This window comes from Citrobacter sp. CK198 (genome assembly GCF_030333295.1).
GTDB lineage: Bacteria > Pseudomonadota > Gammaproteobacteria > Enterobacterales > Enterobacteriaceae > Citrobacter_B > Citrobacter_B koseri.
The window spans coordinates 1-57,671 of the sequence record NZ_JAOWGE010000006.1 but is presented as its reverse complement, the minus strand read 5'-3'; the positions used below and the strand labels follow the sequence as shown (position 1 = coordinate 57,671).

The 57,671-nt window shown below is 55.3% G+C and carries 49 protein-coding genes and 1 riboswitch (1 of these 50 running past the window's edge); of the genes, 25 read left to right on the top strand and 24 right to left on the bottom strand.

Translation table 11 applies throughout. From position 1 onward, the window contains the following. From pfkA to OGY62_RS00240, 4 genes are all read left to right on the top strand, one after another. Positions 1 to 962, top strand: partial view of a 6-phosphofructokinase gene (pfkA, locus tag OGY62_RS00255; RefSeq protein WP_012133883.1) — the 3' portion only. Its footprint begins 1 nt before the window's first position; 962 of the gene's 963 nt are visible here — the last part of the coding sequence; only part of the start codon is in view: it crosses the left edge, with 2 bases visible at positions 1 to 2; its stop codon occupies positions 960 to 962. A gap of 207 nt (positions 963 to 1,169) precedes the next feature. Then, on the top strand, positions 1,170 to 2,159 hold the full coding sequence (gene sbp / locus OGY62_RS00250) for a sulfate/thiosulfate ABC transporter substrate-binding protein Sbp (protein ID WP_012133881.1): 990 nt from the start codon (positions 1,170 to 1,172) through the stop codon (positions 2,157 to 2,159). Positions 2,160 to 2,262: 103 nt separating this feature from the next. After that, entirely contained in the window at positions 2,263 to 3,012 is a 750-nt protein-coding gene (locus tag OGY62_RS00245; protein WP_012133879.1) for a CDP-diacylglycerol diphosphatase, read from the top strand. Between the two features lie 73 nt (positions 3,013 to 3,085). Beyond that, a complete protein-coding gene (locus OGY62_RS00240) occupies positions 3,086 to 4,390 on the top strand; it encodes an SLC13 family permease (RefSeq protein ID WP_012133878.1) in 1,305 nt (434 codons plus the stop codon). 83 nt (positions 4,391 to 4,473) lie between these two features. Here the strand turns inward: OGY62_RS00240 and tpiA are convergent, their stop codons facing one another. After that, complete coding sequence (gene tpiA / locus OGY62_RS00235; RefSeq protein ID WP_024130662.1) at positions 4,474 to 5,241, bottom strand: triose-phosphate isomerase; 768 nt, start codon at positions 5,239 to 5,241, stop codon at positions 4,474 to 4,476. A 114-nt stretch (positions 5,242 to 5,355) separates the two neighbouring features. Beyond that, on the bottom strand, positions 5,356 to 5,952 hold the full coding sequence (locus tag OGY62_RS00230) for a YiiQ family protein (RefSeq protein ID WP_047459831.1): 597 nt from the start codon (positions 5,950 to 5,952) through the stop codon (positions 5,356 to 5,358). A gap of 100 nt (positions 5,953 to 6,052) precedes the next feature. On the opposite strand from OGY62_RS00230, the gene OGY62_RS00225 reads away from it, so the two are divergent. After that, positions 6,053 to 6,499 carry a DUF805 domain-containing protein gene (locus OGY62_RS00225; protein ID WP_049011788.1) on the top strand — a complete coding sequence of 149 codons (447 nt, stop codon included), beginning with the start codon at positions 6,053 to 6,055 and terminating at the stop codon, positions 6,497 to 6,499. A 75-nt stretch (positions 6,500 to 6,574) separates the two neighbouring features. Here the strand turns inward: OGY62_RS00225 and fpr are convergent, their stop codons facing one another. The 4 genes from fpr to OGY62_RS00205 all read right to left on the bottom strand — a co-directional run bounded on the left by fpr (position 6,575) and on the right by OGY62_RS00205 (position 10,988). Next, entirely contained in the window at positions 6,575 to 7,321 is a 747-nt protein-coding gene (fpr, locus tag OGY62_RS00220; protein ID WP_012133874.1) for a ferredoxin--NADP(+) reductase, read from the bottom strand. Positions 7,322 to 7,416: 95 nt separating this feature from the next. Continuing rightward, positions 7,417 to 8,427, bottom strand: coding sequence for a class II fructose-bisphosphatase (gene glpX, locus OGY62_RS00215; RefSeq protein WP_112001490.1), 1,011 nt, complete (start codon positions 8,425 to 8,427; stop codon positions 7,417 to 7,419). 183 nt (positions 8,428 to 8,610) lie between these two features. Then, complete coding sequence (glpK, locus tag OGY62_RS00210; protein WP_012133870.1) at positions 8,611 to 10,119, bottom strand: glycerol kinase GlpK; 1,509 nt, start codon at positions 10,117 to 10,119, stop codon at positions 8,611 to 8,613. 23 nt (positions 10,120 to 10,142) lie between these two features. Further along, positions 10,143 to 10,988 carry an MIP/aquaporin family protein gene (locus OGY62_RS00205; protein ID WP_012133869.1) on the bottom strand — a complete coding sequence of 282 codons (846 nt, stop codon included), beginning with the start codon at positions 10,986 to 10,988 and terminating at the stop codon, positions 10,143 to 10,145. A gap of 390 nt (positions 10,989 to 11,378) precedes the next feature. Between OGY62_RS00205 and zapB the strand changes: the two genes are divergently transcribed. Further along, positions 11,379 to 11,624, top strand: a complete 246-nt coding sequence (zapB, locus tag OGY62_RS00200) for a septal ring assembly protein ZapB (RefSeq protein WP_104867935.1) — start codon at positions 11,379 to 11,381, stop codon at positions 11,622 to 11,624. A gap of 165 nt (positions 11,625 to 11,789) precedes the next feature. Here zapB and rraA read toward each other — a convergent pair whose 3' ends face one another. The 7 genes from rraA to priA all read right to left on the bottom strand — a co-directional run bounded on the left by rraA (position 11,790) and on the right by priA (position 19,797). After that, positions 11,790 to 12,275 carry a ribonuclease E activity regulator RraA gene (gene rraA, locus OGY62_RS00195; protein ID WP_012133864.1) on the bottom strand — a complete coding sequence of 162 codons (486 nt, stop codon included), beginning with the start codon at positions 12,273 to 12,275 and terminating at the stop codon, positions 11,790 to 11,792. 92 nt (positions 12,276 to 12,367) lie between these two features. Continuing rightward, positions 12,368 to 13,297 carry a 1,4-dihydroxy-2-naphthoate polyprenyltransferase gene (gene menA, locus OGY62_RS00190; protein WP_047459819.1) on the bottom strand — a complete coding sequence of 310 codons (930 nt, stop codon included), beginning with the start codon at positions 13,295 to 13,297 and terminating at the stop codon, positions 12,368 to 12,370. A 66-nt stretch (positions 13,298 to 13,363) separates the two neighbouring features. Continuing rightward, the gene (hslU, locus tag OGY62_RS00185; RefSeq protein WP_012133861.1) at positions 13,364 to 14,695 is read right to left on the bottom strand and encodes an ATP-dependent protease ATPase subunit HslU; all 1,332 of its coding nucleotides are present in this window, start codon (positions 14,693 to 14,695) and stop codon (positions 13,364 to 13,366) included. A gap of 9 nt (positions 14,696 to 14,704) precedes the next feature. Continuing rightward, positions 14,705 to 15,235, bottom strand: a complete 531-nt coding sequence (gene hslV, locus OGY62_RS00180; RefSeq protein WP_012133860.1) for an ATP-dependent protease subunit HslV — start codon at positions 15,233 to 15,235, stop codon at positions 14,705 to 14,707. 91 nt (positions 15,236 to 15,326) lie between these two features. After that, on the bottom strand, positions 15,327 to 16,331 hold the full coding sequence (ftsN, locus tag OGY62_RS00175; RefSeq protein WP_024130660.1) for a cell division protein FtsN: 1,005 nt from the start codon (positions 16,329 to 16,331) through the stop codon (positions 15,327 to 15,329). 86 nt (positions 16,332 to 16,417) lie between these two features. Continuing rightward, positions 16,418 to 17,443 carry a DNA-binding transcriptional regulator CytR gene (gene cytR / locus OGY62_RS00170; protein WP_012133858.1) on the bottom strand — a complete coding sequence of 342 codons (1,026 nt, stop codon included), beginning with the start codon at positions 17,441 to 17,443 and terminating at the stop codon, positions 16,418 to 16,420. A gap of 155 nt (positions 17,444 to 17,598) precedes the next feature. Beyond that, positions 17,599 to 19,797: a primosomal protein N' gene (gene priA, locus OGY62_RS00165; RefSeq protein ID WP_115615270.1), complete on the bottom strand. Its 2,199-nt coding sequence runs from the start codon at positions 19,795 to 19,797 to the stop codon at positions 17,599 to 17,601. Between the two features lie 206 nt (positions 19,798 to 20,003). Between priA and rpmE the strand changes: the two genes are divergently transcribed. Beyond that, the gene (gene rpmE / locus OGY62_RS00160) at positions 20,004 to 20,216 is read left to right on the top strand and encodes a 50S ribosomal protein L31 (protein WP_024130659.1); all 213 of its coding nucleotides are present in this window, start codon (positions 20,004 to 20,006) and stop codon (positions 20,214 to 20,216) included. Between the two features lie 117 nt (positions 20,217 to 20,333). On the opposite strand, the gene metJ is transcribed toward rpmE, so the two are convergent. Continuing rightward, a complete protein-coding gene (gene metJ, locus OGY62_RS00155; protein WP_012133855.1) occupies positions 20,334 to 20,651 on the bottom strand; it encodes a met regulon transcriptional regulator MetJ in 318 nt (105 codons plus the stop codon). Between the two features lie 267 nt (positions 20,652 to 20,918). Between metJ and metB the strand changes: the two genes are divergently transcribed. Together metB and metL are read left to right on the top strand one after the other, a co-directional pair. After that, positions 20,919 to 22,079, top strand: a complete 1,161-nt coding sequence (metB, locus tag OGY62_RS00150; RefSeq protein ID WP_110494827.1) for a cystathionine gamma-synthase — start codon at positions 20,919 to 20,921, stop codon at positions 22,077 to 22,079. A gap of 2 nt (positions 22,080 to 22,081) precedes the next feature. Then, positions 22,082 to 24,514 (top strand): bifunctional aspartate kinase/homoserine dehydrogenase II, encoded by a 2,433-nt coding sequence (gene metL, locus OGY62_RS00145; RefSeq protein WP_060815949.1) that lies wholly within the window; start codon positions 22,082 to 22,084, stop codon positions 24,512 to 24,514. An 80-nt stretch (positions 24,515 to 24,594) separates the two neighbouring features. Here metL and OGY62_RS00140 read toward each other — a convergent pair whose 3' ends face one another. Then, positions 24,595 to 24,966 carry a carboxymuconolactone decarboxylase family protein gene (locus OGY62_RS00140; RefSeq protein ID WP_286458836.1) on the bottom strand — a complete coding sequence of 124 codons (372 nt, stop codon included), beginning with the start codon at positions 24,964 to 24,966 and terminating at the stop codon, positions 24,595 to 24,597. A 91-nt stretch (positions 24,967 to 25,057) separates the two neighbouring features. Between OGY62_RS00140 and OGY62_RS00135 the strand changes: the two genes are divergently transcribed. The 3 genes from OGY62_RS00135 (at position 25,058) to katG (ending at position 29,357) form a co-directional block, all read left to right on the top strand. Continuing rightward, a complete protein-coding gene (locus OGY62_RS00135) occupies positions 25,058 to 25,966 on the top strand; it encodes a LysR family transcriptional regulator (RefSeq protein WP_286458834.1) in 909 nt (302 codons plus the stop codon). 157 nt (positions 25,967 to 26,123) lie between these two features. Beyond that, complete coding sequence (gene metF, locus OGY62_RS00130) at positions 26,124 to 27,014, top strand: methylenetetrahydrofolate reductase (protein WP_012133849.1); 891 nt, start codon at positions 26,124 to 26,126, stop codon at positions 27,012 to 27,014. 162 nt (positions 27,015 to 27,176) lie between these two features. After that, the gene (gene katG / locus OGY62_RS00125; protein WP_115182250.1) at positions 27,177 to 29,357 is read left to right on the top strand and encodes a catalase/peroxidase HPI; all 2,181 of its coding nucleotides are present in this window, start codon (positions 27,177 to 27,179) and stop codon (positions 29,355 to 29,357) included. A 98-nt stretch (positions 29,358 to 29,455) separates the two neighbouring features. Here katG and gldA read toward each other — a convergent pair whose 3' ends face one another. The 3 genes from gldA to ptsP are packed head-to-tail and all read right to left on the bottom strand — an operon-like array spanning position 29,456 to position 33,747. Beyond that, positions 29,456 to 30,559 (bottom strand): bifunctional L-1,2-propanediol dehydrogenase/glycerol dehydrogenase, encoded by a 1,104-nt coding sequence (gldA, locus tag OGY62_RS00120; protein ID WP_012133847.1) that lies wholly within the window; start codon positions 30,557 to 30,559, stop codon positions 29,456 to 29,458. Positions 30,560 to 30,571: 12 nt separating this feature from the next. Further along, entirely contained in the window at positions 30,572 to 31,234 is a 663-nt protein-coding gene (gene fsa / locus OGY62_RS00115; protein WP_200076291.1) for a fructose-6-phosphate aldolase, read from the bottom strand. Positions 31,235 to 31,245: 11 nt separating this feature from the next. Beyond that, on the bottom strand, positions 31,246 to 33,747 hold the full coding sequence (ptsP, locus tag OGY62_RS00110; protein ID WP_286458833.1) for a phosphoenolpyruvate--protein phosphotransferase: 2,502 nt from the start codon (positions 33,745 to 33,747) through the stop codon (positions 31,246 to 31,248). A 308-nt stretch (positions 33,748 to 34,055) separates the two neighbouring features. Between ptsP and OGY62_RS00105 the strand changes: the two genes are divergently transcribed. The 5 genes from OGY62_RS00105 to OGY62_RS00085 all read left to right on the top strand — a co-directional run bounded on the left by OGY62_RS00105 (position 34,056) and on the right by OGY62_RS00085 (position 39,082). Then, the gene (locus OGY62_RS00105) at positions 34,056 to 35,135 is read left to right on the top strand and encodes a PTS fructose transporter subunit EIIC (RefSeq protein ID WP_012133843.1); all 1,080 of its coding nucleotides are present in this window, start codon (positions 34,056 to 34,058) and stop codon (positions 35,133 to 35,135) included. A 14-nt stretch (positions 35,136 to 35,149) separates the two neighbouring features. Beyond that, positions 35,150 to 35,470 carry a PTS fructose-like transporter subunit IIB gene (locus OGY62_RS00100; RefSeq protein ID WP_024130658.1) on the top strand — a complete coding sequence of 107 codons (321 nt, stop codon included), beginning with the start codon at positions 35,150 to 35,152 and terminating at the stop codon, positions 35,468 to 35,470. Between the two features lie 112 nt (positions 35,471 to 35,582). Continuing rightward, positions 35,583 to 37,880, top strand: a complete 2,298-nt coding sequence (locus tag OGY62_RS00095) for a formate C-acetyltransferase (RefSeq protein WP_153257998.1) — start codon at positions 35,583 to 35,585, stop codon at positions 37,878 to 37,880. Then, complete coding sequence (locus OGY62_RS00090; protein WP_134769895.1) at positions 37,846 to 38,724, top strand: [formate-C-acetyltransferase]-activating enzyme; 879 nt, start codon at positions 37,846 to 37,848, stop codon at positions 38,722 to 38,724. The genes OGY62_RS00095 and OGY62_RS00090 overlap by 35 nt, the downstream gene beginning before the upstream one ends. A 1-nt stretch (position 38,725) precedes the next feature. Next, positions 38,726 to 39,082 (top strand): PTS fructose-like transporter subunit IIB, encoded by a 357-nt coding sequence (locus OGY62_RS00085; protein WP_112001499.1) that lies wholly within the window; start codon positions 38,726 to 38,728, stop codon positions 39,080 to 39,082. Here the strand turns inward: OGY62_RS00085 and OGY62_RS00080 are convergent. The 4 genes from OGY62_RS00080 to argE form a co-directional block, all read right to left on the bottom strand. Further along, the gene (locus OGY62_RS00080) at positions 39,069 to 39,929 is read right to left on the bottom strand and encodes an AraC family transcriptional regulator (RefSeq protein WP_049008124.1); all 861 of its coding nucleotides are present in this window, start codon (positions 39,927 to 39,929) and stop codon (positions 39,069 to 39,071) included. The genes OGY62_RS00085 and OGY62_RS00080 overlap by 14 nt on opposite strands. A 138-nt stretch (positions 39,930 to 40,067) precedes the next feature. Further along, positions 40,068 to 41,801, bottom strand: coding sequence for a phosphoethanolamine transferase CptA (locus tag OGY62_RS00075; RefSeq protein ID WP_286458830.1), 1,734 nt, complete (start codon positions 41,799 to 41,801; stop codon positions 40,068 to 40,070). A 218-nt stretch (positions 41,802 to 42,019) separates the two neighbouring features. After that, positions 42,020 to 44,671 carry a phosphoenolpyruvate carboxylase gene (gene ppc, locus OGY62_RS00070; RefSeq protein WP_012133836.1) on the bottom strand — a complete coding sequence of 884 codons (2,652 nt, stop codon included), beginning with the start codon at positions 44,669 to 44,671 and terminating at the stop codon, positions 42,020 to 42,022. A 287-nt stretch (positions 44,672 to 44,958) separates the two neighbouring features. Beyond that, positions 44,959 to 46,110 (bottom strand): acetylornithine deacetylase, encoded by a 1,152-nt coding sequence (gene argE, locus OGY62_RS00065; RefSeq protein WP_024130656.1) that lies wholly within the window; start codon positions 46,108 to 46,110, stop codon positions 44,959 to 44,961. Between the two features lie 154 nt (positions 46,111 to 46,264). On the opposite strand from argE, the gene argC reads away from it, so the two are divergent. The 4 genes from argC (at position 46,265) to oxyR (ending at position 50,784) form a co-directional block, all read left to right on the top strand. Continuing rightward, on the top strand, positions 46,265 to 47,269 hold the full coding sequence (gene argC / locus OGY62_RS00060) for an N-acetyl-gamma-glutamyl-phosphate reductase (RefSeq protein ID WP_286458828.1): 1,005 nt from the start codon (positions 46,265 to 46,267) through the stop codon (positions 47,267 to 47,269). A gap of 7 nt (positions 47,270 to 47,276) precedes the next feature. Further along, the gene (gene argB / locus OGY62_RS00055) at positions 47,277 to 48,053 is read left to right on the top strand and encodes an acetylglutamate kinase (RefSeq protein ID WP_200074150.1); all 777 of its coding nucleotides are present in this window, start codon (positions 47,277 to 47,279) and stop codon (positions 48,051 to 48,053) included. Positions 48,054 to 48,167: 114 nt separating this feature from the next. Further along, positions 48,168 to 49,541, top strand: coding sequence for an argininosuccinate lyase (gene argH / locus OGY62_RS00050; RefSeq protein ID WP_060815948.1), 1,374 nt, complete (start codon positions 48,168 to 48,170; stop codon positions 49,539 to 49,541). A gap of 325 nt (positions 49,542 to 49,866) precedes the next feature. After that, on the top strand, positions 49,867 to 50,784 hold the full coding sequence (gene oxyR, locus OGY62_RS00045) for a DNA-binding transcriptional regulator OxyR (protein WP_286458825.1): 918 nt from the start codon (positions 49,867 to 49,869) through the stop codon (positions 50,782 to 50,784). On the opposite strand, the gene sthA is transcribed toward oxyR, so the two are convergent. Next, the gene (gene sthA / locus OGY62_RS00040) at positions 50,767 to 52,167 is read right to left on the bottom strand and encodes a Si-specific NAD(P)(+) transhydrogenase (RefSeq protein ID WP_012133830.1); all 1,401 of its coding nucleotides are present in this window, start codon (positions 52,165 to 52,167) and stop codon (positions 50,767 to 50,769) included. The two genes, oxyR and sthA, sit on opposite strands and share 18 nt — an antisense overlap. A gap of 198 nt (positions 52,168 to 52,365) precedes the next feature. Here sthA and fabR point away from each other — a divergent pair, with 198 nt between their 5' ends. Together fabR and OGY62_RS00030 are read left to right on the top strand one after the other, a co-directional pair. Then, positions 52,366 to 53,001 carry an HTH-type transcriptional repressor FabR gene (gene fabR / locus OGY62_RS00035; RefSeq protein ID WP_047459767.1) on the top strand — a complete coding sequence of 212 codons (636 nt, stop codon included), beginning with the start codon at positions 52,366 to 52,368 and terminating at the stop codon, positions 52,999 to 53,001. Between the two features lie 15 nt (positions 53,002 to 53,016). Further along, the gene (locus tag OGY62_RS00030; protein WP_012133827.1) at positions 53,017 to 53,376 is read left to right on the top strand and encodes a YijD family membrane protein; all 360 of its coding nucleotides are present in this window, start codon (positions 53,017 to 53,019) and stop codon (positions 53,374 to 53,376) included. Positions 53,377 to 53,415: 39 nt separating this feature from the next. Here OGY62_RS00030 and trmA read toward each other — a convergent pair whose 3' ends face one another. Beyond that, entirely contained in the window at positions 53,416 to 54,516 is a 1,101-nt protein-coding gene (gene trmA / locus OGY62_RS00025) for a tRNA (uridine(54)-C5)-methyltransferase TrmA (protein WP_049011802.1), read from the bottom strand. 114 nt (positions 54,517 to 54,630) lie between these two features. Beyond that, positions 54,631 to 54,820: riboswitch (cobalamin riboswitch) on the top strand. Between the two features lie 65 nt (positions 54,821 to 54,885). On the opposite strand from trmA, the gene btuB reads away from it, so the two are divergent. Both btuB and murI read left to right on the top strand, forming a co-directional pair. Then, positions 54,886 to 56,754, top strand: a complete 1,869-nt coding sequence (gene btuB / locus OGY62_RS00020) for a TonB-dependent vitamin B12 receptor BtuB (protein ID WP_114848748.1) — start codon at positions 54,886 to 54,888, stop codon at positions 56,752 to 56,754. After that, positions 56,699 to 57,550, top strand: a complete 852-nt coding sequence (gene murI, locus OGY62_RS00015; protein WP_071259495.1) for a glutamate racemase — start codon at positions 56,699 to 56,701, stop codon at positions 57,548 to 57,550. Before btuB ends, murI begins: the two co-directional genes overlap by 56 nt. Positions 57,551 to 57,671: the final 121 nt, after the last annotated feature.

Below are 57,671 nucleotides of genomic sequence, written 5' to 3'. Positions count from 1 at the left end.
TGATTAAGAAAATCGGTGTGTTGACAAGCGGCGGTGATGCGCCTGGCATGAACGCAGCAATCCGTGGTGTTGTACGCGCAGCGTTGACGGAAGGACTGGAAGTAATGGGTATTTATGATGGCTACCTGGGTCTGTATGAAGACCGTATGGTTCAGCTCGACCGTTACAGCGTGTCCGACATGATCAACCGTGGCGGTACTTTCCTCGGCTCCGCGCGCTTCCCGGAATTCCGCGATGAAAATGTTCGCGCAGTGGCTATCGAAAACCTGAAAAAACGTGGCATCGACGCGCTGGTTGTTATCGGCGGTGACGGTTCCTATATGGGTGCAAAACGTCTGACTGAAATGGGCTTCCCGTGCATCGGTCTGCCGGGCACGATCGACAACGACATCAAAGGCACTGACTACACCATCGGTTATTTCACCGCGCTGGGTACGGTAGTGGAAGCGATTGACCGTCTGCGTGACACCTCTTCCTCTCACCAGCGTATTTCCATCGTTGAAGTGATGGGGCGTTACTGCGGCGACCTGACCCTGGCGGCGGCTATCGCTGGGGGCTGTGAGTTTGTTGTGGTACCGGAAGTGGAATTCAGCCGTGACGATCTGGTTGCGGAAATCAAAGCGGGCATCGCGAAAGGTAAAAAACACGCGATTGTCGCGATCACCGAACATATGTGTGACGTTGATGAACTGGCGCACTACATCGAGAAAGAGACTGGCCGTGAAACGCGTGCGACCGTACTGGGTCACATCCAGCGTGGCGGCTCTCCGGTGCCTTACGACCGTATTCTGGCTTCCCGTATGGGCTCATATGCTATTGAACTGCTGCTGGAAGGTTTTGGCGGACGTTGTGTGGGCATCCAGAACGAACAACTGGTTCACCATGACATCATCGACGCTATCGAAAACATGAAGCGTCCGTTCAAAGGTGACTGGCTGGATTGCGCTAAAAAGCTGTACTGATCGTTGTGTGTATTGTGCCGGGTGGCGGCTTCGCCTTACCCGGCCTACAACAGTACGGCCTGTAGGCCGGATAAGGCGCTAGCCAGCATCCGGCAATATCCTTCATTTATTCCCTCAAGTTATAGCCAATCTTTTTTTATTCTTTAATGTTTGGATTCCTTTCTGGCACGCTTTACTCATCACAACACTACATAAGAGAGCTGGGCGATGAATAAATGGGGCGTGGGGTTAACATTATTGCTGGCATCGACCAGCGTTCTGGCGAAGGATATTCAGTTACTTAACGTGTCTTACGATCCAACGCGCGAGCTGTACGATCAGTACAACAAAGCGTTTAGCGCGCACTGGAAACAAGAAACGGGCGACAACGTGGTGATCCGTCAGTCGCATGGCGGTTCCGGTAAGCAGGCGACGTCAGTCATTAACGGTATTGAGGCCGATGTGGTGACGCTGGCGCTGGCTTATGACGTTGATGCCATTGCAGAGCGCGGCCGTATCGACAAAAACTGGATCAAACGTCTGCCGGACAACTCCGCGCCGTACACGTCCACCATCGTCTTCCTGGTGCGTAAAGGCAATCCGAAGCAAATCCATGACTGGAACGACCTGGTAAAACCGGGCGTGTCGGTGATTACGCCGAACCCGAAAAGCTCTGGCGGCGCACGCTGGAACTATCTGGCTGCGTGGGGATACGCCCTGCACCACAATAACAACGATCAGGCCAAAGCGCAGGACTTCGTAAAAGCGTTATTTAAGAACGTGGAAGTGCTGGATTCTGGCGCGCGCGGTTCAACCAACACCTTTGTTGAGCGTGGGATTGGCGACGTGCTGATCGCCTGGGAGAACGAAGCGCTGTTGGCGACGAACGAACTGGGCAAAGATAAATTTGAAATCGTGACGCCGAGCGAATCAATTCTTGCAGAACCGACCGTCTCCGTGGTGGATAAAGTCGTGGAGAAAAAAGGGACGCAAGCCGTGGCGGAAGCCTATCTGAAGTATCTCTACTCGCCGGAAGGGCAGGAAATTGCGGCGAAAAACTTCTATCGCCCACGCGACCCTGAAGTGGCGAAGAAATATGAAAATGCATTTCCGAAGCTGAAACTCTTCACCATTGACGAGGAGTTTGGCGGGTGGACGAAAGCGCAGAAAGAGCATTTCTCTAATGGCGGTACGTTCGACCAAATCAGCAAACGCTAATGTAAATTGCTTTTCCAGCCCGGTGGCATCGTGCGACCGGGCTTTTTTATTTGTCATCATTTTGCGTTACTCTTGCACGTCAATAAGAGACAGGGAATGAGTAATGAAAAAAACAGGTTATTTTTTGCTGGCGGTTGTGATTGTTGCCGCCGTCGCGGGCATTGGCTACTGGAAGCTGGCCGCTAATCCGAACGCATTGCGGGATATTGTTCTGCAACAATGCGTACCGAACCAACTGCAACAGCAAAATCCTGCGCCATGCGCCGAAGTGAAACCGGATGCCGGGTATGTCGTGTTTAAAGATCGTAATGGCCCGTTGCAGTATCTGTTGATGCCGACGTACCGCATCAACGGTACGGAAAGCCCGCTGCTGGTGGAGCCCTACACGCCGAACTTCTTCTGGCTAGCCTGGCAGGCGCGCAGCTTTATGAGCCAAAAGTACGGCAAAGATATTCCAGACAGCGCCATTTCGCTGGCGATTAACTCACGCTCCGGGCGGACGCAAAACCACTTTCATATCCACATCTCCTGCCTGCGCCCTGATGTGCGAGCGCAACTGGATGATAATCTGGCGAAAGTGAGTACCCGCTGGCTGCCGCTGCCGGGCGGATTGCGCGGGAATGAATATCTGGCGCGTCGGGTGACGGAAAGCGAGCTGGCGCAACGCAGCCCGTTCATGATGCTGGCGGAAGAGGTGCCGGATGCGCGTGAGCACATGGGCAGCTATGCACTGGCGGTGGTGCGCCAGAGCGACGACTCTTTTGTTTTGCTGGCGACGCAGCGCAACCTGCTGGCGTTTAACCTCGCTTCCGCTGAGGAAATTCAGGATCATCAATGTGAGATTTTGCAGTAACCCCACCTAATCTGGCGTTTACTCCACCTGCCTGTCTCCGTATTCTTGTTGAAAAAAACAACAGGAGACAGGCATGTCGCTCTGGCTTACACACCCTCTGTTCATTCCTTCGCTGGTGGTCGGCGTGACCATTCTGCTCTGGGCAACCTCGCTGTTGCCGGAGTTTATTACCGCGCTGCTGTTCTTTACCGTGGCGATGGTGGCGAAGATCGCGCCACCGGACGTCATTTTTGGCGGTTTTGCCTCGTCGGCTTTCTGGCTGGTTTTTAGCGGTTTTGTGCTGGGGGTGGCGATTCGCAAAACAGGGCTGGCAGACAGGGCGGCGCGCGCCTTATCCGCCAGACTGACTGACTCATGGCCGCTGATGGTGGCAAGCGTGGTGCTGCTCAGTTATGCGCTGGCGTTTGTGATGCCGTCCAATATGGGGCGTATCGCGCTGCTGATGCCCATTGTCGCGGCGATGGCGAAACGTGCCGGGATTGCCGATGGCACGCGCGCCTGGTACGGACTGGCGCTTGCGGTGGGCTTTGGAACCTTCCAGCTCTCCGCGACCATCCTGCCTGCTAATGTACCTAACCTGGTGATGAGCGGGGCGGCGGAAGGTTCGTATGGCATCCACCTGAACTATCTGCCGTATCTTCTGCTGCATACGCCTGTTCTGGGCTGGTTGAAAGGTGCGCTGTTAATCGTCCTTATTTGTTGGCTGTTTCCCGGTAAACCGCATGCGCCTCGCGACCTGACGCCGCCTGCGCCGATGAGCCGTGCGGAGAAACGGCTGGCGTGGATGCTGGCGGTGGTGCTGGCGATGTGGGTCAGCGAAAGCTGGCACGGTATTGGCCCGGCGTGGACCGGGCTGGCGGCGGCGGTGATCACGCTGTTGCCGCGCGTGGGGTTTATCAACGGGGAAGAGTTTTCCAGCGGCGTGAATATCCGCACCTGTATTTATGTGGCAGGCATTCTGGGGCTGGCGATCACCGTGACGCAAACCGGCATTGGCAATGCGGTGGGCGAGGCGCTGTTGCATGTCATGCCGCTGGACCCGGAAAAGCCCTTCACCAGTTTCCTGGCGCTGACCGGCATTACCACCGCGCTGAATTTTATTATGACGGCGAACGGCGTTCCGGCGCTGTATACCACGCTGGCGCAGAGTTTTTCCGACGCAACCGGTTTTCCGCTGCTGTCGGTGATTATGATTCAGGTATTGGGGTACTCCACGCCGCTGCTGCCGTATCAGGCATCGCCGATTGTGGTGGCGATGGCATTAGGGAAAGTCCCGGCAAAACCAGGCATGACGCTGTGTCTGGCACTGGCGCTGGCAACGTATCTGGTGCTGTTGCCGCTGGATTACGTGTGGTTTAGTTTACTGGGGCGTTTGTAAAAAAAAGCCCGGTGGCGTTAACGCTTACCGGGCCTGTGATTTTGTAGGGCGGGTAAGCGCACGCGCCACCCGCCACAACAGCATTAAGCTTGTTTAGCCGCTTCCGCTGCTTTAACGATCACCGCGAACGCGTCAGCTTTCAGGGAAGCACCGCCAACCAGCGCGCCGTCGATGTCCGGCTGAGCGAACAGTTCTGCCGCGTTAGCTGCGTTTACGGAACCGCCGTACTGGATGATCACTTGCTCAGCGATTTTCGCGTCAGCTTTGGCGATGTGGTCACGGATGAATTTGTGAACAGCCTGCGCCTGCGCCGGAGTGGCGGATTTGCCAGTACCGATCGCCCATACAGGTTCGTAAGCGATAACCACGCCTTCAAACGCCGCAGCGCCCTGAGTTTTCAGTACCGCGTCGATCTGACGAGCACAGACTTCTTCAGTTTTGCCGGCTTCGTTTTCTGCTTCGGTTTCACCGATGCACAGAACCGGAGTCAGACCCTGCTCTTTCAGCACGGCGAATTTCTTCGCGATCAGCTCGTCAGACTCTTTGTGGTAAGTACGACGCTCAGAGTGGCCGATGATGATGTACTGCGCGCCGATATCCTTCAGCATTTCAGCAGAAGTTTCACCGGTGAATGCGCCAGACAGGTTCAGGTCAACGTTCTGCGCGCCCAGAATGATGTGGCTACCGGCAGCGGCGTGTTTCGCCATGTCGATATACATTTCCGGCGGTGCAATCGCAACTGCACAGCCAGCAACGCCAGCCAGTTCTTTACGCAGGTTAGCCACCAGCTCGTTTACCATGTGGCGGCTGCCGTTCAGTTTCCAGTTACCCATCACTAAAGGATGTCGCATTTCATTTCTCCACGCTTTGTCAGCGAATTAAGGAAGATGGCCGCCCTTCAGGGACGGCATGGTCTGTGAAACAGTATAGAGATCCCTCCCTCGAAAGGCTTTGCTTTTTGTCACTTAATTCAGCCCTTCCAGATTCTCCGATAGCGCTAGCTTAATCGGTTCAACAGCGAAGGTCAGCCCTTTTTCCCCGTTGTCTGCGACAACATAGCGAATCGCGCCTTCCGTTTCGGCGTAGTAGTGCTTATTCTTGCCCGCTGTGAGTAATTTTTGCAGTTTTTGCTGGCTTTGCTCTTTTGTCAGAAGCGGGGCGACGGTGCGGATCACCGCCGCCATGTACTCTTGTGCTTTGGCTTTGGCGGCTTTTTGCTCGGGCCCCTGAATGGGAAGCCAGGTAATCTGCATACTTTTGATTTTTAACGTACCGCGCTCCAGCGCCGTTGAGGCGTACAGATTTTCATTGATCTTGCTGGCGGCGCGGGTCAGGTTCGCCCTGTCGCGGCTGCTGTCGATAGCACGAAATTCGTTCAGTGGAAGCCGGGGATTTTGCTGATTAAAGTTTTCGCGAAACTGGCTGATGGAGAGATCAAACGTCGGCGCGCCAGCCAGCAGGTAGGGCGCGGTCGTCGCAGACGGCGATGCCTCCGCCAGCACCGTTGTGCTCGCAGTTATGGCGGAAAACAATAATAAAAACAGTGTACACCCTGGCTTCATCAATCTTACCTTTCGTTAGGACTGCTCACGATTAAAACGATAACTGTCGGGCTTGTCAAAAGGGTAAACTGACAGCGCAGGCAATAATAAAGGAACTTACATGACCATACAGCAGTGGTTATTCTCATTTAAAGGGCGTATTGGACGCCGTGATTTCTGGATCTGGCTCGGTCTCTGGTTTGTCGGCATGCTGGTGCTGTTTTCGCTGGCGAGCAAGAACTTACTCGATATCCAGACGGCGGCATTTTGTCTGGTGTGTCTGCTCTGGCCCACGGCGGCGGTCATGGTTAAGCGTTTGCATGACCGGGGGCGCTCCGGCCTGTGGGCGTTATTGATGATTCTGGCGTGGATGCTGCTGGCCGGAAATTGGGTGATGTTGCCGGGAATGTGGCAGTGGGTCGTGGGGCGCTTTGTCCCGACGCTCATTCTGGTCATGATGTTTATCGATCTGGGGGCGTTTGTCGGCACTCAGGGCGAGAATAAGTTCGGCAAAGAAACGCAGGATGTGAAGTTTAAAGCAGAGCCTCAGGCAGGCGATAAACCGTAGGCCGGATAAGGCGTTTATGCCGCTATCCGGCAGAGCGCCCGGTGGCGCTGGCGCTTACCGGGCCTGCAACCGTGCTTACCAGTAGTGCTCAGCGGTCATGTGCCCAGGACGACGACGCAGGTGTTTGGTCATGTGCCGGGTCTCCTTCAGCAGCTGTTGCGTATCACGCACCATCTGCGGATTTCCGCACAGCATCACATGGCTGGTCTCGGTGTCCATCGGTAAACCGACCGCCGCTTCCAGCGCGCCGCTTTCAATCAGCGCGGGGACGCGCCCGGTAAGCGAGCCTGCGATGGTTTCCCGACTGACGACAGTTTGAATGCGCAGCTTGCCTTCGTAGCGCTTTTGCAATTCCAGCATTAACGGCAGGTAACTTAAATCAGCGGCGTAACGCGCGGCATGCACCAGTACCAGGTTGTTAAAGCGCTCCAGGTCTTTACCGAGTTGCAGAATCGACAAATAAGGGCCAATGGCTGTTCCGGTCGCCAGCATCCACAGGGTGTCGCAGTCAGGCACTTCATCCAGAACAAAGAACCCCGCCGCTTCACTCACCACCTGTACTTCATCGCCAGGTTTAAGCGCCGCCAGACGTGGGCTGAGTTTGCCTTCGGGAACCGTCACCAGGTAAAACTCTAAATCGGGATTATCGGGCGCATTCACATAGGAATAGGCGCGTTGTACGCGTTCGCCATCGATCTCCAGTCCGAGCTTGGTAAACTGGCCTGCGGTGAAGGGATGAACGGGGGCGTGAACGGTCAGACTAAACAGGGCGTCGGTCCAGTACTGTACCTTCGTGACTTTTCCTGTTACCCAATCTGCCATGATCTTCTCCTGTCTGCTGCAATACCCTTATCTTCGTTCGTTGAACGAAAGATTTCCAGCCCCGAAGGGCCGGAAGGCTCAATCGAACAAATCAGTTACAGGATATGCGCCTGCACATCCGGGTCTTTGCGATCCAGATAGTGGATGGACTGAATACGGCGGATAGTGCGCGATTTGCCGCGAATCAGCAGCGTTTCGGTGGTAGCGATATTGCCTTTGCGGCTAATCCCCTCCAGCAGATCGCCTTTGGTGATCCCGGTGGCGGAGAAGATGACGTTATCGCTGCGCGCCATTTCGTCCAGACGCAGCGCTTTACCGGCGTCAATGCCCATAGCTTTACAGCGTGCCAGCTCCTGCTCGCCAATGCGGCGGTTCTCTTCGCTGTCGCCTTTGACGTTGTGACGCGCCAGCAGACGGCCCTGCATGTCGCCATCCAGCGCACGAATCACCGCTGCGGAGACAACGCCTTCCGGCGCGCCGCCAATGCCGTACAGCACGTCCACTTCACTGTCCGGCATACAGGTCAGAATAGAGGCCGCCACGTCGCCATCAGGAATGGCGAATACGCGCACGCCAAGCTGCTGCATCTCTGCAATCACCGCGTCATGACGCGGTTTGGCCAGAATCGTAACCGTCAGTTCGCTGAGTGGTTTGCTGAGGGCGGCTGCGATGTTGCGCAGGTTGTCCGCCAGCGGCAGATTCAGGTCGATAGATCCTTTAGCGCCCGGCCCGACGATCAGTTTTTCCATGTACATATCCGGCGCGTTGAGGAAACAGCCTTTGTCGCCGACCGCCAGAACTGCCAGCGCGTTCGCCTGGCCCATCGCCGTCATACGGGTGCCTTCGATAGGGTCGACGGCGATATCTACCGCATCGCCACGGCCGGTGCCGACTTTCTCACCGATAAACAGCATGGGCGCTTCATCAATCTCGCCTTCGCCGATGACAATGGTGCCGTCAATATTGACCTGGTTGAGCATAATACGCATGGCGTTTACCGCCGCGCCGTCAGCGGTATTTTTGTCGCCGCGTCCCAGCCATTTATAGCCAGCCAGCGCTGCCGCTTCCGTTACGCGGGAAAATTCGATGGCAAGTTCTCGTCTCATAGCAAACTCGTAGCAGAAAGGAATGGCGCGAAGTGTAGCACAGGGGAGGGTGGGAATAATTGATATGCTCGGGGGTTACTTTCGCACAGATTACTTGCCGGGTGGCGGCGTTGCCTTACCCGGCCTACACAAGCATGTAGCCTGTAGGCCGGATAAGCGAAGCTGCCATCCGGCAGATCAGTATTACTCTTCGTGGTCTTCCCACGCCAGGGCGCGTTTGACCGCTTTTTTCCAGCCGCTGTAACGGAAGTTACGCTCGGTGGTTTCGATGCCTGGACGGAATTCACGCTCAATGACCGCTTTTTCCTGCAACTCATCCAGGTTCTGCCAGTAACCCACCGCCAGACCTGCCAGATACGCCGCACCCAGCGCCGTCACTTCGCGCACTTCCGGGCGCTCAACGCGCGTACCAAGAATGTCTGACTGGAACTGCATCAGGAAGTTGTTGGCAACCGCGCCGCCGTCAACGCGCAGGGCGTGCAGGCGAATACCGGAGTCCGCCTGCATCGCTTCCAGTACGTCGCGCGTCTGGTAAGCGATCGATTCCAGCGTTGCACGGATGATGTGGTTGGAGTTTACGCCACGGGTCAGGCCGAAGATGGCACCGCGCGCATACGGGTCCCAGTACGGCGCGCCCAGACCGGTAAAGGCCGGAACAACGTATACGCCGTTGGTGTCTTTCACTTTGGTAGCGAAATATTCAGAGTCGAATGCGTCGCTGATGAGTTTCATCTCATCACGCAGCCACTGAATGGATGCGCCAGCCATAAACACCGCCCCTTCCAGCGCATAGTTCACTTCGCCGGTCGGGCCACAGGCGATGGTGGTCAAAAGTCCGTTTTCGGACTTAACCGCTTTCTCGCCGGTGTTCATCAGCATAAAGCAGCCGGTGCCGTAAGTGTTTTTCGCCATCCCCTCTTTGACGCACAGCTGGCCGAACAGCGCCGCCTGCTGGTCACCGGCGATCCCGGCGATTGGAATACGCGTGCCGCCTTTACCCCCGATGTTCGTCTGGCCGTACACTTCTGAAGAACGACGCACTTCCGGCAGCATAGCGCGCGGGATATCCAGCGCATCCAGCATTTTGTCATCCCAGTCCAGGGTATGGATGTTGAACAGCATGGTACGTGAAGCGTTGGTGTAATCCGTGACGTGTACGCGTCCCTGCGTCATTTTCCAGATAAGCCAGGTATCCACCGTACCGAACAGCAGTTCACCGCGACGTGCGCGCTCACGGGAGCCTTCTACGTGATCGAGAATCCACTTCACTTTGGTGCCGGAGAAGTACGGGTCAATCACCAGACCGGTGTTGTTGCGGATGTAATCTTCCATGCCGTCACGCTTCAGGCGTTCGCAGATTTCGGCGGTACGGCGGCACTGCCAGACAATTGCGTTATAAATCGGTTTGCCGGTTTCACGTTCCCAGACGATGGTGGTTTCACGCTGGTTAGTAATACCGATTGCTGCGATCTGATCGGAACTGATGTCTGCTTTCGCCAGCACTTCAACCAGCGTTGAGCTTTGGGTGGCCCAGATTTCCATTGGGTCGTGTTCTACCCAGCCTGCTTTCGGGTAGATTTGCTCAAATTCACGTTGCGACACGCTAACGATATTCGCATCGTGATCCATCACGACGGCGCGGGAGCTGGTGGTGCCCTGGTCGAGCGCAACGATATATTTTTTCTCAGTCATAATTTTTTTGTCCCGTAGTCACATTACAGCGAAGCTTTTTGTTGTGCGGTAGTGGTGGTGTCCTTCTCTTCAACCACGCAAGTATCACACGGCAAATGGCGGCCAATCAGTTTACGATAGGCGAATGCGCCCAGAATGGCGCCCGCAATCGGGCCGAACATCGGCACCAGGAAGTAAGGAATATCCTTACCGCCAGTCAAGGCAACGTTCCCCCAGCCAGCGAGCCAGGCGAACAGTTTCGGGCCGAAGTCACGCGCCGGGTTCATCGCAAACCCGGTCAGTGGCCCCATAGAGGCGCCAATTACTGCGATCAGTAAACCAATGAGCAGAGGAGCCAGTGGGCCGCGCGGCACGCCGTTACCATCATCGGTCAGCGCCAGAATAAGCCCCATCAGAATAGCGGTAATTACCATCTCAACCGCGAAGGCTTGCACAAAATTGATATGTGGATTTGGATATGTTGAGAAAGTGCCAGCCAGATCAACACTTTCGATACTGCCACGGACGATGTGGTGCGTTTGTTCAAAATCAGCGAAAAGATTGTAGTAAAGCCCGTAAACTAATGCCGCTGCGCAAAACGCGCCGGCAACTTGAGAAATGATAAAAGGAACAACTTTGCGTTTGTCGAAACAGGCAAACAGCCACAGTGCGATTGTTACGGCTGGATTTAAATGTGCGCCGGAGACACCTGCTGTCAGGTAGATAGCCATCGCCACCCCCAGACCCCAGATGATACTGATTTCCCACTGACCGAAAGTAGCACCTGCTACTTTAAGAGCAGCGACACAACCCACACCGAAGAAAATCAACAACCCAGTACCGAGAAATTCAGCAATGCACTGGCCTTTTAAGGTTGATGTTTGACTCATAATCGGATCCTGAAGAGAGTTTAATGTTTATTGTTTGCGAAGAGGTCACTGACGCCTTCGATGCCTGTAGGCATACTGTTAATTTATCGTTAACGAGCAAAAACGAGAAATATCGAAATCAAAATGTGTGTACTGCGTCAATAAAATGAGCGTTATCGCGCCATGAAGCGCGTTTTACGACAAACCAGGAGTGTGAGCTGAATCATTTCATTAACCAATATGTTAACACTTTAGAGTTATGTGAGTTATGTCACCAGGACAAGGATGAAAAGTGTTGCAAACCGCAATCTACGCGGTATGTCGCTGGACAGGGATGGCGCGGCTTCATACAATCGGCACTATATATTGTGCGCGTTTACGTGAAGCGTCGCCTTGCAATTCAGGAGAGGTATGGCCATGTCATTAGAAGTGTTTGAGAAACTGGAAGCAAAAGTACAGCAGGCGATTGATACCATTACGCTTTTGCAGATGGAAATCGAAGAGCTGAAAGAAAAAAACAACAGCCTGGCGCAGGATGTACAGTCTGCTCAGCATCAGCGTGAAGAACTGGAGCGTGAGAACAGCCATCTGAAAGAACAGCAGAGCGGGTGGCAGGATCGTTTGCAGGCGCTGCTGGGTCGTATGGAAGAAGTCTGAGCCGTAGCGGTGTTGGCTGCGCTCAGCGTTGTAGGCCGGATAAGGCGTAAGCCGCCATCCGGCACTGCAATATCGCCTGATGGCGCTACGCTTATCAGGCCTACAGTCGGCATCGTTTATGAGCGGCAACGCAATAAAAAAGGCACCTTACGGTGCCTTTTTTGATCACTCGATATCAAGCGGGTCTTCGGAGAGGATTATCCCGGTATTGTCGGCGTAGAGATGATCGCCGGAGAAGAAGGTCACGCCGCCAAAATTGACGCGGACGTCGCTTTCCCCGATTCCTTCACCTGCGGCGCCTACCGGAATCGCGGCAAGCGCCTGGATGCCGATATCCAGCTCTTCCAGGTCGTCCACCTGACGCACCGCGCCGTAGATGACCAGCCCTTCCCATTCATTCTGCGTAGCCAGACGCGCCAGTTCGGCGTCGACCAGCGCGCGACGGACAGAACCACCGCCATCGACCAGCAGAATGCGACCACGGCCATTCTGTTCGAGCAGATCGTAGAGCAACCCGTTGTCCTCGAAACATTTTACCGTGATGATTTGTCCGCCAAACGACGACCGCCCTCCAAAGTTAGAGAACAGTGGTTCCACGACGTTGACATCTTCCTGGTAGATGTCACAAAGCTCGGAAGTATCGTATTTCATAGGCTTAACGTTCAGTTGCTGCGAGAATTTTTAGTATATCGCGCTATGCGTACTGTTTGCAAAATCATCAATTGTTCATTGATATTTGTCAGTTAAACCGCCCACTGGCTTAAGAAAATCCCGACGACAAACAGCAGGTTAGTCAACAGCGCGGCTTTAACGGTGCGTTCCAGCATCGGGCGCATCGCAGCGGGTTCCATTTCACGCATCACATAACGCGCCTGTTTAATCAGTAACGGTGCGGCCAGGATGAACAGCCATCCCCACAGGCTTTGCAGTGAAATCAGGTTAAACAGCGCCAGGCAGACCAGTGAACCCATCAACAGGCAGGCGTGATAACGACGTGCGTTAACCGCGCCTAAACGTACCACCAGCGTGTTTTTACCGTTTTCTTTATCGCTGTTGATATCGCGCAGATTGTTGATGTTGAGCACGGCGGTCGCCAGCAGTCCGCAGGCGGTAGCAGGTAAGATAAGCGCAGGAATGAGCGTATGCGCCTGTAGATACCAACTGCCCATTACGCTGAGCCAGCCGAAGAACACCAGCACGGAAATGTCGCCCAGACCAATATAGCCGTAAGGACGGTTCCCGACGGTGTAGGTAATCGCGGCGATAATCGACAGGCCGCCCAGCACCAGGAATCCGACAAAATCCGCCAGCGTATGACATGCGACAGCCACCAGCGCCAGACCGGAGAGGCAAATCAGCGCCACGGTAATGATCAGCGCCCGCTTCATCTCCTGCCGGGTGATCACCCCTTTTTGCATCCCGCGCAGCGGCCCGATGCGGTCAGGCTTATCACTGCCTTTGACGGCGTCGCCATAATCGTTGGCAAGGTTCGATAAGATTTGCAGCAGCCCGGCGGTGATTAACGCCAGCAGCGCAACCAGGGGATCGAAGTACCCTTGCCACCATGCCAGCGCTGTACCGACGATGATTGCCGCAAACGCGAGCGGCAGCGTTTTCGGTCGTAAACTTTCCAGCCAGGCCTGGGAGCGGCTAATTTGTTGTTGTTCAGTCATATTTAGCGCCAATAAAAATGGGGCTTTTCAGCCCCATCAACAGTGATGAAAATGCATTGAACGCGATTATAGGATAAAACGACTCAGATCTTCATCTGCGACCAGCGCATCCAGATGTTTGCTCACATATTCCGCATCAATTGTTATGCTCTGACCATTCAGATCGCTGGCGTCATAGGAGATATCTTCCATCAGACGTTCCAGAACGGTATGCAGACGACGCGCACCGATGTTTTCGGTGGTTTCGTTTACCTGCCATGCCGCTTCGGCAATGCGTTTGATGCCGGACTCGGTAAACTCGATGTCCACGCCTTCGGTCGCCATCAGCGCTTTGTACTGAACGGTAACGGACGCGTTCGGCTCGGTGAGAATGCGTTCGAAATCTTCAGTTGTCAGCGCTTTCAGCTCAACGCGAATCGGCAGACGCCCCTGCAACTCGGGGATCAGATCAGACGGTTTCGCCACCTGGAACGCGCCGGAGGCGATAAACAGGATGTGGTCGGTTTTCACCATACCGTGCTTGGTAGAGACGGTGCAGCCTTCTACCAGCGGCAGCAGGTCGCGCTGTACGCCTTCGCGGGAAACGTCCGGGCCAGAGGATTCGCCGCGTTTACAGATTTTGTCGATTTCGTCGATAAACACGATTCCGTGCTGTTCAACGGCGTCGATGGCTTCCTGTTTCAGCTCTTCCGGGTTCACCAGTTTGGCCGCTTCTTCTTCAATCAACAGCTTCATCGCGTCTTTGATTTTCAGCTTACGCGGTTTTTGTTTCTGGCCGCCCAGGTTCTGGAACATGGACTGCAACTGGCTGGTCATCTCTTCCATTCCCGGAGGCGCCATAATTTCAACGCCCATCGGTGCGGCTGCGAGATTGATCTCAATTTCTTTATCGTCGAGCTGGCCTTCACGCAGTTTTTTGCGGAATGCCTGGCGCGCGGCGGACGGCTCTTGCTGTTGCTCAGCCTGACCCCAGTTATTTTTCGCCGGAGGGATCAGCGCGTCGAGAATACGCTCTTCCGCCATTTCTTCTGCGCGGTAGCGGTTTTTCTCAATAGACTGAACGCGCACCATCTTGATCGCGGAGTCGGTCAGGTCGCGGATAATGGAATCCACTTCTTTACCCACATAACCGACTTCGGTGAATTTTGTCGCTTCAACTTTGATGAACGGCGCGTTGGCCAGTTTTGCCAGGCGACGCGCGATTTCGGTTTTACCTACGCCGGTCGGGCCGATCATCAGAATATTTTTTGGCGTCACTTCATGGCGCAGCTCTTCGTTGAGCTGCATGCGGCGCCAGCGGTTACGCAGAGCAATCGCCACGGAACGCTTGGCGTTGTCCTGGCCAATGATGTGCTTGTTCAGTTCGCTGACGATTTCGCGTGGGGTCATTTCAGACATGGGAGATCCTTACGCTTTAGACGGTAATTCTTCAATGGTGTGGAAGTGGTTGGTGTAAATGCAGATATCGCCTGCAATATCCAACGCCTTTTCAGCAATTTCGCGGGCGCCCAGTTCGGTATTTTCTAACAGTGCGCGTGCCGCAGCCTGGGCGTAGGGACCACCGGAGCCGATAGCAATCAGATCATTTTCCGGCTGTATGACATCGCCATTACCCGTGATGATCAGTGAAGCGGTTTCATCTGCGACGGCCAGCAGCGCTTCGAGCTTGCGTAGCATACGGTCGGTACGCCAGTCTTTCGCCAGTTCAACGGCGGCTTTGACCAGGTGGCCCTGATGCATTTCCAGTTTACGCTCAAACAGTTCGAACAGCGTGAATGCGTCTGCCGTTCCCCCTGCAAATCCCGCAATGACTTTATCGTTGTACAGACGGCGAACTTTCTTCACGTTGCCTTTCATTACGGTATTGCCCAGTGTGGCCTGACCATCACCGGCGATTACCACATGGCCGTTACGGCGTACGCTTACTATTGTTGTCACGAGCAGACCCCTTGGTTACAAATGCAGAATACAGGCCCCGCACGCGGTACGGGGCATAATGCAAATATAAATGGGGGGGATTTTGGGGGTTTCAACCCCCGGAGGCGAGTCGAATGCAGTTTGTGTGGCCCGCCATCTTCAGGCGGTTAAGGGTGCTGTCTGCATTCTCTTTGCCTTTGACTGGGCCGATGACCACACGATTCCACCCGTTGTTGGTGGTGATTTTGGAGTCAAAGCCTTCAAAAGCCAACTGGGCGCGCACGGTTTCCGCTTGCTCGGCGCCTTTGAAGGAGCCGCATTGCACCATCCAGCGACGTTCATCTTTTTTCTCTGCCGTCTGTTTTGGCGCTTCAGGTTCACGCGCGATCGGCGCGGCCTGCTGCGTTTTAGGCTGAGAAGTCGTGGTGTGCGCAGGCGTCTGCAACAGGTCCTGATAAGGCTGCTGGGATGTCGTCTGCTTCGGCTGCTGCGTCTGGCGTGGCTGCTGTGCAGGTGCAGTCTGCGCCGTACGCGGTTGCTGCTGTGGCTGTTGGTACGGTTGCTCCGTCACGCGTGGCTGCGTACGCGGCTGTTGAACCGGCTGGGTGTTAGCCCACTGCTGCTGTTGTACCTGCTGCTGTGCCTGACGCTGGCGCTGCAATGTCTGCTGACGCTGTTCAGGCGTCTGTTCGTTCCACGGCACTTCGTTAAGCTGGGTCGGCTGCTGGCGCATATCCGCCTGCATTTGCGCCAGTAGCTGACGCTGCTCGCTGGTGAGCTGCTCCGGGTTCATCACTTCGCCGCCCGCAGAAGGCTCGGTTGGCGCACGCACGCCCGGCTGGCGGCTTTCCAGCTCTTTAATGTAGCGCCAGCGCTCTTCCGGCTTCGGCGGCAGCCCGTTGCCGGTCACTTTCTGGCTTTGCAGCGTTTCGGACTCTTCTTTTTTGTGATGAGTAATGAAGTACAGACCCCCGATAAAGGCCACAAGGACAGCCGCCGCAATAGCGACCATTGCGGGTGAAACCGCAGGCGTGTTGCGTTGCTTTTTCCGTGAGGTGCTCTTTTTGCGCCGCGAAGGTGCCGGTTGACCGCGACGTACATAATCTCGTTGTGCCACTATCGTTTCGCTGTATTTATTCGTTCGTCAGCCCGCCATGTTACTTAAGCGGCGGGCTTTTGACCAGATAGGTGAGTCTTAAAGGTTTAAGTTAAGGCTCGCGTCGAACCACGAATAATTAACTCGCAGTCCAGCAAGCGCGAGCCGCTGCTGACATTTTGCCCCTGTAGCTGGTCGAGCAAGAGCAGCATTGCTTCGCGCCCGATATCGAAGCGCGGCTGTGAAACCGTCGTCAGAGGCGGGTCGCAAAATTCCGCCAGCGCAATGTTATCAAAGCCAATGATGGACAGATCGTCAGGGACTTTCAGACCATGACGCTTGGCCCAGGAGAGCGCGCCGAGCGCCATAACGTCGCTGTGACAGAACACGGCGGTCGGAGGCTGCGGAAGCGCAAGCAGCTGTTGCAGCGCGTGACCGCCCGCCTCGTAGGTGAAATCGCCCCGGGCGATATAATGCGGGTCGACGGTAATGCCGCAGCGACGCAGCGCCTGCACATAGCCTTGCAGACGGTAGTGGCACAGCGGCATCTCCTCCGGCCCGGCAATGCATCCGATACGCTGGTGCCCCTGTTCATGCAGATAATTTACGGCGTTAAAGGCCGCAGTCAGGTTATCAATATGAACGGTAGGCAGCTCCAGCTCCGGCGCGAATTCGTTGGCCATCACCATCGGCGGCAGATTTCGTTGCTCTTCAATGCTGGCGTCGAACGGCAGGCGTGAACCGAGCAATAACATGCCATCAATTTGTTTGGTGATGATCAAATTGATAAAGGTCTTTTCTTGCTGATTCTGGTGCGCGCAGTCACCAATCAACACCAGATATCCGTGGCTTGCGGCGGTAACCTCAATGCCCCGGATGATTTCACTGAAAAAGGGATCACAAATATCCGGGACGATCACCAGGATGGTGCGTGATTCATTCCGTTTGCTATTTCGCCCCATTGATTGCGGTAAATATCCCACCTCCATCGCCGCCTGTTCAACCCGGTTACGGGTCGACTGGGAGACTTTATCCGGGTTCATTAACGCACGGGACACGGTTGCTGTTGAGACTTTCGCCTTCATAGCAACATCTTTCATTGTAGCGGCAGCAACCTGTTTCTTCGGTTTCACACTCTCTCCTCGCCTGGGAAATCAGGCGCAGAACTATCCTTGTTTAACTCACATCGAAAACATTTTTATCAGATAGTTAATGGAAGCGGTTACAGAATTTTCATAAAAAGTGTGATGGATATTTAATTTTACGATCCGCCTCGCATCGTGACCCGTTATCCCTCAATGGGATCGACATCCAGCACCCATTTAACCTTGCGGGATTCGGGTAGCGTATTGATGAGCGCCAGCGTGCCGCTGACGATATGTTGCAGACGAATTCGCGACGGATGCTGCAACAAAATTTGCCAACGGTAGCGGCCGCCGCGTTTTGGCGCGAGCGCAGGCACCGGGCCTAATACCCAGAGCTTGTCATCCGCAAGCGGGCTGGCCTGAATCAGATTACGCAGCTGTTGCAGGAACACCGGCGCCTGCTGGTTGTTATGATCTTCTGCCCGCACAATCACATGGCTGGTCCACGGCGGAAGTTGCAGCGTTTGCCGCTCGGCCAGCGCCTGTTCAGCAAAAGCGTCATAGCCTTTGTGCAGCAAGGTTTGCAGCAAAGGGTGCTCTGGATGGTGGGTCTGCAATACCACCTCGCCCTGTTTTCCGGCGCGTCCGGCGCGGCCGGAAACCTGAGTGTAAAGCTGGGCAAAACGTTCCGCCGAACGGAAATCCGCCGAGAACAGCGCGCCGTCAACGTCCAGCAGCGCCACCAGGGTAACGTCCGGGAAATGGTGCCCTTTCGCCAGCATTTGCGTGCCGATCAAAATGCGCGCGCCGCCGCGATGGACTTCCGCCAGATGCTGCTCCAGCGCGCCTTTACGGCTGGTGGTGTCGCGGTCGATGCGCGAGACCGGCACGCCGGGAAAGAAGGGCGCCAACGCCTGCTCAAGCTGTTCTGTCCCTAACCCGACCGGCACCATATGCGTGGAGCCGCAGGAAGGGCACTGACGCGGTATCGGGCGCTGGCTGTCGCAATGGTGACAGCGCAGGTGGTGTTGCGCCTGGTGCAACGTGTAATAGTGATCGCAGCGCGGACATTCGGCAATCCAGCCGCAGTCGTGGCATAACAGCGCAGGAGCAAATCCCCGGCGGTTAAGGAAGAGAATGACCTGGTTATCTGCCTGCAGGTGCTGATGCATACGGGCGATAAGCGCGGGAGCCAGCCCGGCCTGGATCTTCTGGCTTTTTAAATCCAGCACATGCTGGAGGGCAGGGCGTGCGTTGCCTGCCCGGCGCGTCAGGCGCAGCATGCGGTACTTTTTTTGTCGCACGTTGCATAACGTCTCCAGCGCCGGTGTTGCCGAGCCGAGAATAATCGGGATTTGTTCGCTGTGAGCGCGGTATACCGCCAGGTCGCGGGCGTGGTAACGCCAGCCTTCCTGCTGCTTATAGGAGCTATCATGCTCTTCGTCGATCACAATGACGCCGAGGTTTTTAAACGGCGTAAACAACGATGAGCGGGTGCCGATGACAATCGCCGCCTCGCCGTTTTTGGCTTTCAGCCAGGCTGAGAGACGTTCGCTGTCATTTAACCCGGAGTGCAGAACTTCGACGGGGGCGTTGAAGCGCTCGCGAAAGCGGGCGATGGTTTGCGGCGTCAGGCCAATTTCCGGCACCATCACCAGCGCCTGTTTGCCCTGAGCGAGGACGTTTTCCAGTACGCTGAGATAGACCTCTGTTTTACCGGAACCCGTAACGCCCGCCAGCAGCCAGGCAGAAAAGCTGTCCGACGCGCTGTGGATGGCGCCAACGGCGGTGGCCTGTTCGGTATTGAGACGCAGCCGATCGCCACAGACGGCGTAATGAGTGCGCCAGTCGCTAAAGCCGGGCGTTTCGCTCGCCAGCTCGCACAGTCCTTTTTTACGCAGCGCCTGGAGCGCCGCGTCATTAAATTCAAGATCCGCCACCTGGTCGCGCCAGATCTTCCCCTGCCGCAGCGCGGCCAGCGCCTGTTGCTGTTTAGGCGAGCGCTTCAGGCTATTGAGATCGATAGCGTGGCCGTCTTCGGTGGCGAACCAGTACCACATCGGCGCGTTGCTGGCGGGTTTCCCCTGGCGCAGCAAAATCGGTAGAGCGTGAAACAGAACGTCACCCATTGGATGGTGGTAGTAATCCGCCGCCCAAAGCAGCAAACGCCAGACGGAGGGGGAAAAGACCGGCTCGCTGTCCAGTACCTCAACGACCGCTTTCAGTTCGTTAAGCGGCAGTTCGCTTTGCTCGCTGACCGACACCACAATCCCGACGCGTTCCTGCTGTTTGCCAAACGGCACGCGCACCCGACACCCGGCTTTGACGGTCATGCCTTCTGGCAAGAGATAGTCAAAGGTGCGGGGTAGCGGAACGGGCAAGGCAACGTGCGCGACGGGCATGTAATCATCCTGGCTGACTTGAATTCTGGCGGGTTAGTATACACATTGTGATGAGGGAGCGCGGATCAGTTTGCATACGCTGGTCAAATTCTGTATGATTCGCCGCCTTTGATACACATTTGTATCATCGACCTATACTATCAACATCGCGTGGTGTCTGGCGTTAGGGCTGGAAGAGCGACGCGGCCTTAAACCGAGGTTTCCCCATGAAAAAAGATATTCACCCGAAATACGAAGAAATTACTGCAAACTGCTCTTGCGGTAATGTCATCAAAATCCGCTCTACTGCAGGTCACGACCTGAACCTGGACGTGTGCGGTAAATGCCACCCGTTCTACACTGGCAAACAGCGTGATGTTGCTACCGGTGGCCGTGTTGACCGCTTCAACAAGCGTTTCAGCATCCCGGGCAGCAAATAAGTTATTGCTGTCAAAGAAAAAAGCGCCGAAAGGCGCTTTTTTTGTCTTTGCCTGATGGCGTTGACGCTTATCAGTACCTGCGATACTGAATCCTTCCGCCGCTATCCGGCAAAAAAATCAATACTCCCACGTATCCGGGTCGATCCCCAGTTCACGCATGATGATTTTGGCCTCTTCCGGTATTTCATCACTGCGCTCTTTACGCAAGTCTTCATCGTTCGGCAATGGTTGCCCGGTAAAGGCATGCAGAAACGCTTCACACAGCAGTTCGCTGTTGGTGGCGTGACGCAGGTTGTTCACCTGACGACGCGTGCGTTCATCGGTGAGGATTTTTAACACCTTCAGAGGAATGGAAACCGTAATCTTTTTGACTTGCTCACTCTTCTTACCGTGCTCAGCGTATGGGCTGATATATTCGCCGCTCCATTCAGCCATGAGATACCTTTAATCTTCTCGTCATTAGTTAAGGGCCAGAATCGTCGTGCCTGGCCGTAATCCCGCATAGTTTACCGTACAGGCGATATCGTGACACGGGTTAAGCGTCTGTAGATGTGCGCTAATGCATATAATTTTAACGGCTATTTCCAGTTTGCTCAATCTATACGCAAAGAAGTTTAGATGTCCAGATGTATTGACGTCTATTGTAACAATGTTTACTCTGGTGCCTGACTTTTCACCGATTCAGCCCAGGAACTTCTCAACATGACGCGTAAACAGGCCACCATCGCAGTGCGTAGCGGGTTAAATGACGACGAGCAGTACGGTTGCGTTGTCCCGCCGATTCACCTTTCCAGCACCTATAACTTCACTGGTTTTAATGAACCTCGCGCCCATGACTATTCGCGACGTGGAAATCCGACGCGTGATGTAGTTCAGCGCGCGCTGGCGGAGCTGGAGGGCGGTACGGGCGCGGTGCTGACCAATACCGGGATGTCGGCCATTCTGCTGGTGACGACCGTGTTCCTGAAGCCGGGCGATCTGCTGGTGGCGCCGCACGACTGCTACGGCGGCAGCTATCGTCTGTTTGACAGCCTGGCGAAGCGGGGCTGTTATCGCGTGCTGTTTGTCGATCAAGGCGATGAGCAGGCGCTGAAAGCGGCGCTGGCGGAAAAACCGAAGCTGGTGCTGGTGGAAAGCCCCAGTAATCCGTTGTTACGCGTGGTGGATATTGCGAAAATCTGCCAGCTGTCGCGAGAAGCGGGCGCGGTGAGCGTTGTGGACAACACGTTTTTAAGCCCTGCGCTGCAAAATCCGCTGGCGTTGGGCGCCGATCTGGTGTTGCATTCATGCACGAAATATTTAAACGGCCATTCGGATGTGGTGGCTGGCGTGGTGATTGCGAAAGATCCAGAGATTGTCACCGAACTGGCATGGTGGGCCAATAATATTGGCGTCACCGGCGGCGCGTTTGATAGCTATCTGCTGCTACGTGGGCTGCGTACTCTGGCGCCGCGAATGGACGTGGCCCAGCGTAATGCCCAGGCCATTGTGGACTATCTGCAAACCCAGCCGCTGGTGAAAAAACTGTACCATCCGTCGCTGCCGGATAATCAAGGGCACGAGATTGCCGCGCGCCAGCAAAAAGGCTTTGGCGCAATGTTGAGTTTTGAACTGGATGGCGATGAGCAGACGCTGCGTCGTTTCCTGGGCGGGCTGTCATTGTTTACGCTGGCGGAATCCTTAGGGGGTGTTGAAAGCCTGATCTCCCACGCCGCAACGATGACACATGCAGGCATGTCGCCAGAAGCGCGTGCTGCCGCCGGAATTTCAGAGACGCTGCTGCGTATCTCCACCGGTATTGAAGATGGCGAAGATTTAATTGCCGACCTGGAAAATGGCTTCCGGGCTGCAAACAAGGGGTAAACATGAGTGTGATTGCGCAGGCAGGGGCGAAGGGTCGTCAACTGCATAAATTTGGTGGCAGTAGTCTGGCAGACGTGAAATGTTATCTGCGTGTCGCAGGCATTATGGCGGAGTACTCGCAGCCTGACGATATGATGGTTGTTTCCGCCGCCGGTAGTACCACCAACCAGTTGATTAGCTGGCTGAAGTTAAGCCAGACCGACCGCCTCTCCGCGCATCAGGTGCAACAGACGTTACGCCGCTATCAGAGCGATCTGATCAGCGGGCTGCTTCCCGCCGACGTTGCGGATGGCCTGATCAGCGCTTTCATTAGCGATCTGGAGCGTCTTGCCGCGCTGCTCGACAGCGGCGTGACCGATGCCGTTTATGCCGAAGTCGTCGGGCACGGCGAGATCTGGTCTGCGCGTCTGATGTCCGCAGTGCTGAATGAGCAAGGACTGGCGTCGGCATGGCTGGACGCGCGTGAGTTTTTACGCGCTGAACGCGCCGCACAGCCGCAGGTAGATGAAGGTCTCTCTTACCCGTTACTGCAACAACTGCTGGTGCAGCATCCGGGCAAACGTCTGGTCGTTACCGGTTTTATCAGTCGCAGCAATGCGGGCGAAACGGTGCTGCTGGGCCGTAACGGTTCTGACTATTCCGCCACGCAAATTGGCGCGCTGGCGGGTGTTTCCCGTGTCACCATCTGGAGCGATGTGGCTGGGGTTTACAGCGCCGACCCGCGTAAAGTGAAAGATGCCTGCCTGCTGCCGCTGCTGCGTCTGGATGAAGCCAGCGAGCTGGCGCGTCTGGCCGCGCCGGTTCTGCACGCCCGTACCCTACAGCCGGTTTCCGGCAGCGATATCGATTTGCAGTTGCGCTGTAGCTACACGCCGGATCAGGGGTCCACGCGCATTGAACGCGTGCTGGCGTCCGGCACCGGGGCGCGTATCGTCACCAGCCATGATGACGTTTGCCTGATTGAATTTCAGGTGCCCGCCAGCCAGGACTTTAAACTGGCCTGGAGAGACGTCGACCAGATTCTGAAACGGGCGCAGGTGCGTCCGTTGGCGGTTGGCGTGCATAACGATCGCCATCTGCTGCAATTCTGCTACACCTCTGAAGTCGCTGATAGCGCATTAAAAATTCTTGATGAAGCGGGTCTGCCGGGCGAATTGCGCCTGCGTCAGGGGCTGGCGCTGGTCGCGATGGTTGGCGCTGGCGTCACCCGTAACCCGCTGCACTGCCACCGCTTCTGGCAACAGCTGAAAGGCCAGCCGGTTGAATTTACCTGGCAGTCGGAAGAGGGGATCAGCCTGGTGGCCGTACTGCGCACCGGCCCGACCGAAAGCCTGATTCAGGGGCTGCACCAGTCTATTTTCCGCGCGGAAAAACGCATCGGCCTGGTGCTGTTTGGCAAAGGCAACATCGGTTCCCGCTGGCTGGAACTGTTTGCCCGCGAGCAGAGCACGCTCTCCGCGCGTACCGGGTTTGAATTCGTCCTGGCGGGCGTGGTGGATAGCCGTCGCAGCCTGCTGAACTACGAAGGGCTGGATGCCAGCCGTGCGCTGGCGTTCTTCAATGACGAAGCGATTGAGCAGGATGAAGAGTCGCTGTTCCTGTGGATGCGCGCTCACCCGTATGACGATCTGGTGGTTCTGGATGTCACCGCCAGCGAGCAACTGGCCGATCAGTATCTTGATTTCGCCAGCCACGGCTTCCACGTCATCAGCGCCAATAAACTGGCGGGGGCGAGCACCAGCGATAAATATCGCCAGATCCACGACGCGTTCGAAAAAACCGGGCGTCACTGGCTGTATAACGCGACCGTCGGCGCGGGCCTGCCGATCAACTATACGGTGCGCGATCTGATTGACAGTGGCGATGCCATTCTGTCGATCAGCGGAATCTTCTCCGGCACGCTGTCGTGGCTGTTCCTGCAATTTGACGGTTCCATACCGTTTACCGATCTGGTGGATCAGGCCTGGCAGCAGGGGCTGACCGAGCCGGACCCGCGCGTTGATCTTTCTGGTAAAGATGTGATGCGCAAGCTGGTGATTCTGGCGCGTGAAGCGGGTTACGACATCGAACCGGACCAGGTGCGCGTTGAATCGCTGGTGCCCGCACACTGCGAAGAGGGATCTGTCGATCACTTCTTTGAAAATGGCGATGAGCTGAATGAGCAGATGGTACAGCGTCTGGAAGCCGCTCGTGAAATGGGGCTGGTGCTGCGCTACGTGGCGCGTTTCGACGCCAACGGTAAAGCGCGCGTTGGCGTTGAAGCGGTGCGCCCGGAACATCCGCTGGCGGCGCTGCTGCCGTGCGATAACGTCTTTGCCATCGAAAGCCGTTGGTATCGCGACAATCCGCTGGTGATCCGCGGGCCGGGAGCCGGTCGTGACGTCACCGCCGGGGCGATTCAGTCGGATATCAACCGCCTGGCGCAGCTGCTGTAGTGTTTGTTGCCGGATGGCGCTGCGCTTATCCGGCCTACGGAACATGTAGGCCAGATAAGGCAACGCCGCCATCCGGCGCTTCACCGAGTCGCAAACACCTCTTTTGCGGCGAACAGACCGTTCAGCGCAGCCGGAAAACCGGCATAAACCGCCATCTGCATTATCACTTCGATAATTTCCTCCTGCGTTAACCCCACATGTCGCGCGGCGGCAATGTGTACCTTCAACTGCGGCGTGGCGTTGCCCAGCGCGGTTAACGCGGCGACGGTTGCGATTTCCCGACTGCGTAAATCCAGCCCTGGCCGGGAATAGATATCGCCAAACGGAAATTCGATCGGATAGCGGGCAAAATCTGGCGCAACGTCTTGCAAACTTTCGATCACCGCATCGCCACCCTTGCCATCCACCTGTTGCAGCATTTTCTGACCGGTAATAAAGCGTTCTGAATGCATAGTGTATTCCTCGTTTGTCTGGAGTCTGTGGCGTGAGGATAGGGGGTGCGGAATGATTTGGATAATACCGTTTCCGTGATACCTTTTCGGTATGACAACATCCCCTCTGCACTCTCTGGATATCCGCCTGCTACGCTACTTTGCCGTGGTGGCGGAAGAGAACAATATGAGCCGCGCGGCACAGCGACTGTTTATGTCGCAACCGCCGCTGAGCCGCCATATTCGCCAGCTTGAAGAACGTCTGGGGGTGACGCTTTTTGTCCGTCATACTCGTGGACTTACGCTGACGGATGAGGGTCTGCGCGCGCTGGAAATCGTCCGCCCGCTACTGGCGCAGCAGGACAAAACGTATGCTGCGCTGAATCAACTGGCGCAAACCGGCGCGCAATCGCTGCGTTTAGGGCTGAGCACCGCGTTTGAGCAGGGGATTTTTGCCCCCCTGGAGGCGCAGCTGAATACGCGTGTGGAGAGGCTGCATATTGTGCGTCATGGTTCGCCTGAACTGGTACGCCAGGTGCGTCGGGGGAAACTGGATGCGGCGCTGGTGGCACTGCCGCTTGAGGCCACAGGGTTAACCGTCACGCCGCTCGACTGGCAAGAACCGTTGATTGCCGCATTACCCTCCGTCTGGCCGGAAGCGAGCCTGACGTCGCTCTCCTTAACTGCGCTTAACCACCGCCCGCTGTTCTGGTTCAAACGGGAACGTAATCCGGCCTTTTTTGACTACACCCGGCACATTTTCCGTCGCGCTGGTTACGCCCCCTCCAGCCTTGAAGAACCGCTGGAACATGATGTGCTGCTCGCGCGAATCGCCCACGGCGATGGCCTGAGTTTGCTCCCGGGCTCGTTTGCCGCTATTCAGCGCCAGGGCGTGATATTCCGCGCACTTAGCGACACTGAATTACGTATTCGTGCCGGGCTGGTGATGCTGCCTGAGAACGCTGTACGGTTGCGGTGGTTAAATACGCTTGCGATGCAATCCTTCATCATTTCGGACTGATTTGAATTTTTTTCACGTTGTCTGAGTATTCCTCACCTTTAACAGTGATTTTTCTGTTGACGGCATCCCACTTTTCGGTCATTTTTACATCCAGACGTCTAAACGGATAGATGTTCACAACACAACATATAATGACATGCGATTGATGAGGTAAGGTATGAGCTTTTTTCACGCCAACCAGCGGGAAGCCCTGAATCAGAGCCTGGCGGAAGTTCAGGGTCAGATTAATGTTTCGTTCGAGTTTTTCCCGCCGCGCACCAGTGAAATGGAGCAAACCCTGTGGAACTCTATCGATCGACTGAGCAGCCTGAAACCGAAGTTTGTCTCCGTGACCTACGGCGCCAACTCCGGTGAGCGCGACCGTACGCATAGCATCATCAAAGGCATTAAAGAGCGTACGGGCCTGGAAGCCGCGCCGCACCTGACCTGCATCGACGCCACCCGCGATGAACTGCGTACCATTGCCCAGGATTACTGGAATAACGGTATCCGCCATATTGTTGCCCTGCGCGGCGACCTGCCGCCGGGGAGCGGCAAGCCGGATATGTATGCCGCTGACCTGGTCAGCTTACTGAAAGAGGTTGCCGATTTTGATATCTCCGTCGCCGCTTACCCGGAAGTCCACCCGGAAGCGAAAAGCGCGCAGGCGGATCTGCTCAACCTGAAACGCAAAGTCGATGCTGGCGCTAACCGCGCAATTACCCAGTTTTTCTTCGATGTGGAAAGCTACCTGCGTTTTCGCGATCGCTGCGTCTCTGCGGGCATTGATGTCGAAATTATTCCGGGCATTCTGCCGGTCTCCAACTTTAAGCAGGCGAAGAAATTTGCTGATATGACTAACGTGCGCATTCCGGCGTGGATGTCACAGATGTTTGACGGCCTGGATGACGATGCGGAAACCCGTAAGCTGGTTGGGGCGAATATCGCGATGGACATGGTGAAGATCCTGAGCCGTGAAGGCGTGAAAGATTTCCACTTCTACACCCTGAACCGCGCTGAAATGAGTTACGCCATTTGCCACACGTTGGGTGTGCGGCCCGGCCTGTAACATGATTAGCCCTCTTCGGAGGGCTTTTTTATGCACATTTTGATCTGACGCCTGATACATAAATTTAAAAGATATTAGCTATCGAATCTGTGGGTTATTTCAACTATATCTTATCGTTGGTGATGTATATCGTAACGATAACACTGTAGAGGGAGCATATAGATGAGCATGTCTGACGATACCCATAATTCATTGTCTACCGGGAAGTGCCCTTTCCATCAGGGCAGCCACGACCGTAGCGCGGGTGCTGGCACCAGCAGCCACGACTGGTGGCCTAACCAACTCCGTGTAGATCTTCTGAATCAGCACTCCAACCGTTCGAACCCGCTGGGTGAGGACTTCGACTACCGCAAAGAATTTAGCAAACTCGACTATTCCGCCCTGAAAGGGGACCTTAAAGCTCTCCTGTCCGATTCTCAGCCGTGGTGGCCTGCGGACTGGGGCAGCTATGCCGGTCTGTTTATTCGTATGGCATGGCATGGCGCGGGCACTTATCGTTCCGTCGACGGGCGCGGCGGCGCCGGACGCGGGCAGCAGCGTTTTGCACCGCTGAACTCCTGGCCGGACAACGTCAGCCTGGATAAGGCGCGTCGTCTGCTGTGGCCTGTCAAGCAGAAATATGGCCAGAAAATCTCCTGGGCCGACCTGTTTATTCTGGCGGGTAACGTGGCGCTGGAGAACTCCGGTTTCCGTACGTTCGGTTTTGGCGCCGGGCGTGAAGATGTGTGGGAACCGGATCTTGATGTGAACTGGGGGGATGAGAAAGCCTGGCTGACGCACCGTCATCCCGAAGCGCTGGCGAAAGCGCCGTTAGGCGCTACCGAAATGGGGCTTATCTACGTTAACCCGGAAGGGCCGGATCACAGCGGTGAACCGCTTTCCGCCGCTGCGGCTATCCGCGCGACGTTCGGCAATATGGGCATGAACGACGAAGAAACCGTGGCGCTGATTGGCGGTGGTCACACGCTGGGTAAAACCCACGGTGCGGCGGCGGCGTCCCATGTTGGCGTTGATCCAGAAGCCGCGCCGATTGAATTGCAGGGGCTGGGCTGGAGCAGTGACTACGGCAGCGGCGTAGGCGGCGATGCGATTACCTCGGGCCTGGAAGTGGTCTGGTCGCAGACGCCGACCCAGTGGAGTAATTACTTCTTCGAAAACCTGTTCAAATACGAGTGGGTGCAGACGCGCAGCCCGGCGGGCGCGATCCAGTTCGAAGCGGTTGATGCGCCAGAAATCATTCCCGATCCGTTCGATCCGTCGAAGAAACGTAAACCCACCATGCTGGTGACTGACCTGACGCTGCGTTTCGATCCAGAATTCGAGAAAATTTCCCGCCGTTTCCTCAACGATCCGCAGGCGTTTAACGAAGCATTCGCCCGCGCATGGTTCAAACTGACGCACAGGGATATGGGGCCAAAAGCGCGCTATATCGGACCGGAAGTACCGAAAGAAGATCTGATTTGGCAGGACCCGCTGCCGCAGCCGGTATTTAATCCGAGCCAGGAAGACATCGTCAACCTGAAGGCCGCGATTGCCGCGTCCGGGCTTTCCGTCAGCGAACTGGTGTCGGTTGCATGGGCATCTGCGTCAACCTTCCGTGGCGGCGATAAACGTGGCGGCGCCAACGGCGCTCGCCTGGCTTTAGCGCCGCAGCGAGACTGGGATGTGAACGCCGCTGCGGCGCGCGTTCTGCCGGTTCTGGAAGAGATTCAGAAATCGTCCGGGAAGGCGTCTCTGGCCGATATCATCGTCCTTGCGGGCGTCGTCGGTGTGGAGCAGGCAGCAAGTGCGGCGGGCGTCAGCATCAGCGTGCCGTTCGCGCCGGGCCGTGTGGATGCACGTCAGGATCAGACGGATATCGAGATGTTTGAGCTTCTCGAACCGATCGCAGACGGCTTCCGTAACTATCGTGCACGGCTTGATGTGTCGACCACCGAGTCACTGCTGATTGATAAAGCGCAGCAGCTGACGCTGACTGCGCCGGAGATGACGGCGCTGGTGGGTGGGATGCGTGTTCTGGGCGCTAACTTTGATGGCAGCCAGAATGGCGTGTTTACCGACCGCCCGGGCGTACTCAGCAATGATTTCTTTGTGAATCTGCTGGATATGCGTAACGAGTGGAAAGCGGCGGACGAATCGAAAGAGCTGTTCGAAGGCCGCGATCGCCTGAGCGGTGAGGTGAAATTTACGGCTACCCGCGCAGACTTGGTATTCGGTTCTAACTCGGTACTGCGTGCCCTGGCAGAAGTTTACGCCAGCAGCGATGCGCGTGAGAAATTTGTGAAGGATTTCGTCGCAGCATGGGTGAAAGTGATGAACCTGGATCGTTTCGATCTGCTGTAAGCCATCTCAGTAAAATGTGTAAGCCGGATGAGCGTCAGCGCCATCCGGCAAATAAAAAAAGCCCGCACGATCTGCGGGCTTTTTGTCTCTCCTGACCGTTATTCCCACTCTTGCAGGAAACGCTGACCATACTGGTCGGCAACCAGCAGGGCGGCGTAAACCTGATCCGGCGTGGCGCCGCCAGGCATGTTGTGAATGGTTTCGCCTTCCGCGCAGGAGGCTTCCGCCACCGTGCGCATCTTCGCCGGAATATCCTGCTTAATATCCAGTTGCGCCAGCGTGATCGGCAGGCCAACGGAATGGCACAACGCCGCAGCGGTTTCGATCTCTTCAACCGGCGCGTTTTCCAGTACCAGTTGCGTCAGCGTGCCGAACGCCACTTTCTCACCGTGATAGTAGTGATGCGCGTCTGGAATCGCCGTCAGGCCGTTATGTATGGCATGCGCCGCCGCCAGACCGCCGCTTTCAAAACCGACGCCGCTCAGGTAAGTGTTGGCTTCAATCACGCGTTCCAGCGCCGGCGTGACGACATGCTGCTCAGCCGCCAGCATGGCCTTTTCACCCTCTTCGATCAGCGTGTTATAGCACAACTCCGCCAGCGCGAGCGCCGCCTGTGTACACTTGCCGCCCGCCATCGTGGTCGCGCCGCTGCGTGAACAGGCGCGCGCTTCAAACCAGGTCGCCAGCGCATCGCCAATACCGGCAGCCAGCAGACGCGCGGGCGCGCCCGCAACGATTTTGGTATCAACAATCACCATATTCGGGTTACGCGGCAGCATCAGATAGCGTTCAAACTCGCCTGCATCGGTGTAAATCACGGAAAGCGCGCTACAGGGGGCATCGGTAGAGGCGATGGTCGGCGCGATAGCGACCGGGACATCCATAAAGTGGGCCAGCGCTTTCGCGGTATCCAGCGTTTTGCCGCCGCCGATGCCGAGAACGGCGCCGCACTGCGCTTTATCTGCGACGATACGCAGACGATCGATTTCATTTTGCGAACATTCGCCGCCAAATGGCGCGATTTCCAGAGCCAGCCCGGCATCCTGGAAGCTTTTCTCCAGCGCGGACTGGGCAAAATTTAAGACAAACTTGTCTCCGACCACCAGCCAGCGTTCGGCCAGGGGTTTGAGATATTCTCCAAGACGTGTGATGACATCTGCACCCTGGATGTATTTACCAGGAGATTGAATAATGTGGTCCATACTTTATTTCCCTCACAGGTTGATGTGGCCAAATGCGTTATTCCAGTCTTGCTCAAACTTCCCTATAGCTGACTCTACCGCAGGGGTATTGAGCATTTGTTGAGCTACATCTAAAGGAAGGGTGATTGCTTCGCATCCTGCGAGTAAGCAATCCAGCGCCTGACGCGGCGTTTTAAAGCTGGCGGCCAGTACCATGCTGCCAGGCGCATGCATCTCCAGCAAGTTTTGCAGTTCCTGCACCATACGGATGCCGTCGCCGCCCTGGGCATCAACCCGATTGACATACGGGGCGACGTATTTTGCGCCTGCCAGCGCTGCCAGCAAGCCCTGCGCTGCGCTGTAGACAGCCGTCCCCAGCGTCGTAATACCTTCTTTTTTGAGCTGTTTGATCGCCGCCAGACCTTCGGCAGTGACCGGAATCTTCACCACAATACCGGGAATGGCATTGCTCAGGCGTTTGGCTTCTTCCACCATTCCTTGCGCATCGCGGCTCATCGTCTGGGCAAATAGCGTTCCCTCTTCGCCGATGGCTTTTTGCAGGCGAGGCAGTACATCCCAGATGGATTCTTTACTCGCCGCCACAATGCTTGGGTTGGTGGTGACGCCAGCAACAGGGAAGATGCGCGCCAGACGTTCGACTTCCGCGACGTTCGCGGTATCCAGATAGAGTTCCATTTTGCTCCCTCTTAGAGTTCAAGTTCATGTTGCAACAGGCTGGCAATTGCCTCGGCAGATGCGGCGTTGACCAGCGCGTTGCGGAATTCTTCGTGCATAATGCGGCGGGCCAGGCGTGAGAAAATGCGCATATGCTGGTCGCCTGCGGCGTGTTTGTTGAGTGTCAGCATGATGATGAACTGCGCATCGTCATCGCCCCAGCGTACCGGCGCTTTCAGACGCGCTACGCTGATGGTGGACTGCTCAATGTGTTCAGATTTGCTGTGTGGAATGGCGAAGCTAAACCCTAACCCGGTGGAGAACACGGCTTCACGCGCCCACAGGTCGGCCTCCAGCTTGCGCGGGTAGCGACAGCGGCTTGCCAGCAGCAGGTTGTCGGTCATCCCCTTGATCACCTCTTCTTTGCTGCGCCAGTCGCTATCAAGCGTGATGCACTGGGCGGTGACCAGCGGCGCGTCCTGCTGGGTCATGCGGAATTGCGCCAGCAGATGCTCCACTTCCAGCGAGGTGCGACAGGCTATCGCCTGATTCAGCAACTGGCGGCAGGCACGACTGTCGAGCTGCGCCATCCGCGCTTTAGCGGCAGGAATTGACGGCGCGCTCATGCTGATCTCGTCCAGCCCCAGTCCGACCAGCAGCGGCAACACTGACCCTTTCGCGCCGAGTTCACCGCACAGGCCAATCCATTTCCCCTGACGATGTACCGCCTGTACGGCGAAATCCAGCGCGCGCAGGAAGGCCGGATTCAGGCTGTTGTAGTGACGAGTGACTTTGGCGTTGTCGCGATCGACCGCCAGCAGGTATTGCGTCAGGTCATTGCTGCCAATACTGAAGAAATCAATTTCTTCACAGCACTGGTCGATGATGAACATCACCGATGGCACTTCCAGCATGATGCCGAGGGGGATCTTCTCATCAAATGGGATGTGCTCATTGCGTAACTGCTGTTTAGCCTCCGCCAGCTTCTCTTTGACCCACAGGATCTCTTCCATTGAGGAGATCATCGGGATCATGATTTTCAGGCTGCCGTGTGCGGAAGCGCGGAGGATCGATCGCAACTGCGTGGTAAACAGCGTGGCGTACTCTTCATAAATGCGTACGGCGCGATAGCCGAGGAACGGGTTGGCTTCCGCAGGAATGTTCAGATAATCAACGGGCTTGTCACCGCCGATATCCATCGTGCGCACAATAATGCTACGGCCCTGTGCGGACTCCAGCGCCTGGCAAAAAATGTTGTACAGCTCGTTCTCGCAAGGTGCGCTGGTTCTGTCCATATACAGCATTTCTGTACGGAACAGACCAACCGCTTCCGCGCCGTTGCCGAATGCCGCTTGCGCTTCGACGGAGTGCGCAATGTTGGCGGCCACTTCCATACGGATACCGTCGGCAGTGCGCGCTTGTTGGGTCAGCCAGATACGCTGTTGCTCGCGTAAAGCGTCCTGCACGCGGGCTTCCTGTTGGTAGTAACGGGTGACGGGTTCATCTGGCGCAACGACAATCGCACCGGCGTTGCCGTCGATATAGACCGTCTGGTGCAGCCACGGCGTTAGCGCCTCAATATCCACGCCAACCAGCGTGGGAATGTTGAATGAGCGGGCAAGAATAACCGTGTGCGAAGTCGTACCGCCGCTTTTTAACAACAAGCCTTTGAGGAACGTTTTATCCAGTTCGAGGAACTGGCTTGGGGTGAGTTCATCGGCCATACAGACGGTGGGTTGGGTCAGTTTGCCAGGCGCCGGGAAGCGTTGTTCGCCATAAATTTGTTGCAGGAGCTGGAAGCAGACGTCGCGTACGTCCAGCGCGCGTTCCTGTAAATAGCGGCTGCTGGAACGGGCAAACTCATCACAAAAGTGCCCGGCGCTTTCGACTATCGCCTGCGCGCAGCTTAAACCGCGCGCAACGCCTGCCAGCAAATGTTGGCGCAGGGAAGTGTCGCCTGCCAGCGAACGGTGGGCTTCCAGAATAGCGCTGGTGGCGCCGTCGCTGTCGAGCTGGCGGAACGCAATATTCTTTATCAGCAGCGTTAAGCCGTTATCCAGCGCAGATTGCTCGGTCTCTATATCACTGGCAGCAGGGAGTTCGCCGAGCGTATTGAGATCCAGCGAGGAGAGCTGCGTCAGAACGCCGCCCGCGCTGCCGGTGCAGACGGCGCGGGCGCGAAAAAACAGCGGGTTCAGGTTTGTCAGCGACGCCGGAAGCGGCTCCAGCTCACTGTTTTTGATCTCCGCCAGAGGCGCATCGCAAAGGGGGAATTCATCGCGCAGCCATTGGCTCAGGCGCTGGTGGGCATCCTGTTCGTCCGTACCTGAAATCAATAACTGACAGGCGTCGCCTGCCAGCGTGTCGGTGCCAATCAGCGCCAGCGCGCTTTTGGCGTTGCCTTTACGGTCGGTGCGCAGGTTATGCCACTCAATGTGTGAGGTAAAGGTATTGCACAGCGTCTCAACGTGGCTTGCCGGGCGGGCGTGTACGCCATTGGGCAGCTCACAGGTAAATTCCACAATCAGGGCCATTGCCTTTCTCCCATAACGATTTTCTGGCTACAGGATAAAAGGGCGTTGCCGCATAGTGCCATGTGACAAAACTGCCAAACGCTGGACAAATGTAACATACACGTCAAATTGCGAGACACTTCACAAGTCGGAATACGGCATCTTATTTCTGAGGTTTGATAAGTTATGAGGCGGATCGCATTTTTGTACTGATATTACAAAAATCCAGTAAATGGCCTTTTTATCCACTGTCTGCGCCGCGTTGGATTGCCTATTGTTTGCCACAACAACGTTATGGATAGGGGCCTGAAGTGGCCCGGGAGCGACTTATGAAAGAGTTGGTGCAGATCCTGAAAAACACCCGTCAACATCTGATGACCGGTGTTTCGCATATGATCCCCTTCGTCGTAGCGGGTGGGATCTTGCTGGCGGTTTCCGTCATGCTGTATGGCAAAGGCGCTGTTCCCGATGCCGCGACCGATCCTAATCTCAAGAAGCTTTTTGATATTGGCGTCGCAGGGCTGACGCTGATGGTGCCTTTTCTCGCCGCCTATATCGGTTACTCCATTGCTGAACGTTCCGCGCTGGCGCCTTGCGCGATCGGCGCCTGGGTGGGCAACAGCTTTGGCGCCGGGTTCTTTGGCGCGCTCATCGCCGGGATTATCGGCGGTATCGTCGTGCATTATCTGAAGAAAATCCCGGTGCATAAGGTATTGCGCTCGGTGATGCCTATCTTCGTTATCCCTATCGTCGGCACCTTCATTACCGCAGGCATCATGATGTGGGGGCTGGGCGAACCGGTTGGCGCGTTAACCACCAGCCTGACCCAATGGCTGCAAGGAATGCAGCAGGGCAGCATCGTGCTGCTGGCGGTCATCATGGGGCTGATGCTGGCCTTCGATATGGGCGGCCCGATTAATAAAGTGGCCTACGCCTTCATGCTGATTTGCGTGGCGCAGGGCGTATACAGCGTGGTGGCGATTGCTGCGGTGGGTATCTGCGTTCCGCCGCTGGGTCTGGGCCTGGCAACGCTGGTTGGCCGTAAAAATTTCTCTTCTGAAGAACGTGAAGCCGGTAAAGCCGCGCTGGTAATGGGCTGCGTTGGGGTCACGGAAGGCGCGATTCCTTTCGCCGCCGCCGATCCGCTGCGCGTGATCCCGTCCATTATGGTTGGCTCTGCCTGTGGTGCGGTAACGGCTGCGCTGTTTGGCGCGCAGTGTTATGCCGGCTGGGGCGGGCTGATTGTTCTGCCGGTTGTGGAAGGGAAACTGGGTTATATCGCGGCAGTCGCTGTCGGGGCGGTAGTGACGGCAATCTGCGTTAACGTGCTGAAAAGTCTGGCGCGTAAGAAAGTGTCTCAGGTTGATGAGAAAGAAGACGACCTGGATTTAGAGTTTGAGATGAATTAAGTGAGGAATGAGCCATGACGAAGATTATCGCAGTAACAGCATGTCCTTCTGGTGTCGCACACACCTATATGGCGGCCGAAGCGCTGGAAAGCGCGGCCAAAGCGAAAGGCTGGGAAGTCAAAGTCGAGACCCAGGGCTCGATTGGTCTGGAAAACGAACTGACTGCGGCGGATGTGGCGGATGCGGATATGGTGATTCTGACCAAAGATATCGGCATCAAGTTTGAGGAACGCTTTGCGGGTAAAACCATTGTCCGCGTCAACATCAGCGATGCGGTAAAACGCGCCGATGCCATTATGAACAAAATTGACGCGCATCTTTCGCAAATTGCTTAACGTTAGAATGCCCGATGGCGCAAGCTTATCGAGCCTACGATGTTAATCCCCGTAGGCCCGATAAGGCGCTCACGCCGCCATCTGGCAACAAGCTTGCCTACAGGAGTTCCTCATGACGAATCGTACCCAGCGCCTTAAAGCCGCACTTTTCCAGAATAACCGTGAAATTTCGCTTGAGCGCGCGCAGCTGTATACCGCCAGCTATCAGCAGACAGAGGGAGAGCCGGTCATATTGCGTCGCGCTAAAGCGACGGCGTATATCCTTGAGCATGTTGAAATTTCGATTCGTGATGAGGAGCTGATTGCCGGGAACCGTACGGTGAAACCGCGGGCGGGGATTATGTCGCCGGAAATGGACCCGTACTGGTTACTTAACGAGTTAGATCAGTTCCCGACGCGTCCGCAGGACCGTTTTGACATCAGCGAGGACGATAAGCGCCTCTACCGCGAGGTGCTGTTCCCGTACTGGGAAAAACGGTCGATGAAGGATTTCATCAACGGCCAGATGACCGATGACGTGAAAGCCGCCGTCAGCACGCAGATTTTTAGCGTTAACCAGACGGATAAAGGGCAGGGGCACATTATTATTGATTACCCACGGCTGTTGAATCACGGTTTGGGCGAACTGGTGGCGCAAGTGCGGCAACACTGCCAGCAGCAGCCGGACAATCACTTTTACCAGGCGGCGTTGCTGCTGCTGGAGGCTTCGCAAGGCCATATTCTGCGTTACGCGACGCTGGCGGAGAAAATGGCGGAAAGCTGCCTGGATGCGCGTCGGCGTCAGGAGTTGCTCACCATTGCCGCGAACTCCCGACATAACATGCAGCACAAGCCGCAAACCTTCTGGCAGGCGTGCCAGCTGTTCTGGTACATGAACATCATTCTGCAATATGAGTCTAACGCCAGCTCGCTCTCGCTGGGGCGTTTTGACCAGTATATGCTGCCGTTTTATCAGGCATCGCTGAGCCAGGGCGAAGACCCGGCATTTTTAAAAGAACTCCTCGAATCGCTGTGGGTAAAATGTAACGACATCGTGCTGTTACGTTCGACCAGCAGCGCACGCTATTTTGCCGGATTCCCGACCGGTTACACCGCATTGCTTGGGGGATTGACGGAGAACGGACGCAGTGCGGTGAACGTGCTCTCTTTTCTCTGTCTTGATGCGTACCAGAATGTGCAACTGCCGCAGCCGAACCTTGGCGTGCGTACCAATGCGCTGATTGACACGCCCTTCCTGATGAAAACGGCGGAGACGATTCGCCTCGGCACCGGTATTCCGCAGATCTTTAATGATGAAGTGGTTGTGCCTGCGTTCCTGAACCGGGGTGTTTCGCTGGAGGACGCCCGTGATTACGCGGTAGTGGGGTGTGTGGAGCTGTCGATTCCGGGCAGAACCTACGGCCTGCACGACATCGCCATGTTCAACCTGCTGAAAGTGATGGAAATCAGCCTGTATGAGAATGAAGGAAGCCGCACGCTGACGTACGAAGATCTGTTGGCGTATATTCGCGCCAAAATCAGCCATTACATTACGCTGATGGTGGAAGGCAGTAATATTTGCGATATCGGCCACCGTGACTGGGCGCCGGTACCGCTGCTTTCCTCGTTTATCAGCGACTGCCTGGATAAAGGCCGTGATATTACCGATGGCGGCGCGCGTTATAACTTCTCTGGCGTACAGGGGATTGGCATTGCTAATCTGAGCGACTCCCTGCACGCGTTAAAAGGGCTGGTATTTGATCAGCAACGTTTACGTTTCGATGAGCTGCTGGCGGTGTTAAAGGCGAACTTTGCGACGCCGGAAGGTGAGCGAATCCGTGCCCGGCTGATTAACCGCTTCGAGAAATACGGTAATGATATTGATGATGTGGATAACATCAGCGCTGAACTGCTGCGCCATTACTGTAAAGAGGTGGAGAAATACCAGAACCCGCGCGGTGGGCAATTTACACCGGGTTCATACACCGTCTCCGCGCATGTGCCGCTGGGTTCGGTGGTGGGGGCGACGCCGGATGGCCGTTTTGCCGGGGAACAGCTGGCAGACGGCGGGTTGTCGCCAATGCTCGGCCAGGATATGCAGGGGCCGACGGCGGTACTGAAATCAGTAAGTAAACTGGATAACACGCTGCTTTCTAACGGTACGCTGCTCAACGTGAAGTTTACGCCCGCGACGCTGGAAGGTGAGGCCGGCTTGCGCAAACTGGCGGATTTTCTGCGCGCCTTTACCCAGCTTAAGCTACAGCATATTCAGTTTAACGTGTTGAATGCGGATACATTGCGTGAAGCGCAATTGCGCCCGCAGGATTTCGCCGGGCTGGTGGTGCGCGTGGCGGGTTACAGTGCCTTCTTTGTCGAGCTGTCGAAGGAGATCCAGGATGACATCATTCGCCGCACCGCGCATCAGCTGTAAGAATCTGGAAACGAGCGCTGATGATGTCGCACGTATTTTCAACATTCAGCGTTATTCGTTGAATGACGGGCAGGGAATTCGTACGGTGGTCTTTTTTAAAGGCTGCCCGCATACCTGTCCGTGGTGCGCCAATCCAGAGTCTATTTCGCCACGCATCGAAACGGTGCGGCGGGAGAGTCAATGTCTGCACTGCTCGCCCTGCTTGCGTGATGCGGATGAGTGCCCTTCCGGGGCGTTTGAACGTATCGGGCGCGATATTACGCTGGATGAACTGGAACGCGAGGTGATGAAAGACGAACTCTTTTTTCGCACCTCCGGCGGCGGCGTCACGCTTTCTGGCGGTGAAGTATTAATGCAGGCGGCGTTTGCCACACGGTTTTTGCAACGTCTGCGACGTTTCGGCATTTCCTGTGCGATTGAAACCGCAGGCGATGCGCCTGCCAGTCGGTTGCTACCGCTGGCTAAAGCGTGTGATGAAGTGCTGTTTGATTTAAAGATTATGGAGCCGCGCCGGGCGTATGAGGTGGTCAAAATGAATTTACCACGCGTGCTGGATAACCTGCGTTTACTGGTAAACGAGGGGATTACGGTCATCCCCCGTTTGCCGTTGATTCCGGGCTACACGCTCAACGTTGAGAATATGCAGCGTGCGTTGGCAGTGTTGCTATCGTCAGGGATTAATCAGGTGCACCTGCTACCGTTTCATCAGTATGGTGAAGCGAAATACCGTCTGCTTGGGCAGGCGTGGGCAATGAAAGATGTGCCTGTACCCTCGCCGCAAGAGGTGGCGGAAATGCAGGCGTTGGCAGAGCGAGCCGGGTTTCTGGTCACTGTGGGAGGTTAATATGACAGTCTCAACTGTACGTTATCTGGTTGCCGTTACCGCCTGCGTCAGCGGCGTGGCGCATACCTATATGGCCGCCGAACGCCTGGAGAAGCTCTGCCAGCAGGAAAAATGGAACATTAAAATTGAAACCCAGGGGGCGCTGGGCACGGAAAACCGCTTAACGGAGGAGGATATCAACCGGGCGGATGTTGTGTTGCTGATTACGGATATTGAACTGGCGGGCGCGGAGCGTTTTGTTCAGAGTCGGTATGTTCAGTCAGGAATTAACGCCTTTCTTCGCGAACCTCAGCGGGTGATGAGCGCCGTGCGTAAACTGCTCACCGCGCCGCAGCATACGCATCTTATTCTGGAGTAGCCTTCTTTTCCGTCAACTGGCTGTGGTACTGCCGACGGTATTCCGACGGAGAACGCTCCGTATTTTTACGAAACAGGCGGCAGAAATAGTTACTGTCGACAAATCCACAGGTGTGAGCCACTTCTTTGACTTTCAGATCGTAACCCTTCAGCAGCGTTTTCGCGTGTTCCAGCCGAGTGTGATTCAGATATTCGTTAAAGCCGATAGCGCCTGTTTTTTGAAACAGATGAGAAAGGTAGTTTGGCGAAATATAAAACGCCTGCGCCACCGATTCGCGGGTGAGCGGGGAAGCGTAACGCTCATCGATATAACTGCGAATCGCTTCAAAAAGCGCCTGACTCCGTGACGCCGTCTGGATTTGGCTACCCAGCAGATCGCGGCAGTGGCTCAACAGGCTGGCGACAATTAATCGGGCCGTCTGCTGTTCCTGCGGCTGCATCTGCATTTCATTGAGCGTTTGCAGCAGGAAGGAGCCAATACGTGGGCCTCGACGTGCGACATGCTGCTTCGCAAGATTCTGATATTGTTTGCCGTCCCAGTGAACAACGCTGAAACCTAATTGCTGCTTGCCAAACAGGATGCTGAGTGTGGTGACGGGCGTTTGCCACTGCGGGAAGTTCCAACTGCCTGCCGGAACATACAGAACGTCGCCAGCGATGAGCGTCACGGGCGCGGCCGGGATGCCTGTATCGGTGAACTCCCCCTCCAGCACCATCTCCAGGCGTGGAAAATCAACCTGATACGCCAGTTCGGGCGCCGTACCGCTGGTATTGGCGAAAAAAACCTGCCGCAGCGCCATAGGGCCGTTAATCAGACGGGAGAGAAGGTGGCTGACGTCGTGATACATGTTGATCCCTTGCAGAGCGCAGACAGAGGAAACAGTAACGTTGAACGTAAACCGCCTCAAGCGATAATTGCCGGATGGCGGTACACGGGTTATGCATTTTGTAGGCCGGATAAGCGTCAGCGCCATCCGGCGATGCCGTTACTGATTTCCGACATGATCCCCGTAAGGCAGGGTATCGTAATCAATCAACGCGTTTTTCTTATACGGGTTGCCAATCCAGCGCGTGATCGCCTTGAACTGCGGGCTGGTGACGGAGCGCGTCGGGTCGAACCCGTCGTAGGTCAGCCCCGCTAAGTCGGACCAGGTATGGATAAGTTCAGAGCTGCTGTATTTGCGATCAACATACGCAGAGAGATCGCGCGGGTGTGCGGCCTGCCACTTTTCTGACGTCCATAACAGGAACGGCACCGTATACATATGACGCGTAGGGTTGTCTTCGTTACGTCCCTGCGTTTTGTGCGGCGGCGTGTCATACACTTCTTCACCGTGATCGGAGAAGTAGAGCAGAAAACCGTTCGGGTCAGTCGCTTTATAGTCCTTAATCAGGCTGGCGACGACATGGTCGTTATACAGATTCGCGTTATCGTAATCGTTATAAATATCCTGTTCGTCTTCGCTCACGCCCGCAGGGATATGATCGGTTTGACCGTCAAATTTTCCCTGATTCTCCGGGTAGCGGAATTTGTATTTGATATGTGTTCCCAGCAGGTGAACGATAATAAATTTCTTCGGCGCCGGGTCGGCCATCACGTCTTTAAAGGGCGCCAGAACGTTGGTGTCATATTCCCGTGCGCTTTGAGTACGCTGTTGATTCATATAAAACTGCTTGTCGGTCTGTTTCGAGAATACGGTCAGCATCGTATTACGCGCGGTCATCGTCTGCTGATTGGTGATCCAGAACGTCTTATAACCTGCCTGTTTCATCATGTTCATCAGCGACGGTTTCGTCAGATACAGGTCCGGGTTCTTTTCATTGGCGAAGGTCAGCGCCTGTTGCAGAATTTCAATCGTGTATGGCCGGGAGGTGACGACGTTATTGAATACGGTCAGACCCGGATCGCTTTTATGCAACGCGTCCAGCTCTGGCGTGGTTTCACGCGGATAACCGTACAGACTCATGCGACCACGCTGGGTTGACTCGCCGATAACCAGCACTAACGTACGCGGCGCATCACCGGAGTTATCTTTAAAATTCGTTAACGGAGGCAGCGCGTTGTTCTCGTTAAGCAGGCTATTCAGCGACGTGAGTTGCTGATTATATTGATAATAGCCATTGATAAACTGCCACGGCGCAGCGGGTTCCATACGCGAGGCGAGGCCGCCTAATGTCTGCTCAAACGGCTTATGCTTGATAAACGTCCCGACGGCGATCGGATGCAGAATAAGGCCGTATAACAATGCAAAGGAGACTAACCAGCGCCACGGCGCGGGAATATATATTGGCTTTAAACGCGTCCACAGCAGGATTGCCACGGCGGTATAGGCCAGAGCGATAAGGATAATCTTCAGACTGAAATACTGGCTCAAGTACTCGCTGGCTTCGTTCGCGTTTGTTTCAAACATGACATACAGAACGCTTTGCGAGAATTCCTGCCCGTAAATGACATAATAACTGAGCGCCGCCAGCGAAGAGGCCCAGAGTACAACGCCAATAACGGCGGCAATCGCGCGGGTATGACGGGGAAATAAAAATACCGGGATCAGCCAGAGCGAACTGAAAAGCAGTGAATCACGCAGCCCGTTGGTGCCGCTATAGCCGCTAATGCAAATAACGGCCTGAAGTAATGTAGAGAAGAACCAAAAATAGAGTAGCGCCCAGCCAAGGGCTTTCCAGCTAAACGAAGGTTTAGCAGATGTGTGTGTGAAGAACATATATGAAGCCTGTTTTTATTCGAGTCGCCAACGTAGCGACAAATCATTAAGAGAACCTTAAGTATGGCGATGCCAGTGACCTATTCTTGTTGATGGCGTATTCAGCAGAGTGAACAAAACGCAGGCAGGAATATATTGAAAAACAGGCGATTATTACAGAAATATTTCAAAGCCCTCTCGCCCGGGCGGGCGAGAGGGGATATGACGATGCGTGTGGGTTAGCCGGTATTACGCATCCCCGCAGCCACGCCCGCAATCGTGACCATCAGCGCCTGTTCGACGCGCGGGTCTGGATCTTTGCCTTGCTCTTCTGCAAGACGAGAGCGGTGTAAAAGCTCCGCCTGCAATACGTTCAGCGGGTCGGTATACACATTCCTTAACTGGATAGACTCGGCAATCCACGGCAGGTCGGCCATCAGATGGGAATCGTTGGCAATCGCCAGCACCACTTTGATGTCCTCTGCCAGCAGGTTGCGTAACTCTTCACCCAGTGGCCACAGCGCTTTTTTGACCAGGCGTTGATCGTAGTATTCCGCCAGCCACAGGTCGGCTTTAGAGAACACCATCTCCAGCATACCGAGGCGCGTGGAGAAGAACGGCCAGTCGCGGCACATGGCTTCCAGTTCGCTTTGCTTGCCATCTTCAACGACTTTTTGCAGCGCGGTGCCCGCACCCAGCCAGGCCGGGAGCATCAGGCGGTTTTGCGTCCAGGCGAAGATCCAGGGAATGGCTCGCAGGGATTCAACCCCGCCTGTCGGGCGACGTTTTGCCGGGCGCGAACCGAGCGGCAGCTTGCCGAGTTCCTGTTCTGGCGTTGCGGAACGGAAGTACGGGACGAAGTCTTTATTCTCACGGACATAGCCGCGATACAGGTCGCAGGAGATCACGGACAGCTCGTCCATGATATGACGCCACGAATTTTTCGGCTCCGGCGGCGGCAGCAGGTTGGCTTCCAGAATCGCCCCGGTGTACAGGGACAGGCTGCTGATGGTGACTTCAGGCAGGCCGTACTTAAAGCGGATCATCTCACCCTGTTCGGTCACGCGCAGGCCGCCTTTCAGACTGCCCGGCGGTTGGGAAAGCAGCGCCGCATGGGCAGGCGCGCCGCCACGGCCAATGGAACCGCCGCGACCGTGGAACAGCGTCAGTTCAATTCCGGCTTTTTCACAGGTTTTGATCAGCGCGTCCTGAGCCTGATACTGCGCCCAGGAGGCGGCCATTACGCCTGCGTCTTTCGCCGAGTCAGAGTAGCCAATCATGACCATCTGTTTGCCCTGAATAAAGCCGCGATACCAGTCGATATTCAGCAACTGGGTCATTACCGCGTCGGCGTTGTTCAGGTCGTCCAGCGTTTCGAACAGCGGCGCAACCGGCATGGCAAAGCTAATTCCGGCTTCTTTCAACAACAGATGCACGGCCAGCACGTCGGACGGCGTTTTCGCCATAGAGATAACGTAAGCGGCGATGGAACCCAGCGGCGCTTCGGCAATCACTTGACAGGTCTCAAGCACTTCGCGGGTGTCGTCGCTCGGTTCCCACTGACGAGGCAGCAGCGGACGCTTGGAGTTGAGTTCGCGGATCAGGAAAGCCTGTTTATCGGCTTCGGACCAGCTTTCATAATCGCCGATGCCCAGATAACGCGTCAGTTCGCCCAGCGCTTCGGTATGGCGGGTGCTCTCCTGGCGAATATCAATGCGCACCAGCGGCACGCCAAAGCATTTCACCCGGCGCAGGGTATCAAGCAGTTCGCCATTGGCGATGATGCCCATGCCGCACGCTTGCAGAGACTGATAACAGGCGTACAGCGGCTCCCACAGCTGCTCGTTTTGCGTCAGCAGGCCAGCGGGTTTCGGCAGTTTCTCGCCTTTCAGACGCGCTTCCAGCCAGGCTTGCGTTGCCATCAGGCGGGAACGCAGGCTTTTCATCAGGTAGCGGTAAGGTTCTGATGCGCCTTCTTCGCCGACCAGCGCCAGTAGTTCCGGCGTGGCGTCGACCATCGACAGCTCAGAAATCAGAACCTGAATATCTTTCAGGAACAGATCGGTGGCTTTCCAGCGGCTCAACAGGAGAACGTGGCGGGTGACATCAGCCGTTACGTTCGGGTTGCCGTCACGATCGCCGCCCATCCAGGAGGTGAAACGCACCGGAACAAAATCCACCGGCAGTTTGTAGCCCAGATGTTCTTCCAGTTGTTCGTTCAACTCACGTAGATAGTTTGGCACCCCTTCCCACAGGCTGTTTTCAACCACCGCAAAGCCCCATTTGGCTTCGTCGACCGGACTTGGGCGGTTTTTACGGATTTCATCCGTATGCCAGGACTGGGCGATCAGCTGGCGCAGACGGCGCATGAGCTGATTACGTTCGTAATCCGCGATCTCTTTGTTATCGAGCTGCTTCAGACAGGCGTTGACTTCGCCCATTTTGTGAATCAGCGTGCGGCGAGTGATCTCGGTAGGGTGTGCGGTCAGTACCAGTTCCAGAGATAACGACTCCACCGCGTTTTTGATGGTGGCTTCGTCGAGATTGGGTTGATCTTTCAGTTTACGCAGGGTGCGGGCAATCACTTCCGGGTTGCTGGCAGCTTCGCCCTGCGGCGAAATGCTGTGGTACTGCTCGGCGGTATTGGCCAGGTTCAGGAACTGACTAAACGCGCGGGCAACAGGCAGCAGCTCGTCGTTGGACAGATTCTGTAGCGTGGTGAGCAACTCCTGGCGATTCGCTTCATTGCCAGCGCGAGATGATTTAGACAGCTTACGGATTGTTTCTACGCGATCAAGAATGTTCTCTCCCAGCGCATCCTTGATGGTTTCTCCCAGCACTTTGCCGAGCATACTGACATTACTACGCAACGCGGAATATTGTTCGTTCATATGATCCCAGACACCCCATCTGTTTTGAATATGTCCTGTATCTTTCGCGTCACAGCGGCGTTGGCTGCAACGTGAAATCTTTCGGACTTTAATTTTTTACATCACTTCTTATCTTTATAAAGCCACGTAAAACACCTGACGTCAATTGCTGCGAAATCGGTTCAGCAAACGAATAAATGACGGGAATTTACGTAATTTAATTCACATCGAATCAAATAAGCGTTGCTTATGGAAATGTTAATAAATCACCTCGTTTACCACTAAAGGGTTAGCGAGGTGATAAGCAGTTAATGCCAGCAGAAATGATGGACAACCTGCGTAATCAGCTCGCGGGTTGGCTTGATAAAACGCGTTTCCAGATATTCATCCGGCTGGTGCGCCTGATTAATCGAACCCGGGCCAAGCACCAGCGTTGGGCACAAGGTCTGGATAAACGGCGCTTCGGTGCAGTAGTTCACCACTTCGGTTTGCGCGCCCAGCAGTTTCTCGACCACTTCCACCAGTTGATGGTCAGGCGGGCATTCGTAGCCGGGAATCGGCGGATGCAGTTCGGACACCGTCAGACGGCCCGGCCAGCGCTCGCTCACGGGCGCCAGCGCATCGTTGAGCAATCCGTTGAGATCGTTCAGCGTCATGCCCGGCAGCGGGCGAATATCCATATGCAACTCGCAACAGGCGCAGATACGGTTCGCGGCGTCGCCACCGTGAATGTGGCCCAGGTTTAATGTCGGATAAGGAACGGTAAACGCCGCGTAGTGATAACGTTCTTTCAGGTCATCGCGCAGCTGCATGATGCGGCCAATGGCGTCGTGCATCAGCTCAATGGCGTTAACCCCGCGCGCCGGATCGCTGGAGTGGCCCGATTGCCCCAGAATGCGGATGGCGTTTGAAATGTGGCCTTTGTGCGCACGCACCGGTTGCAGGGACGTTGGTTCACCGATGATCGCGCAGTCCGGGCGCAGGGCGGTGGTTTCAGCGAAATAGCGCGCGCCCGCCATGCTGGTCTCTTCATCGGCGGTAGCCAGAATATACAGCGGTTTTTTCAGCGTCGTCACATCCACGTCACGCAGGGCATCGAGGATAAAAGCAAAGAAGCCTTTCATGTCCGCCGTACCCAGCCCGTAGAGCTTGTTATCGTGCTCGGTCAGCGTGAACGGATCGCGCGTCCAGCGTCCGTCGTCAAAGGGAACGGTATCGGTATGGCCCGCCAGCAACAAACCGCCAGCACCCTGTCCGGTGCTTGCCAGCATATTGAATTTATTGCGCGTACCGGGGACTGCCTGAACCTCAACCTTGAAGCCCAGATCTTTAAACCAGTCTGCCAGCAGAGTGATTAAAGACGCATTACTTTGATCGAGCGCTTCTTCGGTAGCGCTAATCGACGGTGTGGCAATCAGAGCGCGGTAAATCTCGATAAATGGCGGTAAAGTGTTTTTCATTGTTGACACACCTCGGGTCATGATAGTATCAATATTCATGCATTATTTGTGAATAAAAATACATTAACGTTGAGCGTAAGAAAACCCACCAACTGTAAGGTGAAGTTGTTACGGCTTAACCAGGCAACCAGACATAAGAAGGTGAACAGCCCCGATGTTGAATACGCTGATTGTGGGTGCCAGCGGTTACGCTGGCGCAGAGCTTGTGACCTATGTAAATCGTCATCCTGATATGACCATAACCGCTTTAACCGTCTCAGCGCAAAGCAATGATGCAGGAAAGCTAATCTCTGATTTACATCCGCAGTTAAAAGGCATTGTCGATCTGCCATTGCAGCCAATGTCTGATATTAGCGAGTTCAGCGGCGGGGTGGATGTGGTGTTTCTCGCCACCGCGCATGAAGTGAGCCACGACCTGGCCCCGCAGTTCCTGAATGCGGGCTGCGTTGTGTTTGATCTCTCCGGTGCGTTCCGGGTTAATGATAGCGCCTTCTACGAAAAATATTATGGCTTTACCCATCAGCACCCTGAGCTGCTGGAACAGGCGGTGTATGGCCTGGCGGAGTGGAGCGCGGACAAGCTAAAAGAAGCGAATCTGATTGCGGTGCCGGGATGCTATCCGACGGCGGCGCAATTGTCGTTAAAACCGCTGATTGACGCAGGTCTGCTGGATCTCAACCAGTGGCCGGTCATTAACGCAACCAGCGGCGTGAGCGGCGCCGGGCGTAAGGCGGCGCTTTCGAACAGTTTCTGTGAAGTCAGCCTGCAACCGTATGGCGTCTTTACCCATCGTCATCAGCCGGAAATCGCCACCCATCTGGGGGCAGAGGTTATTTTCACGCCGCATCTGGGGAACTTCCCGCGCGGGATTCTGGAAACGATCACCTGCCGCCTGAACGCTGGCGTTACCCATACTCAGGTGGTGCAAGCGTTGCAGCAGGCGTATGGCGACAAGCCGCTGGTGCGGCTATATGACAAGGGCGTTCCGGCGCTGAAGAATGTGGTCGGGCTGCCGTTCTGCGATATTGGCTTTGCCGTTCAGGGCGAGCACCTGATCGTGGTGGCGACCGAAGATAACCTGTTGAAAGGCGCAGCGGCGCAGGCTGTGCAGTGCGCAAATATCCGTTTCGGCTTTGCTGAAACGCAGTCTCTTATTTAAGGGTGCAATGATGAATCCATTAATTATCAAGCTGGGCGGCGTATTACTGGATAGCGAAGAGGCGCTGGAGCGTCTGTTTACCGCGCTGGTCAATTACCGCGAGTCGCATCAGCGTCCGCTGATTATCGTGCACGGCGGCGGCTGCGTTGTGGATGAGCTGATGAAACAGTTAAATTTGCCGGTGAAAAAGAAAAATGGCCTGCGCGTGACGCCCGCCGATCAGATTGACATCATCACCGGCGCGCTGGCGGGAACCGCCAATAAAACCTTGCTGGCGTGGGCGAAAAAACACCATATCGCGTCCGTTGGCTTGTATCTCGGCGACGGCGATAGCGTAAAAGTGACCCAGCTTGATGAAGAGCTGGGCCACGTTGGACTGGCGCAGCCAGGTTCGCCTAAGCTGATTAACGCGCTGCTGGAAGGCGGCTTCTTGCCGGTGGTCAGTTCCATTGGCGTGACCGAAGAAGGGCAACTGATGAACGTCAATGCCGATCAGGCGGCGACGGCGCTGGCGGCAACGCTGGGGGCGGATCTGATCCTGCTTTCTGATGTAAGCGGTATTCTGGATGGCAAAGGTCAGCGCATTGCCGAGATGACGGCGGCCAAAGCGGAACAGCTGATCGATCAGGGCATCATTACCGACGGCATGATTGTGAAGGTGAATGCGGCGCTGGACGCCGCCCGCACGCTGGGGCGCCCGGTGGATATCGCCTCCTGGCGTCATGCCGAGCAGCTTCCGGCGTTGTTTAACGGTACGCCGATCGGTACGCGTATTCTGGCTTAAACTATTTTGTGCCCGATGGCGGCCACGCCATCGGGCCTGGGTGAACCGAACCTGTAGGCCGGATAAGCTAAGCGCCATCCGGCATTGAAATTCAAGATATTAAGGAAGCATGTTATGGCACTTTGGGGTGGGCGTTTTACACAGGCAGCGGATCAACGGTTCAAACAGTTTAATGACTCATTGCGCTTTGATTACCGCCTGGCCGAGCAGGATATCGTCGGCTCTGTGGCCTGGTCCAAAGCTCTGGTCACGGTTGGGGTGTTGACTGCGGATGAGCAACTGCAACTGGAAGAGGCGCTGAGCGCGCTGCTGGAAGAGGTTCGGGTGAATCCGCAGCAGATTCTGGAAAGCGACGCGGAAGATATTCACAGCTGGGTGGAAGGTAAACTGATCGATAAAGTCGGCCAGTTGGGTAAAAAGCTGCACACCGGGCGCAGTCGTAACGACCAGGTTGCGACCGACCTGAAGCTATGGTGCAAAGATACGGTCGCCGAGCTGCTGTCTGCTAACCGTCAGTTACAAAGCGCGCTGGTAGAGACGGCGCAGAATAATCAGGATGCCGTCATGCCGGGGTACACCCATCTGCAACGCGCGCAGCCGGTGACGTTTGCCCACTGGTGCCTGGCGTATGTGGAAATGCTGGCGCGTGATGAGAGCCGCTTGCAGGATGCGCTCAAGCGTCTGGACGTCAGCCCGTTAGGCTGCGGCGCGCTGGCGGGTACGGCGTATGAAATCGACCGTGAACAGCTGGCAGGCTGGCTGGGCTTTGCCTCGGCGACGCGTAACAGTCTGGACAGCGTGTCCGATCGTGACCATGTGCTGGAACTGCTGTCCGACGCGTCTATCGGCATGGTTCACCTGTCGCGCTTTGCGGAAGACCTGATTTTCTTTAATACCGGTGAAGCGGGCTTTGTGGAACTCTCCGATCGCGTGACGTCAGGTTCATCGCTGATGCCGCAGAAGAAAAACCCGGATGCGCTGGAACTGATCCGTGGCAAGTGCGGCCGTGTGCAGGGGGCGTTAACGGCGATGATGATGACGCTGAAAGGCCTGCCGCTGGCGTACAACAAAGACATGCAGGAAGACAAAGAAGGGCTGTTTGATGCGCTCGATACCTGGCTGGACTGCCTGCACATGGCGGCGCTGGTGCTGGACGGCATTCAGGTAAAACGTCCGCGCTGCCAGGAAGCGGCGCAGCAGGGCTATGCGAATGCGACTGAGCTGGCGGATTATCTGGTTGCCAAAGGCGTGCCGTTCCGTGAAGCGCACCATATTGTGGGTGAAACGGTGGTGGAAGCGATTCGACAGGGAAAACCGCTGGAAGATCTGTCACTGGCTGACCTGCAAAAATTTAGCGCTGTGATTGGCGATGATGTGTATCCGATTCTGTCGCTGCAATCATGCCTGGATAAACGTGCGGCGAAAGGCGGTGTTTCACCGCAGCAGGTTGCGCAGGCGATCGACTACGCGAAGGCGCGTCTGGCGTAACTGGCGTGGTGCCGGGTGACGCCTTATCCGGCCTACAAAAAATTGTGAACCGTCGCCATTCGGCAACAGTCATCAGAGCCTGGCATCACGTCGGGCTTATTTTATTTATGCAAAAAAAAAGCGGACCATAGGGTCCGCAAAAGTTCACGTTGGCTTTAGTTATTTCGAGTTGAGAAAAACTCTTTGAACGGGCGGTGACTTCAAGGGTTAAAGAGGTACCGCTCCGTTTCTGTGATGTATTATTAGACAGAAAGCTTGATAGGGATAATCGTTCGTTGCTATGCTACCTATCGCCATGAACTATCGTGGCGACGGAGGATGAATAATGAATATTCGTGATCTTGAATACCTGGTGGCATTAGCCGAACACCGCCATTTCCGGCGTGCGGCGGACTCCTGTCACGTCAGCCAGCCGACGCTCAGCGGGCAAATCCGTAAGCTGGAAGATGAACTGGGCGTAATGCTGCTGGAGCGTACGAGTCGTAAAGTTCTGTTCACCCAGGCAGGTTTACTGCTGGTGGATCAGGCGCGCACCGTGCTGCGTGAGGTCAAAGTGCTCAAGGAGATGGCAAGCCAGCAAGGTGAGACGATGTCTGGCCCATTGCATATCGGCCTGATCCCAACGGTTGGCCCTTACCTGCTGCCGCATATTATTCCGATGCTGCATCAGACCTTCCCGAAGCTGGAAATGTATCTGCATGAAGCGCAGACGCACCAGCTGCTGGCGCAACTGGACAGCGGCAAGCTTGACTGCGTGATCCTGGCGCTGGTGAAAGAGAGCGAGGCGTTTATCGAAGTGCCGCTGTTTGATGAACCCATGATGCTGGCGATCTATGAGGATCACCCGTGGGCGAATCGCGATCGTGTGCCGATGTCCGATCTGGCGGGTGAAAAACTGCTGATGCTGGAAGACGGGCACTGCCTGCGCGATCAGGCGATGGGCTTCTGCTTTGAGGCGGGCGCGGATGAAGACACCCATTTCCGGGCGACCAGTCTGGAAACGCTGCGCAACATGGTTGCGGCGGGGAGCGGTATTACCTTACTGCCTGCGCTGGCGGTTCCGCAGGAGCGTAAGCGTGATGGCGTAGTCTACCTGCCGTGCATTAAGCCGGAACCTAAGCGTACGGTTGGGTTGGTTTATCGTCCGGGATCGCCGCTGCGCAGTCGCTATGAGCAACTGGCGGAGGCCATCCGTGTGGAGATGGATGGCCATTTCGACAAAGCGTTAAAACAGGCGGTTTAAGCCGTTTAGCGCCGCTACCCGATAGGCTTCCGCCATTGTCGGGTAGTTAAAGGTGGTGTTAACGAAGTACTCAATGGTGTTACCGCCGCCTTTCTGTTCCATAATCGCCTGGCCGATGTGAATAATTTCGGCTGCGCGTTCGCCAAAGCAGTGAATCCCCAGAATCTCTTTTGTTTCCCGATGGAACAGGATCTTCAGCGTTCCCACGTTCATCCCGACGATTTGCGCGCGCGCCAGGTGCTTAAACTGCGCACGTCCGACTTCGTAAGGCACTTTCATCGCCGTCAATTGCTGCTCGGTTTTGCCGACAGAGCTGATTTCCGGGATGGTGTAAATCCCGGTAGGGATATCTTCAATAAGATGGGCGGTCGCTTCGCCTTTCACCAGCGCCTGCGCGGCAATTCGACCCTGGTCGTAAGCGGCGGAAGCCAGACTCGGATAGCCAATCACATCGCCCACCGCGTAAATGTGCGGCAGCGCGGTCTGGTACATGCTGTTGACCTTGAGTTGCCCACGGCTGTCGGTTTCCAGACCGATATTTCCCAGCGCCAGTGAATCGGTGTTACCGGTGCGTCCGTTGGCGTACAGCAGACAGTCGGCCTTCAGCTTTTTACCGGATTTCAGGTGCATAATGACGCCGTCGTCGCAGCCTTCAATCTTCTCGTACTCTTCGTTATGGCGAATAACCACGCCGCTGTTCCAGAAGTGGTAAGAGAGAGAGTCGGACATCTCCTGATCAAGAAACGCCAGCAGACGGTCGCGGGTGTTAATCAAATCAACTTTGACGTCCATTCCCCGGAAGATTGACGCATATTCACAGCCGATCACCCCGGCACCATAGATGATGACGTGACGAGGTTCGTGATGCAGGCTAAGGATTGAGTCGCTGTCGTAAATACGTGGATGCGCGAAATCAACGTCGGCCGGGTGATAAGGACGCGACCCGCAGGCAATCACGAATTTCTCCGCCGTCAGGGTTTCGACCGTACCGTCGTGGCACTCCAGCGCGAGGGTGTTTTCGTCAACAAAATGCGCATTACCCTGCAATATTTCACAGTGGTTGCGCTCATAAAAGCCCTGCCGCATGCGCGTTTGTTGATTAATGACGTTATCGGCATGGTTGAGAATATCGGCAAAGGAAGAACGAAGTAGTCGGGAGTGGTCGCTGTAGAGGGGGTTCTGGTTGAATTCGATGATACGGCTGACGGCATGGCGGAGCGCTTTCGACGGGATGGTGCCCCAGTGGGTACAACCGCCGCCAACGTTGTGATAACGCTCAATAACGGCGACTCGCGCTCCTTGCTTAACCAGACCCATTGCAGCGCCTTCGCCGCCGGGGCCTGAACCTATGACGATTGCATCATAATCCCAGGAATGTGGCATGGTATTACTCACCTGTTTTTATACATAAAATAAACACGATGATAACATTCGCGCGCCTTTAACCCAATTATCGTTGTGCTTTTTTGTGGAGCTGGAGCACAAACAGCCTGTAAACAATCATTCACAAAGCTGAACAAACAGATTAAGTTTGTTCTCTGGTATAGTGCCAGATAAGGCATATGGAAGGATTCAGACATCGTGATGGGCGTTAGAGCGCAACAAAAAGAAAAAACCCGGCGTTCGCTGGTAGAAGCCGCATTCAGTCAACTGAGCGCCGAACGGAGTTTCGCCAGTCTCAGTTTACGCGAAGTAGCGCGTGAAGCGGGCATTGCGCCAACCTCATTTTATCGCCATTTCCGCGATGTGGATGAGCTTGGCCTGACGATGGTGGATGAGAGCGGTTTAATGCTGCGCCAACTGATGCGCCAGGCGCGTCAGCGTATTGCCAAAGGCGGCAGTGTGATCCGTACCTCGGTCTCCACATTTATGGAGTTCATCGGCAACAATCCTAACGCCTTCCGTTTATTATTGCGTGAACGTTCCGGCACCTCGGCCGCGTTTCGCGCCGCAGTCGCGCGTGAGATTCAGCATTTCATCGCGGAACTTGCGGACTATCTGGAACTCGAAAACCATATGCCGCGCGCGTTCACTGAAGCGCAAGCCGAAGCGATGGTGACGATTGTGTTTAGTGCAGGTGCCGAGGCGCTGGATGTTGGTGCGGAACAACGCCGACAGCTGGAAGAGCGGCTGGTACTGCAACTGCGCATGATTGCGAAAGGGGCATATTACTGGTACCGCCGTGAACAAGAGAAGATGGCACATCACTCCGAGTAACGTGAAGGACGAGCAATGAAACAGTCAGGTCAAGATAAAGGTACGCTGTTGCTGGCGCTGGTCGCTGGCTTATCGATCAATGGCACATTCGCGGCGCTGTTTAGCTCCATCGTGCCGTTTTCTGTATTCCCGATTATCGCGCTGGTGCTGGCGGTTTATTGCCTGCATCAACGTTATCAAAACCGCACTATGCCTGTCGGCTTGCCGGGGCTGGCTGCCGCCTGTTTTATCCTCGGTGTGCTGTTGTACAGCACCGTGGTACGTGCGGAATACCCGGATATCGGTTCTAACTTCTTCCCGGCGGTGCTGTCGGTGATTCTGGTATTCTGGATTGGCTTTAAGATGCGTAACCGCAAGCAGGAAGTCGCGGAATAATGCCGGATGGCGGCGTAACCACTTTATCCGGCCTACGTTTTATCTGGCAGTGAGTAACACGCCGCATTCCATATGGTGCGTATACGGGAACTGATCGAACAGAGCCAGACGTGACACATTGTGCGTCTGGCTTAATGTTTCCAGGTTCTTACACAGTGTTTCCGGGTTGCAGGAGATGTACAAAATACGCGGATACGCCTGCACCATTTTCTCGGTTTCACTGTCCAGCCCGCTACGCGGTGGATCGACAAAAATCGTTTCACACTGATAGCTCTTCAGGTCGATGCCCTGCAAACGGTTAAACTCACGTACTCCGTTCATCGCTTGCGTAAACTCTTCGGCGGCCATACGGATAATCTGCACGTTATCAATATGGTTAGCGGCAATGTTGTACTGCGCTGCGGCGACTGACGGTTTGGCGATTTCCGTTGCCAGCACCCGGTCGAAGTTACGCGCCAGAGCCAATGAGAAGTTGCCGTTGCCGCAGTACAGTTCAAGCAGGTCGCCTTTCGACGCTTTGGTTGCATCCAGCGCCCACTCCAGCATCTGAATATTCATTGCGGCATTGGGCTGCGTGAAGCTGTTCTCTACCTGACGGTAGATCATCTCTTTTCCCGCCACGGGCAGACGTTCGTCAATGTAATCCTGATCCAGCTCGATTTTGGTTTTGGTCGCCCGGCCAATCAGATGCACATTCAGGTTTTGCGCTCGCAGCGCATCCCGCAGCGTTTCCGCTTCCTGGCGCCACTCATCATCCAGCTTTTTATGGTACAGCAGAGAAACCACCGCCTGATTGCTCATCGTGGTGAGGTAATCAATCTGGAACAGCTTATGGCGCAGGACGCGATTATGGCGCACGCCTTCAATCATCGCCGTCATCAGCTGGTTAATCAGCTCGCTGGCCGCCGGGAAGCTGTCGACGCGGATACGGCTTTTCGTCTGCTGATCAAAAATGATGTGATACAGGTCGTCGCCGTCATGCCACAGGCGAAATTCGGCGCGCATCCGATAATGGCTGGCTGGCGAGCGAAACACTTCCGGGACCAGGTCAGAAAACGGCGCCATCATACTCTGCAAGCGCACCACTTTTTCGGCTAGCTGCGCGTCATACTGTTCTGTCGGAAGGTGTTCGGGGGTCATGATGCATCCTGAAAAATAAAAGTACGCGGGGATTGTAGGGATTGCTCATCAGATGTCCAGTCATTGATGATTTCCGATATTGTGATATGCGGTCTGGACGTAGATTGTTACAGAATGTAGCATCCGTGAGCCGGTCCTGTGAGTTAATAGGGAATCCAGTGCGAATCTGGAGCTGACGCGCAGCGGTAAGGAAAGGTGAGATGAGAGCATAAGCAGACACTGCCACCCGGCGGGAAGTCATCATCTCTTGTATCCTGAGGATAACCTTCCAAGCCCGAAGACCTGCCGGCTAACGTCGCATCTGGTGTTCATCATCGCGTACTATCGATGAAGCCTGCGGCATCCTTCTTATATTGTGGATGCTTTACAATGATTAAAAAATCTTCGCTGCTGACGGCGCTCTCCGTCACGGCATTTTCTGGCTGGGCGCAGGATACTAACCCAGACACCCTGATCGTCACCGCAAATCGTTTTCAACAACCTGTTAATACCGTACTGGCGCCTGCTGATGTCGTGACGCGTGAGGATATCGACCGCTGGCAAGCGAAGAATTTGAATGATGTGATGCGCCGCCTGCCAGGCGTTGATATCAATCAAAACGGCGGCATGGGGCAGTCTTCTTCTTTATTTATTCGTGGTACGGAAGCCAAACAGGTATTGGTTCTGGTCGATGGTGTCCCCATGACCCGCCCCGGCATTACGAATAACCCCGATCTGAATCAGATTCCAATATCGCTGGTGCAACGCGTGGAATACATTCGTGGACCACGCTCGGCGATTTATGGTTCCGGCGCAATGGGTGGGGTCATTAACGTTATTACGCACTCCGATCAAGAACAGTCAAAAATTACCGCGGGCGTTGGTTCAAAAGGTTATCAGCAATATGACGGTACGTTGCGCCATCGCTTTGGCGACACTGTCGCCACGGTAGCGGGTTCTTATGAGGGCAATAAAGGCTTTAACGTACAGCCCGGCTCAACCTGGGATCACGATCGCGACCGCGATGGTTTTCGCAGCAAGGCATTCTGGGGCAGCCTCGAACATAAATTTAATGATAATTTCGATGGTTTTTTCCGTGGTCACAGTTATACCAACAACTCTGATTACGATCTGGGAAGCCCGCCGTCCATTCCGGCCTACAGTGCTGATGAATCGCAACTCTACAATCAGAGCTGGGATGCAGGTCTGAAATTCAACTCCGGGATTTACTCTTCACAACTTCTCGCCAGCTACCAGAAGGTGAAGGACTATAACTACAGCAGTATTTATGGTCGTTATCATGACGGTACGACGCTCGATCGCATGACCCAGCGTAACCTGCAATGGGGTAATAACCTTATCGTGGGGCACGGTTCCGTTAGCGCTGGCGTAGACTGGCAGCAGCAGCGTTTGACCTCATCCGATACCGCGCTTTCGGACACATATAAACGCGATAACACCGGTTTATACCTGACCGGTCAGCAACAATTCGGCGATGTAACGCTGGAGGCTTCAGGGCGTGAAGATCATGATGAACAGTTTGGCTGGCATGGTACCTGGCAGACGACGGCTGGATGGGAGTTTATCGACAACTATCGAGTAACTATCGGCTATGGTACCGGGTTCCTGTCTCCATCTCTGGGGCAGCAGTTTGGTTCTACCCGTTTTGGCATCAACGCGAATCCTAACCTGAAACCGGAAGAGTCTAAACAGTGGGAGGCCGGGCTGGAAGGGCTCACTGGTCCGCTGGACTGGCGCCTGTCTGCCTACCATTACAAGATTACTAACCTGATCACTTACTACTTTGATCCAAACACCTACCAGGGTGAGTATGACAATATTGATGCGGCAACCATTAAAGGCGTGGAATGGACGGGCAGCTTTGATACCGGCATCTTTAGCCATCGTGTCACGTTGCAATATGTCGATCCGCGTAATGACGACAACGGTGAAGTGTTAGCCCGACGCTCGAAGCGCCAGGCGAAGTATCAACTGGACTGGACGATGTTTAACGTCGATATGGATGTATCGTGGCAGTATTACGGCAAGCGCTACGATAACAACACCTCCCAGTACAATAACACCCAGCAAATCTTGCCGAGCTATAGCACTGTTGATGTTTCTGCATCGTATCCGATCACCGATCGCCTGACAGTTCGTGGTAAAATCGCCAACCTGTTCGATAAAGATTACGAGACAGCTTATGGCTACCAAACTGCAGGACGAGAGTACTACTTGTCTGGCAGCTACACCTTCTGATCCACGTCCCACCGTGCTGGTGTTTGATTCCGGCGTTGGTGGGTTGTCGGTCTACGATGAGATTCGGCATCTCCTGCCGAATCTCCACTATATATATGCTTTCGATAACGTCGCGTTTCCTTACGGGGAAAAGAGCGAAGCGTTTATTGTCGAGCGCGTCGTCGAGATCGTTACCGCAGTGCAGCAGCGTTATCCTCTCTCACTTGCGGTAATCGCCTGTAATACGGCCAGTACGGTTTCTCTTCCTGCATTGCGTGAAAAATTCGCGTTCCCGGTTGTGGGCGTCGTTCCTGCGATTAAACCCGCTGCGAGGCTGACCGCCAACGGCATCGTCGGGTTGCTGGCAACGCGTGGCACGGTAAAACGCCCTTATACCCATGAGTTGATAGCGCGATTCGCGAATGAATGTCAGATAGCGATGTTGGGATCGGCAGAACTGGTGGAACTGGCGGAAGCCAAACTGCACGGTGAACCCGTATCGCTGGAAGAACTACGCCGTATCCTGAGACCCTGGCTGCGGATGCCGGAACCGCCCGACACGGTTGTTCTGGGATGTACCCATTTCCCTCTATTACAGGAAGAACTGTTGCAGGTCCTTCCTGAAGGGACAAGGCTGGTGGATTCCGGGGCGGCGATTGCGCGTCGCACGGCCTGGTTGTTAGAGCATGAAGCGCCGGATGCCAAATCAGCGGATGCTAATATTGCTTTCTGCATGGCAATGACGCCAGAGACCGAGCAATTAATACCCGTTTTACAGCGTTACGGTTTCGAAACGCTCGAAAAACTGGCGGTTTGAGGTGGTTTTGCTTAAAAAGAAAGCAGTCGGAAAATAATTTAAAATTTCCCCTTGTCAGGCCGGAATAACTCCCTATAATGCGCCTCCACTGACACGGAACAACGGCACACAGGCCGCCGGG

Bases quoted from the DNA above. Each gene is read 5' to 3' on its own strand.
- OGY62_RS00030 (WP_012133827.1), top strand. From the start codon at position 53,017: ATGAAACAGTCAGGTCAAGATAAAGGTACGCTGTTGCTGGCGCTGGTC.
- gldA (WP_012133847.1), bottom strand. From the start codon at position 30,559: ATGGACCACATTATTCAATCTCCTGGTAAATACATCCAGGGTGCAGAT.
- ppc (WP_012133836.1), bottom strand. From the start codon at position 44,671: ATGAACGAACAATATTCCGCGTTGCGTAGTAATGTCAGTATGCTCGGC.
- trmA (WP_049011802.1), bottom strand. From the start codon at position 54,516: ATGACCCCCGAACACCTTCCGACAGAACAGTATGACGCGCAGCTAGCC.
- argH (WP_060815948.1), top strand. From the start codon at position 48,168: ATGGCACTTTGGGGTGGGCGTTTTACACAGGCAGCGGATCAACGGTTC.
- OGY62_RS00095 (WP_153257998.1), top strand. From the start codon at position 35,583: ATGACGAATCGTACCCAGCGCCTTAAAGCCGCACTTTTCCAGAATAAC.
- OGY62_RS00085 (WP_112001499.1), top strand. From the start codon at position 38,726: ATGACAGTCTCAACTGTACGTTATCTGGTTGCCGTTACCGCCTGCGTC.
- sbp (WP_012133881.1), top strand. From the start codon at position 1,170: ATGAATAAATGGGGCGTGGGGTTAACATTATTGCTGGCATCGACCAGC.
- OGY62_RS00230 (WP_047459831.1), bottom strand. From the start codon at position 5,952: ATGAAGCCAGGGTGTACACTGTTTTTATTATTGTTTTCCGCCATAACT.
- OGY62_RS00105 (WP_012133843.1), top strand. From the start codon at position 34,056: ATGAAAGAGTTGGTGCAGATCCTGAAAAACACCCGTCAACATCTGATG.
- OGY62_RS00225 (WP_049011788.1), top strand. From the start codon at position 6,053: ATGACCATACAGCAGTGGTTATTCTCATTTAAAGGGCGTATTGGACGC.
- OGY62_RS00100 (WP_024130658.1), top strand. From the start codon at position 35,150: ATGACGAAGATTATCGCAGTAACAGCATGTCCTTCTGGTGTCGCACAC.
- glpX (WP_112001490.1), bottom strand. From the start codon at position 8,427: ATGAGACGAGAACTTGCCATCGAATTTTCCCGCGTAACGGAAGCGGCA.
- rpmE (WP_024130659.1), top strand. From the start codon at position 20,004: ATGAAAAAAGATATTCACCCGAAATACGAAGAAATTACTGCAAACTGC.
- argC (WP_286458828.1), top strand. From the start codon at position 46,265: ATGTTGAATACGCTGATTGTGGGTGCCAGCGGTTACGCTGGCGCAGAG.
- fsa (WP_200076291.1), bottom strand. From the start codon at position 31,234: ATGGAACTCTATCTGGATACCGCGAACGTCGCGGAAGTCGAACGTCTG.
- OGY62_RS00135 (WP_286458834.1), top strand. From the start codon at position 25,058: ATGACAACATCCCCTCTGCACTCTCTGGATATCCGCCTGCTACGCTAC.
- OGY62_RS00090 (WP_134769895.1), top strand. From the start codon at position 37,846: ATGACATCATTCGCCGCACCGCGCATCAGCTGTAAGAATCTGGAAACG.
- murI (WP_071259495.1), top strand. From the start codon at position 56,699: ATGGCTACCAAACTGCAGGACGAGAGTACTACTTGTCTGGCAGCTACA.
- btuB (WP_114848748.1), top strand. From the start codon at position 54,886: ATGATTAAAAAATCTTCGCTGCTGACGGCGCTCTCCGTCACGGCATTT.
- sthA (WP_012133830.1), bottom strand. From the start codon at position 52,167: ATGCCACATTCCTGGGATTATGATGCAATCGTCATAGGTTCAGGCCCC.
- metB (WP_110494827.1), top strand. From the start codon at position 20,919: ATGACGCGTAAACAGGCCACCATCGCAGTGCGTAGCGGGTTAAATGAC.
- metF (WP_012133849.1), top strand. From the start codon at position 26,124: ATGAGCTTTTTTCACGCCAACCAGCGGGAAGCCCTGAATCAGAGCCTG.
- tpiA (WP_024130662.1), bottom strand. From the start codon at position 5,241: ATGCGACATCCTTTAGTGATGGGTAACTGGAAACTGAACGGCAGCCGC.
- menA (WP_047459819.1), bottom strand. From the start codon at position 13,297: ATGACTGAACAACAACAAATTAGCCGCTCCCAGGCCTGGCTGGAAAGT.
- oxyR (WP_286458825.1), top strand. From the start codon at position 49,867: ATGAATATTCGTGATCTTGAATACCTGGTGGCATTAGCCGAACACCGC.
- OGY62_RS00240 (WP_012133878.1), top strand. From the start codon at position 3,086: ATGTCGCTCTGGCTTACACACCCTCTGTTCATTCCTTCGCTGGTGGTC.
- OGY62_RS00140 (WP_286458836.1), bottom strand. From the start codon at position 24,966: ATGCATTCAGAACGCTTTATTACCGGTCAGAAAATGCTGCAACAGGTG.
- zapB (WP_104867935.1), top strand. From the start codon at position 11,379: ATGGCCATGTCATTAGAAGTGTTTGAGAAACTGGAAGCAAAAGTACAG.
- argB (WP_200074150.1), top strand. From the start codon at position 47,277: ATGATGAATCCATTAATTATCAAGCTGGGCGGCGTATTACTGGATAGC.
- metJ (WP_012133855.1), bottom strand. From the start codon at position 20,651: ATGGCTGAATGGAGCGGCGAATATATCAGCCCATACGCTGAGCACGGT.
- metL (WP_060815949.1), top strand. From the start codon at position 22,082: ATGAGTGTGATTGCGCAGGCAGGGGCGAAGGGTCGTCAACTGCATAAA.
- argE (WP_024130656.1), bottom strand. From the start codon at position 46,110: ATGAAAAACACTTTACCGCCATTTATCGAGATTTACCGCGCTCTGATT.
- ptsP (WP_286458833.1), bottom strand. From the start codon at position 33,747: ATGGCCCTGATTGTGGAATTTACCTGTGAGCTGCCCAATGGCGTACAC.
- OGY62_RS00205 (WP_012133869.1), bottom strand. From the start codon at position 10,988: ATGAGTCAAACATCAACCTTAAAAGGCCAGTGCATTGCTGAATTTCTC.
- priA (WP_115615270.1), bottom strand. From the start codon at position 19,797: ATGCCCGTCGCGCACGTTGCCTTGCCCGTTCCGCTACCCCGCACCTTT.
- OGY62_RS00075 (WP_286458830.1), bottom strand. From the start codon at position 41,801: ATGTTCTTCACACACACATCTGCTAAACCTTCGTTTAGCTGGAAAGCC.
- katG (WP_115182250.1), top strand. From the start codon at position 27,177: ATGAGCATGTCTGACGATACCCATAATTCATTGTCTACCGGGAAGTGC.
- hslU (WP_012133861.1), bottom strand. From the start codon at position 14,695: ATGTCTGAAATGACCCCACGCGAAATCGTCAGCGAACTGAACAAGCAC.
- OGY62_RS00245 (WP_012133879.1), top strand. From the start codon at position 2,263: ATGAAAAAAACAGGTTATTTTTTGCTGGCGGTTGTGATTGTTGCCGCC.
- glpK (WP_012133870.1), bottom strand. From the start codon at position 10,119: ATGACTGAGAAAAAATATATCGTTGCGCTCGACCAGGGCACCACCAGC.
- fpr (WP_012133874.1), bottom strand. From the start codon at position 7,321: ATGGCAGATTGGGTAACAGGAAAAGTCACGAAGGTACAGTACTGGACC.
- rraA (WP_012133864.1), bottom strand. From the start codon at position 12,275: ATGAAATACGATACTTCCGAGCTTTGTGACATCTACCAGGAAGATGTC.
- OGY62_RS00080 (WP_049008124.1), bottom strand. From the start codon at position 39,929: ATGTATCACGACGTCAGCCACCTTCTCTCCCGTCTGATTAACGGCCCT.